This window comes from Cyclobacterium lianum (genome assembly GCF_900143075.1).
GTDB lineage: Bacteria > Bacteroidota > Bacteroidia > Cytophagales > Cyclobacteriaceae > Cyclobacterium > Cyclobacterium lianum.
The window spans coordinates 57,672-115,342 of record NZ_FRCY01000011.1; the positions used below are offsets into that span (position 1 = coordinate 57,672).

The 57,671-nt window shown below is 45.8% G+C and carries 41 protein-coding genes (2 of these 41 cut by a window edge); 32 read left to right on the forward strand and 9 right to left on the reverse strand.

Going from position 1 to position 57,671, the window contains the following annotated elements:
• Positions 1 to 183: the 5' end (the start) of a histidine--tRNA ligase gene (gene hisS / locus BUB19_RS16680; RefSeq protein ID WP_073095867.1), read on the reverse strand. It extends 1,203 nt beyond the left edge of the window; the window shows 183 of its 1,386 coding nt (coding positions 1-183); it begins with the start codon at positions 181 to 183; its stop codon lies off the left edge, out of view.
• A gap of 168 nt (positions 184 to 351) precedes the next feature.
• On the opposite strand from hisS, the gene BUB19_RS24220 reads away from it, so the two are divergent.
• Entirely contained in the window at positions 352 to 501 is a 150-nt protein-coding gene (locus BUB19_RS24220; protein ID WP_178371518.1) for a hypothetical protein, read from the forward strand.
• Positions 502 to 533: 32 nt separating this feature from the next.
• Here the strand turns inward: BUB19_RS24220 and BUB19_RS16685 are convergent, their stop codons facing one another.
• On the reverse strand, positions 534 to 1,034 hold the full coding sequence (locus BUB19_RS16685) for a metallophosphoesterase family protein (RefSeq protein WP_073095869.1): 501 nt from the start codon (positions 1,032 to 1,034) through the stop codon (positions 534 to 536).
• A gap of 204 nt (positions 1,035 to 1,238) precedes the next feature.
• On the opposite strand from BUB19_RS16685, the gene BUB19_RS16690 reads away from it, so the two are divergent.
• Positions 1,239 to 2,219, forward strand: a complete 981-nt coding sequence (locus BUB19_RS16690; protein ID WP_073095871.1) for a pyruvate dehydrogenase complex E1 component subunit beta — start codon at positions 1,239 to 1,241, stop codon at positions 2,217 to 2,219.
• A 323-nt stretch (positions 2,220 to 2,542) separates the two neighbouring features.
• On the forward strand, positions 2,543 to 3,088 hold the full coding sequence (locus tag BUB19_RS16695; protein WP_073096024.1) for a hypothetical protein: 546 nt from the start codon (positions 2,543 to 2,545) through the stop codon (positions 3,086 to 3,088).
• A gap of 80 nt (positions 3,089 to 3,168) precedes the next feature.
• Here BUB19_RS16695 and ffh read toward each other — a convergent pair whose 3' ends face one another.
• On the reverse strand, positions 3,169 to 4,506 hold the full coding sequence (ffh, locus tag BUB19_RS16700; protein WP_073095873.1) for a signal recognition particle protein: 1,338 nt from the start codon (positions 4,504 to 4,506) through the stop codon (positions 3,169 to 3,171).
• Positions 4,507 to 4,787: 281 nt separating this feature from the next.
• Here ffh and BUB19_RS16705 point away from each other — a divergent pair, with 281 nt between their 5' ends.
• From BUB19_RS16705 to BUB19_RS16730, 6 genes are all read left to right on the forward strand, one after another.
• Positions 4,788 to 5,285, forward strand: a complete 498-nt coding sequence (locus BUB19_RS16705) for a DUF6508 domain-containing protein (RefSeq protein ID WP_143156073.1) — start codon at positions 4,788 to 4,790, stop codon at positions 5,283 to 5,285.
• Positions 5,286 to 5,545: 260 nt separating this feature from the next.
• Positions 5,546 to 9,910: a T9SS type B sorting domain-containing protein gene (locus tag BUB19_RS16710; RefSeq protein ID WP_073095877.1), complete on the forward strand. Its 4,365-nt coding sequence runs from the start codon at positions 5,546 to 5,548 to the stop codon at positions 9,908 to 9,910.
• Positions 9,911 to 9,915: 5 nt separating this feature from the next.
• Positions 9,916 to 10,893 (forward strand): PorP/SprF family type IX secretion system membrane protein, encoded by a 978-nt coding sequence (locus BUB19_RS16715; protein ID WP_073095879.1) that lies wholly within the window; start codon positions 9,916 to 9,918, stop codon positions 10,891 to 10,893.
• A gap of 106 nt (positions 10,894 to 10,999) precedes the next feature.
• Positions 11,000 to 13,426: a hypothetical protein gene (locus tag BUB19_RS16720; RefSeq protein ID WP_073095881.1), complete on the forward strand. Its 2,427-nt coding sequence runs from the start codon at positions 11,000 to 11,002 to the stop codon at positions 13,424 to 13,426.
• Between the two features lie 155 nt (positions 13,427 to 13,581).
• On the forward strand, positions 13,582 to 14,478 hold the full coding sequence (locus tag BUB19_RS16725; protein WP_245802882.1) for a glycosyltransferase family 4 protein: 897 nt from the start codon (positions 13,582 to 13,584) through the stop codon (positions 14,476 to 14,478).
• Entirely contained in the window at positions 14,462 to 15,319 is an 858-nt protein-coding gene (locus BUB19_RS16730; protein ID WP_084097400.1) for an FkbM family methyltransferase, read from the forward strand. The genes BUB19_RS16725 and BUB19_RS16730 overlap by 17 nt, the downstream gene beginning before the upstream one ends.
• On the opposite strand, the gene BUB19_RS16735 is transcribed toward BUB19_RS16730, so the two are convergent.
• Positions 15,320 to 18,130: a T9SS type B sorting domain-containing protein gene (locus tag BUB19_RS16735; RefSeq protein ID WP_178371519.1), complete on the reverse strand. Its 2,811-nt coding sequence runs from the start codon at positions 18,128 to 18,130 to the stop codon at positions 15,320 to 15,322.
• A 280-nt stretch (positions 18,131 to 18,410) separates the two neighbouring features.
• Here BUB19_RS16735 and BUB19_RS16740 point away from each other — a divergent pair, with 280 nt between their 5' ends.
• Positions 18,411 to 19,967: an oligosaccharide flippase family protein gene (locus tag BUB19_RS16740; protein WP_245802883.1), complete on the forward strand. Its 1,557-nt coding sequence runs from the start codon at positions 18,411 to 18,413 to the stop codon at positions 19,965 to 19,967.
• On the opposite strand, the gene BUB19_RS16745 is transcribed toward BUB19_RS16740, so the two are convergent.
• Complete coding sequence (locus BUB19_RS16745; RefSeq protein ID WP_073095887.1) at positions 19,949 to 21,265, reverse strand: glycosyltransferase family 4 protein; 1,317 nt, start codon at positions 21,263 to 21,265, stop codon at positions 19,949 to 19,951. The two genes, BUB19_RS16740 and BUB19_RS16745, sit on opposite strands and share 19 nt — an antisense overlap.
• Before the next feature lie 55 nt (positions 21,266 to 21,320).
• Entirely contained in the window at positions 21,321 to 22,787 is a 1,467-nt protein-coding gene (locus BUB19_RS16750; protein WP_073095889.1) for an NADP-dependent isocitrate dehydrogenase, read from the reverse strand.
• A 323-nt stretch (positions 22,788 to 23,110) separates the two neighbouring features.
• Here BUB19_RS16750 and BUB19_RS16755 point away from each other — a divergent pair, with 323 nt between their 5' ends.
• The 17 genes from BUB19_RS16755 to BUB19_RS16835 all read left to right on the forward strand — a co-directional run bounded on the left by BUB19_RS16755 (position 23,111) and on the right by BUB19_RS16835 (position 46,246).
• Positions 23,111 to 23,896: an enoyl-CoA hydratase/isomerase family protein gene (locus BUB19_RS16755; RefSeq protein ID WP_073095891.1), complete on the forward strand. Its 786-nt coding sequence runs from the start codon at positions 23,111 to 23,113 to the stop codon at positions 23,894 to 23,896.
• Between the two features lie 18 nt (positions 23,897 to 23,914).
• A complete protein-coding gene (locus tag BUB19_RS16760; RefSeq protein ID WP_073095893.1) occupies positions 23,915 to 25,444 on the forward strand; it encodes a lipopolysaccharide biosynthesis protein in 1,530 nt (509 codons plus the stop codon).
• On the forward strand, positions 25,434 to 25,865 hold the full coding sequence (gene dut / locus BUB19_RS16765) for a dUTP diphosphatase (RefSeq protein WP_073095895.1): 432 nt from the start codon (positions 25,434 to 25,436) through the stop codon (positions 25,863 to 25,865). The genes BUB19_RS16760 and dut overlap by 11 nt, the downstream gene beginning before the upstream one ends.
• A 205-nt stretch (positions 25,866 to 26,070) precedes the next feature.
• The gene (locus BUB19_RS16770) at positions 26,071 to 27,816 is read left to right on the forward strand and encodes a tetratricopeptide repeat protein (RefSeq protein WP_073095897.1); all 1,746 of its coding nucleotides are present in this window, start codon (positions 26,071 to 26,073) and stop codon (positions 27,814 to 27,816) included.
• Entirely contained in the window at positions 27,809 to 28,552 is a 744-nt protein-coding gene (locus BUB19_RS16775) for a lipoprotein insertase outer membrane protein LolB1 (RefSeq protein WP_073095900.1), read from the forward strand. The genes BUB19_RS16770 and BUB19_RS16775 overlap by 8 nt, the downstream gene beginning before the upstream one ends.
• On the forward strand, positions 28,521 to 29,804 hold the full coding sequence (locus tag BUB19_RS16780) for a murein hydrolase activator EnvC family protein (RefSeq protein ID WP_073095902.1): 1,284 nt from the start codon (positions 28,521 to 28,523) through the stop codon (positions 29,802 to 29,804). Before BUB19_RS16775 ends, BUB19_RS16780 begins: the two co-directional genes overlap by 32 nt.
• Positions 29,805 to 29,917: 113 nt before the next feature.
• A complete protein-coding gene (locus BUB19_RS16785; RefSeq protein WP_073095903.1) occupies positions 29,918 to 30,127 on the forward strand; it encodes a Sec-independent protein translocase subunit TatA/TatB in 210 nt (69 codons plus the stop codon).
• 4 nt (positions 30,128 to 30,131) lie between these two features.
• On the forward strand, positions 30,132 to 31,565 hold the full coding sequence (gatA, locus tag BUB19_RS16790) for an Asp-tRNA(Asn)/Glu-tRNA(Gln) amidotransferase subunit GatA (RefSeq protein ID WP_073095905.1): 1,434 nt from the start codon (positions 30,132 to 30,134) through the stop codon (positions 31,563 to 31,565).
• 11 nt (positions 31,566 to 31,576) lie between these two features.
• Positions 31,577 to 32,974, forward strand: a complete 1,398-nt coding sequence (locus BUB19_RS16795) for a lytic transglycosylase domain-containing protein (RefSeq protein WP_073096029.1) — start codon at positions 31,577 to 31,579, stop codon at positions 32,972 to 32,974.
• Positions 32,975 to 33,093: 119 nt separating this feature from the next.
• Complete coding sequence (locus BUB19_RS16800; RefSeq protein WP_245802884.1) at positions 33,094 to 34,158, forward strand: DUF4837 family protein; 1,065 nt, start codon at positions 33,094 to 33,096, stop codon at positions 34,156 to 34,158.
• A gap of 36 nt (positions 34,159 to 34,194) precedes the next feature.
• Positions 34,195 to 36,459: an NADP-dependent malic enzyme gene (locus BUB19_RS16805; RefSeq protein WP_073095909.1), complete on the forward strand. Its 2,265-nt coding sequence runs from the start codon at positions 34,195 to 34,197 to the stop codon at positions 36,457 to 36,459.
• Positions 36,456 to 37,058 carry a Holliday junction branch migration protein RuvA gene (ruvA, locus tag BUB19_RS16810; protein WP_073095911.1) on the forward strand — a complete coding sequence of 201 codons (603 nt, stop codon included), beginning with the start codon at positions 36,456 to 36,458 and terminating at the stop codon, positions 37,056 to 37,058. Before BUB19_RS16805 ends, ruvA begins: the two co-directional genes overlap by 4 nt.
• A gap of 82 nt (positions 37,059 to 37,140) precedes the next feature.
• Positions 37,141 to 44,241 (forward strand): T9SS outer membrane translocon Sov/SprA, encoded by a 7,101-nt coding sequence (gene sov, locus BUB19_RS16815; RefSeq protein WP_084097402.1) that lies wholly within the window; start codon positions 37,141 to 37,143, stop codon positions 44,239 to 44,241.
• Between the two features lie 50 nt (positions 44,242 to 44,291).
• On the forward strand, positions 44,292 to 44,669 hold the full coding sequence (gcvH, locus tag BUB19_RS16820; protein WP_073095914.1) for a glycine cleavage system protein GcvH: 378 nt from the start codon (positions 44,292 to 44,294) through the stop codon (positions 44,667 to 44,669).
• 48 nt (positions 44,670 to 44,717) lie between these two features.
• Positions 44,718 to 45,056 carry a VanZ family protein gene (locus BUB19_RS16825; protein ID WP_073095916.1) on the forward strand — a complete coding sequence of 113 codons (339 nt, stop codon included), beginning with the start codon at positions 44,718 to 44,720 and terminating at the stop codon, positions 45,054 to 45,056.
• Positions 45,057 to 45,128: 72 nt separating this feature from the next.
• Positions 45,129 to 45,803 carry an energy transducer TonB gene (locus BUB19_RS16830; RefSeq protein WP_073095918.1) on the forward strand — a complete coding sequence of 225 codons (675 nt, stop codon included), beginning with the start codon at positions 45,129 to 45,131 and terminating at the stop codon, positions 45,801 to 45,803.
• 83 nt (positions 45,804 to 45,886) lie between these two features.
• A complete protein-coding gene (locus BUB19_RS16835; protein ID WP_073096032.1) occupies positions 45,887 to 46,246 on the forward strand; it encodes a DUF2237 family protein in 360 nt (119 codons plus the stop codon).
• A gap of 18 nt (positions 46,247 to 46,264) precedes the next feature.
• Here BUB19_RS16835 and BUB19_RS16840 read toward each other — a convergent pair whose 3' ends face one another.
• From BUB19_RS16840 to BUB19_RS16850, 3 genes are read right to left on the reverse strand one after another with little or no spacing between them, the layout of a single operon-like run.
• Positions 46,265 to 47,143: a YicC/YloC family endoribonuclease gene (locus BUB19_RS16840; RefSeq protein WP_073095920.1), complete on the reverse strand. Its 879-nt coding sequence runs from the start codon at positions 47,141 to 47,143 to the stop codon at positions 46,265 to 46,267.
• 18 nt (positions 47,144 to 47,161) lie between these two features.
• Positions 47,162 to 50,608, reverse strand: a complete 3,447-nt coding sequence (locus tag BUB19_RS16845) for a biopolymer transporter Tol (RefSeq protein WP_073095934.1) — start codon at positions 50,606 to 50,608, stop codon at positions 47,162 to 47,164.
• Positions 50,609 to 50,639: 31 nt separating this feature from the next.
• The gene (locus tag BUB19_RS16850) at positions 50,640 to 51,695 is read right to left on the reverse strand and encodes an NAD(P)/FAD-dependent oxidoreductase (protein ID WP_073095936.1); all 1,056 of its coding nucleotides are present in this window, start codon (positions 51,693 to 51,695) and stop codon (positions 50,640 to 50,642) included.
• 56 nt (positions 51,696 to 51,751) lie between these two features.
• Here BUB19_RS16850 and BUB19_RS16855 point away from each other — a divergent pair, with 56 nt between their 5' ends.
• The 5 genes in view from BUB19_RS16855 to BUB19_RS16875 are tightly spaced (each overlapping or abutting the next) and all read left to right on the forward strand, a layout consistent with a single transcriptional unit that may run on beyond the window.
• Positions 51,752 to 52,405 (forward strand): MBL fold metallo-hydrolase, encoded by a 654-nt coding sequence (locus tag BUB19_RS16855; RefSeq protein WP_073095938.1) that lies wholly within the window; start codon positions 51,752 to 51,754, stop codon positions 52,403 to 52,405.
• Positions 52,402 to 53,106, forward strand: coding sequence for a CDP-diacylglycerol--serine O-phosphatidyltransferase (gene pssA / locus BUB19_RS16860; protein ID WP_073095940.1), 705 nt, complete (start codon positions 52,402 to 52,404; stop codon positions 53,104 to 53,106). Before BUB19_RS16855 ends, pssA begins: the two co-directional genes overlap by 4 nt.
• Entirely contained in the window at positions 53,090 to 56,350 is a 3,261-nt protein-coding gene (gene porU / locus BUB19_RS16865; protein ID WP_073095941.1) for a type IX secretion system sortase PorU, read from the forward strand. Before pssA ends, porU begins: the two co-directional genes overlap by 17 nt.
• Positions 56,347 to 57,564 (forward strand): type IX secretion system outer membrane channel protein PorV, encoded by a 1,218-nt coding sequence (porV, locus tag BUB19_RS16870; RefSeq protein WP_073095942.1) that lies wholly within the window; start codon positions 56,347 to 56,349, stop codon positions 57,562 to 57,564. Before porU ends, porV begins: the two co-directional genes overlap by 4 nt.
• A protein-coding gene (locus BUB19_RS16875) for a M16 family metallopeptidase (protein ID WP_073095943.1) crosses the window boundary here: on the forward strand, positions 57,561 to 57,671 show its start. Its footprint extends 1,167 nt past the window's final position; the window shows 111 of its 1,278 coding nt (coding positions 1-111); its start codon is at positions 57,561 to 57,563; its stop codon lies off the right edge, out of view. Before porV ends, BUB19_RS16875 begins: the two co-directional genes overlap by 4 nt.

Here is a 57,671-nt window from a genome sequence, read left to right on the forward strand (position 1 = left end):
GCCCTCATCGCCATATTTGCCGGTAAGCGTGGAAAGATTCTCCATGGCCGGCGTTTCCAATTGCTGGTAGCCGAAAAGTTTAAAAACCTCCCTGATGGTCTCGAACAGGTAATTTCTTCTGGCCATCTCCGAAGGACCAAAATCCCTCATTCCCTTTGGTATACTTGGTTTTTGTTTGCTCATGCTTTCAAAATTTGCCCAAAGTTAAAAAATTAAACAAGGATACGGCCGCAAAAAAGCCCTTTATTAAACAGATTCACCAACTTCTTTTGCTAAATATTCGGGGTTTTTAATGATAATTTATTTACCTTTGCCCTTCATTTTCAGGAACGAATTAAAATATACAATACAATGGCTGTTACAACCTTAAAGAGAAAGTTAAAAAGAAAACGACAGGCACAGAATGCCAGAATACTCAAGATCAAACAGTTGAGCGCCAAACCGGTGATCAAGAATGTAGATGTTGAGGAGATCAAGAAAGATTTTTCCAAAAAGAAATAAGCGATAAATGACCCGGCCCCGGCTGGGCATTTTTATAGCTGTCCCCTTTTGCCAAATTCGATTACGTTGAGATTTTTTATTTTTCCGTCCAATTCAAAGGTGAGCAGGGTTTTGACCCGGTGAAAGCCCTGATTTCCCAGGGCTCCCGGGTTAAGGTACAAACAGTCCAGCTCCTTGTCGTGGACGACTTTGCAGATGTGCGAATGACCGCAGACAAAAATATTCGGTTGGAGCTTTTTGATCCTGGCTTTTACTCCTGCGGCATATCCTGGAGGCTTACCGCCGATGTGCAACATCAATACGTCAACGCCTTCTACCGTGAAAAACAATTCTTCCTCAAATCTTTGTCTCAACTCAGCACCATCAATATTGCCATATACTATGCGATGTACCGGTTTTTCCGGTATCCGCTCCAGTAAGGCGGGGTCTCCTATATCTCCGGCATGCCATATTTCATCTACACGCCCGAGGGTAGCAATGGCTGGTTCCGGAAGCGAGCCGTGCGTGTCACTTATCAATGCGATCCTCTTCATTATTTGCTATTTGTACTATTTTCTGACCCTACACCTTTGGTCAACAATCAATAATTATCCCGGCTATAAATCTGCCGCCGGCAGGCCAATCCATTTAAAAAATAAAACTACATAATTACAATTAAACATCCTTAATGGCATGGCAAACTTGGTAATTGTAAGATTCCTTTCTATTTTTACGAGCATAGAAAATTTTGTATATAAATGAAAGAAATACAGTTCAGAGACGCGATCAGAGATGCCATGTCTGAAGAAATGAGACGCGATAAAAACGTGTTCCTCATGGGTGAAGAAGTAGCCGAATACAATGGAGCCTATAAAGCCAGTCAGGGAATGCTGGATGAATTTGGGCCGGAACGTGTTTTTGACACACCCATTTCAGAGCTGGGTTTTTCGGGATTGGGTGTAGGGGCCGCCATGAACGGGCTGCGGCCGATCATAGAGTTCATGACATTTAATTTTTCTTTGGTAGCCATGGACCAATTGGTCAACTCTTCAGCAAAAATGCTTGCCATGTCCGGTGGACAATACAGCGTGCCGATCGTATTCAGGGGACCCACCGGAAACGCCGGACAATTGGGTGCTACTCACTCCTCAAATTTTGAGAACTGGTTTGCCAACACTCCAGGCCTGAAAGTGGTGGTGCCGTCAAATCCATATGATGCCAAAGGGCTGTTAAAAGCTTCCATCAGGGACGATAACCCAGTCATTTTTATGGAGTCCGAATTGATGTATGCCGACAAAGGTGAGGTGCCTGAGGGCGAGTACCTGTTACCTCTGGGGGTGGCAGAGATAAAAAGAAAAGGAGATGATGTTACGCTGGTCTCTTTCGGAAAGATGATGAAAGTGGCTTTCGAAGCGGCTGACGAACTTGCAAAGGACGGCATCAAAGCTGAAGTCATCGATTTGAGGACGGTCAAACCGATCGACTATAAAACGGTGCTGGAATCTGTCAGAAAGACCAATCGATGCGTGATCGTAGAAGAAGCCAATCCGGTAGCATCCATTTCCACCGATCTGGCTTTTAATATTCAGCGACATGCATTCGACTACCTGGATGCCCCTGTGTTGCGGGTCAATTCAATGGACATCCCGCTTAGCTACGCGCCTTCCTATATTGAGGCGACACTTCCAAATGCAAAACGTACCATTGAAGCGGTAAAATCCGTCACCTACCAGAAATAGAAGGTTAATTACTAAAAGACAACAGAAAGCAGCTATCATCCGATGGCTGCTTTTTTTATTGCAACCAGAAAATAATTCCCAAAAAAATATCCTATCTGAATTGATAGCCAAGCCTGCTGCGGTATTGGTCCTGACTAATAATATGAATATATAAATTTTAAGTTAAATTTTTTCAATAAATTTATTTTTATAGAGGTTAAGCAAGGCAGAAAAAATGGGTTTGACACGATTTTTGCCCCTCTTCCGTAAATGGTTTTTGCTACAACAAAAAACCACACATAAACCAATTGTTCAGAAACTCAAACTACTAAAACCAAATGAAAATGACTGTAAGAAATATATTGATATTTACCAGTGCGGTTTTTCTTTTCGCTGCTTGTTCCGGAGAAAACGAGGACAGGTATCAATTTGAAGGAGAGTCAGTACTGGATACTGAGACTGGAGACGAATACATATTGGAAAACCCGGACACCATGACTGTGGTACACATAGACGGTACGTCCGAACCCATTACCGTAAGCAGTACACCTTTTGCGGAGAGTGAGGAGCTGAATCAGATGATGGAGAAATACCGGGCCAATATGGAAAAACGGAAAGAAGAATTGTTGGCAAAAGAAAAGGCGCGGATTAAAAATGAAAGAGAAGAACGGTATGCGGATTTTAGCGATGAAGAGCTTGAAGAAGAGTTCAGAAAGCTACATGAAAATGACGCCCCATTCGAGCAACAGATGGATATCGTTGCCGAGCTGGTAAATCGTGAAGTGATTCTTGAGATTGACGCCGCAGAACTACTGGAGATTGATCCGAAAGATGTAGACATGGATGTGGAATGGGAATCTACCTCCACAAGTGACCAGGCAGGTCAGTAATTTGTAATTCATATTGACGATAAGAAAGGATGTCTGGCTCCATGCCGGCATCCTTTTCTATTTCCAATAATTCAATTTACCTACCTCCTCTTCATATTGCCACCGAGTGCGCTCATGGCTTTCTGAGCACCTCCCATTTTGTTCATTTGTTTCATCATTTTTCTCATGTCCGAAAACTGCTTCATCAGGTTATTTACTTCCTGAATGGTCCTTCCGCTCCCTTTTGCTATTCTCTTTCTCCTACTACCATCGATCAAAGCAGGATTTCCCCTTTCCTGCGGGGTCATGCTTCGGATAATGGCTTCTATCGGGATAAAGGATTCGTCGTCTATATCCAATCCCTTGATAGCTTTGCCCATACCGGGGATCATACCGAGCAAATCTTTGATATTGCCCATCTTTTTGATCTGCTCCAGCTGCGACAGGAAATCATCGAAGTCAAACTGATTTTTTCTAATCTTGGCGTTCAGCCGCTTGGCCTCGTCTTCGTCGAAGGACTGTTGTGCCTTTTCTACCAGAGATACCACATCTCCCATTCCCAGGATCCGCTGAGCCATCCTGTCGGGATAAAAGAGATCCAGGTTTTCCATCTTTTCGCCGGTAGAGATGAACTTGATGGGTTTATTCACCACGTGACGAATGGAAATGGCTGCTCCTCCCCGGCTATCTCCATCGAGTTTGGTCAGGACTACGCCATCGAAATCCAATCGTTCATCAAAAGTCCTGGCAGTGTTGACTGCATCCTGCCCAGTCATGGAGTCCACCACAAACAGTGTCTCCGACGGATTTAGGTTTTCTTTTAACGTGGCGATTTCAGCCATCATGGTTTCATCCACTGCCAATCTACCCGCTGTATCCACTATGACGGTCTTTTTACCTGATTTCCTGGCAAAATCAATCGCATTTTGAGCGATCTGCAGGGCATTCTGATTACCCGGCTCTGCATAAACCTCTACTCCTATCTGGCTGCCGAGTGTTTTCAGTTGCTCTACCGCAGCCGGTCTGTATACGTCGCAAGCTACCAGCAGCACCTGTCGTCCCTGCTTTTTCAGGTAGGTGCCCAGCTTGCCTGAGAATGTGGTCTTTCCGGATCCCTGCAAACCGGAAATCAGGATTACAGAAGGATCACCTTTCAGGTTTATCTCTTCCTTTGAACCACCCATTAATTTGGTAAGCTCTTCCTGCGTTATTTTGACAAGAAGCTGCCCGGGAGATACAGCTATCAGCACATCTCTGCCCAATGCCTCCTCCTTTATCTTATCAGTGACTTCCTTAGCTACTTTATAGTTTACGTCTGCATCGATCAATGCCCTCCGGATCTCCTTTACCGTGGTGGCTACATTGATTTCCGTGATTTTTCCGGTTCCTTTTAAGGTCTTGAACGCCCGGTCTAATTTAAAACTTAGATTATCAAACATGTCATTGCTTTATTGAATGCACAAAAATAGCGATTTTTTTAAGCTTGTCAGGCATCCAGGACAAAAGTCTGTGCGTAAAGATAAAAGACCATTTGCTTGCCGGGGTACTTTTTTCCGCTATCTTTTGTTATCAAAAAAACGCAAAAAGGTGTTTTTTATATACAAAAATACCCGGAACAGGGTATTTTTTTGATGAAAAAAAAGTTGTTACTTACACATTCAAAATAGTCGTTATCAAACCATTAGCCGTAAATCGAGATAATTTAACCAAAATCAAAAAAATGATGATCAAAGACCAAATCCCGCTATTTATCCCCTTAGGCAGCTTTTCAGACCATTGCAGTAGTCTGGACAAGGGAAAACTGATGCCCATTATCGATCTGATCCATGAGATGGAACTCAAATTTTACAAAGCTGAAAAAGTGTTGGGAATTACAGACATGAGTGAAATCTCACTTCAAACGCTGGGGTTGAGTGGTATACATGTCAGATTGCTCGACGCGATATTGAAATTAAGACTGGTTCCGCTGTTTGACTGGATGCTTTGGAAAAATGATGCGGAGCGTTATTATTCAGAGCCAAACCTGCTATATGGACTGGACACCGTAACGTTGGGAAAAGTTACAACCGTGCTGTTGCGCTCTCAAACACTGTATGGGCCGGCTTTCCTCGAATCAAAAATTAAAGACAAATTTGTGTTGACGCTCCTCAAAGCTATTGTACATTCCCTGGAGCAAAACTATAATTCCGGCCAGAACCAGGCAGAAATCCTGGATTAATCATTTTCTATCCCTACAAATAAGAATTTGATTTCCGTATTGTTCTCCCGCTTAATCACCCCTTTATTTTTTTTTGATTGAACTCCCTATCTCCCGGTGTTTTTCGTTACATTGGTGTTCCAGTTTATTTCATAAATCAGGTTATTAAAATATCAGTTTATTTTTAAACCAAATTACCAATTTGGTTCGTTATTTGAAGTCAGGCAACGAAATCATGTTCTGCACTTCTCAGCAATAGAAAAGACAGCAATAATGCATCAATGACATTGAAATTTAGAATAGAAAACATAAAGCCGATTCTTCCGGGATTGATCCTTTTTTTGACGTTCTGCTTTTTTTTCACTCTTGATACGGCAGGGCAGCAAGCACCGGTACTTCGATTGGATCTGAAACAACCTTCCTGCCCTGGCAATGGAGAAATTTCGGCTGTGCTTGAAAATGTAGCGAATCCGGCCGATCTCTTGTTCGAATTGTACCTGTTACCTGAGTCTGCTGTCCTTGCCAGCAATAGCTCGGGGCGCTTTACCGGATTGATCGAAGGCTCCTACCGGGTAACCGCCAGATACAGCGTAGAGGGAGAGCCGCAGGAGATCTCCGCCGAGGCCAATCTCATGTCTACATTTGAAAGTCTGTCTTTTACCATTCTTTCAGAAGGTCTCTGTGAAAATGATTTGAGCCATATAGAGGTAATCACCGACGCGGGAAATCCCCTATCATACGAACTCCGTGGAGACCTGCAGCGCCCGGCCCAGGATAGTCCCCTGTTTGAAAATATTCCTGCCGGAAGTTATACTGTAGTAGTGACCGACGAATGTGGAGACCGACTTTCCCAGTCTTTCGAAATCCGAAAGTCCGAAATGGTGCTGGACCCAGATATACAGGAATTTCAACCGACCCTGGCCGGCTGCGGAGAAATTGCTGTGGGGCATTTGCTGAGGGTCGCCGGAGCCGAAATTGCCTACCCTTTGGCAGTGCTGTTTACTGTGCAATTACCCGATGGACAGCAACAAGAGATCCAGGTAGAAGTAGACGAGGGAGCTGCTTCAGAGGTAATGCTAATGGGAATCATTCCCTTCTATCCTGGCGAGGAATACAGTTATGATCTTCAGGTCACAGACAATTGCGACCAAATCGCAATCCTGGAAGACAACCTCATCAATCGAACGCTACAAATATCGGAAGACGTGCTTTGGGGTGCCGGCCCTTGTGGACAACGGAGATTATCAGTCAAACCCCTTAATTTTGTTCCCCCCTTTCAAATCAATTTTTCAGAATATCCCGACGATTTTGATCCGTCTCTGTATAATGAAGCCTACCCCGGACCATTTGAGGAAGAAAACATATTTTTTGGATCAGAAGAAATGCCCATTCCCTTTGGACAATACACCTTTATGGTGGAAGATGCCTGTGGCAATACAGCCGAGTTTTCGAAGGAGTTTCGAGATTTATTGTCAGGGCCAGCAACCACTGTATACAAAGGTTGTGGCCCGAGTACCGGTTCTTTGCAATTAAATAGTTTTGATTATCAGTTTACACGGATAGAAATGGTCGCTGGTCCGGAGGCTTACTCCAATCAATATCCAATAGACCTGTCTGAAAACATCAGTCAAAATGATCCCAGAAGATTTTTCATGAATAGCCTGCCTGCAGGGAATTATGAATTTGTGTCTTATACGACCTGCGATACCGAGCATGAGACTCAGGTAACCGTTTCGGGAGTAAGCACCATCAAAAATGAGATCGGAGTCGACGAAAACTGCGGTTCCTTTAATCTAAGTCTGGACCATCAGGACAATCTGGACGAAAATCAAACTACGCGTTTTGGCATACAGAAATTTGACCCCACCACAGGAGAATGGGTCCATCCTGAAACCGGCCGGGCTTACCAGCTGGGAGAGGAGTTGACGGGTGAAAATGCCATTCTGCTTGTAAATCGGGCAAATAACATCAATCTGAGTTACCATGGGGAACTGAGACTGGTAAAATCGATCAGGATCTGGAAAAATGGCCAGGATATTGTGCCCAATGAGCCTTCGTTTAACTATTGCCTCGAAACGCTGGATCAATTTGAAATCCAGGAGCGAAGCACATTCAGCAGTATCAACACCTTTCAGTGCGTAGAGGGAAATTATGAACTTTCTGTCAGTGCTTCCGGCTACCCACCTATCAATTTCAAAATAGTAGAAAGAGATGGCTTGCCATTTGAAATAGACAATGGAGAAGACCCCCTCTTTAAAAACCTTGAGGCAGGCAGGTACCGCCTGCAACTGGAAGACAACTGTGGCAACCTAACCAATACCACCGTCCAGATAAGGGGCGAAAATTTACCCAAAATCATTCCGGAAAATCTGTGTGAAGGAGAAAATGGAAGCCTTTCTGTCAAAAACCTGGATTTTCTGGATTTCGAATGGTTTAATGTAGCTAATCCGGATGTGATACTCAGTACAGGTCCAAGCCTGGAATTTTCTCCATTTAATCTTGCCACCCATGAGGGAGTATATGGCGTGAGGCTCAATGACAGCAATCCGGAGTCCTGCCTGAACGAAACCCTTGAATTTACCATAGATGAAGACAGCTTAAACCCTGAGCCCGGAGAAGGGCAAGTGGCGACCGTGTGTAAGGGGGAGATCATCGACTTGTTTGACTATCTAGATGGACCATTTAGTGACTATGGCACCTGGGAGGAGATTTCCGATAGTGGTGCCCTGATTGGCAATACCTGGGCCACAACGACACTTTCGGCCGGTAGCTATACCTTTGAATACAACGTCACGGGCATTTGCTCGGGAGCAAGGTCTACACGGGTTACCATCAATCTGAGCAATGTACCTCCGCCACCACAGGGGGAGCCACTCCAGCAATTTTGTATGCCTGGTGAATACACGATTGGCTCACTCTCTGCTACCGGAGAAGCCATACGGTGGTTTCTCTCTCCTGAAGGCGGTACCGCTCTACCTGTGGAGGAGGCTCTTACAGACGGTCAAACCTACTATGCCGATCAGACAGTGGACGGATGCCCCTCTGACAGGCGGCTGGCAGTGCAGGTAAACGTATATCCCGAGCTTGTTTCGTATGGAATAGGAGAGGATCAAACCTTATATCAAATGGAAGTGCCGGAAATACTGATCGGAGAAAGTCCAGAAGGCGGATCGGGCAATTACACTTTCCAATGGGAAATCAAGCCTGAAGATGGTGATTGGACCAGCATCGGTGGAGCCACCAATAAGGATTTTCTACCTCCCCCTCTGTTAAAAGATACGCGGTTTCGGCGAATAACCACCGATGATGCCTGTGGCACTTTTCTCAGCAATGAGGTCACGCTGACTATAGAAGTAGCCAGGATCCAGGCCAATGACGATACTTTTGGACCTTTGATCAATTTTGAAAACAACCTGCTCCCATCGATCTTCGAAAACGATAGCCTGAAAATGCTACCTGCACAGCCAGAGGATGTGGCTGTCTCTGTCCTGTCGATTCGTGATGAAGCCGGAAATGCGCAGCAGCTCGTGTATTCCCTGGATGAAAATGGAGTTTTCAGCATTCCGGAAGACACCCCTCCAAACACCTACATTCTCGAATACAGGCTTTGCCAATCCGATGTCCCGGGAAATTGTGATGAAGCGGAAATCCGGATAGAAGTGGTGGGTATAGAATTGGAGATACAAAAAACCGTAGATCGCAGGCAGGCAGTGGCCGGCGAAATTGTGGATTATACCATTGAGGTAACCAACAACAGTATCTTTGCTATTCCATCGCTTTCTCTCAGGGAGATCCTGCCGGAAGGCCTGATCCTTCTGTCTGCCACACCCGAACCCTCCGAGGATGACACCTGGATCATCCCTCAAATGGCCCCGGAAGAAACCCTGGTGTTTCAATTGTCCGTTTTGGCTGCGGAGGAAGGGAGCTATACCAACCAGGTTCGGGGAAGGGTAGAAAATTTTGACGAAACCATTTCCAGTGAAACACTGGAGGTAAGGCCAAAAATGATTGATCTGTCCGTCAGCAAAACAGCCACAGCAGAACCAGTAAGGGATGGAGACAACTTTGTATATCAAATCAGGGTCGGAAACAATGGACTCGATGCTGCCGACAATGTGCGGATCGTAGATTTTTTACCCCAGGGACTGCAATATCTCAGTGCAAACACCATCAATGCCGGCCTGGCTGAGGATCCCGTCTTCAGTAGGGAGGGTCAGGTACTTGCCTGGCAAATCTCCTCCTTCCCGGTAGGTGCAAGCCTGGATATCTCACTTACGGTAAAGGCATTACGAGACGGAAGAATCAGAAACAGAGCGGAGGTAAGCGGTCAGGGTGTAGATACCGAACCAGAAAACAATACAGCAATTGCCGAGAAGAATATTTTGTCACTATTTATTCCCAATGTAATCAAACCGGATTTTGACGGCAGGAATGATACCTTTGTCATTGAGGCCAGCCATAAGTTTGAACAGGTAGCGCTGCTGATCTTTAACCGGTGGGGAGATCTGGTCTTCGCTGCAGAAGACTATCAGAATGACTGGGATGCGGCAGGTTTGCTCGCCGGGACGTATTATTATCAGGTGAAGGGTATGGATTCACAAGGAAATGAAAAGGAGTACAAAGGTTGGGTGCAGGTGATCAAATAGCAACAATGAATTTTTCCAATTACACATATTTACTAACAGCATTTGCCGGATTTGTTTTGTTCCAAAATCCTGCGAAAGGGCAGCAAATGCCCCAGTACAGCCAGTATGTTTTCAATGCCTTGCACATTAACCCAGCCTATGCCGGGTACAAGGTAGATCCATTTGTACAAGCCACCTACCGGAGCCAGTTTATGAACTTTCCGGGTGCTCCCAATACAATTTCCATATCTGCAGATATGGGCAATCTGGAGGAAACCATGGGCTATGGCCTGTCAATCATAGCTGACGAATTGGGTCCATACAAAACCCATTCCTTCCTGCTTACCTATGCCTATAAAGTGCGGCTTACACAAGATAGCTTTCTGGGCCTTGGCCTGAGTTCCGGTGTATCGGAACATGTACTTGATGCAGGAAAACTCCAGCCGGATGATCCTTCTGACCCCGGAATACCACAGGGCCGGCTCAATGCGTTTACGCCTAACCTCAACGCAGGCCTCTTCTATCACAGTCCGAAATTCTTTTCGGGATTGAGCGCCTTTAATCTACTGGGACAAAACAGCCTGAAAAACAGCGACCTGGCACTTGCTACCAACAACTATCATTTCTATTTTCAGGCAGGAGGTTTGCTGCCACTCTCTGACGGTTTGGCATTTAAACCATCTATTCTGATAAGGGAAGATCTCAAAGGCCCGAGCAGTTACGATATCAACACCATGTTTCTGCTGAACGAACAGTTTTGGCTGGGTGCGGCCTACAGGTCTTCGCTGCGAAAAGGGAATATAGATGTTGGTAACCTGCCGTCCAACAGAACGGCGCTGGCCATACTGTTTGACTTGTTTATTACGGATGAAGTTCGTTTTGGCTATGCATATGATTTTAATCTCAACAGCAATAACAACTACCGCAACAACAGCCATGAATTCTCATTGGGATATTACATCAATAATAAATGGTTAAAAACACCTACCCAAAGGGCATTTTAGCGGTTTGCCTCCTGAGCTTATCCCATCGGTTAACTTATTAATCCACTGATTTTTCTTAATTTGCAACCCATAGTACATAGCAGACCAAAGACCAATACCCCGGATCATGAATGTTAACCTAAAAGAAGCTGTATTGCCCCATTTTTTAGCCATTCTCTCTTTTTATCTGATAGTGATCTTGTATTTTTCTCCGATTGTATTTGAGGGAAAAATGATTTTTCAGTCGGACATCCTGCAATGGGAAGGATCCGCGAAAGAATTGCTTGAGTACAGGGAGCGCACGGGAGAAGAGGCCCTATGGACCAACAGTATGTTTGGAGGGATGCCCGCCTACCTGATACACCTGGACCCAAAAGGAGATATCACCAATACGCTGATCAAGGTATTGACCCTGGGCCTACCACATCCGATCAGCGGACTTTTCTTCGGGATGGTTTCCATGTACCTGCTGCTGATGGGATTTAAGGTACGGCCGGCTATAGCTGCGCTGGCAGCCTGGGCGTTTGCCTTCAATACCTTTAATTTCCTGAGTCTTGAGGCCGGCCACAATGCCAAAATATGGTCGGTCTGCATCGTTCCCCTGCTATTGGCAGGGGTACATTTGTCATTTACCAACAAAAAATTTCTTGGCCTGAGTCTCACTGCACTGGCCGTATTGCTTCAGCTAAAATTTAACCACCTGCAGATCACCTACTACAGCCTGATCCTGGTATTGATATACGGAGCAGGCCAGCTGATAAAGGCCATCCGGGAAAAGCAATTGATCCAATTCAGCAAAATTACCGCCCTGCTGCTTGCAGCGGCCATGCTGGGAGGACTTGGTAATCTGGCCCGCCTGTCTACGGTGCTGCAATATGGACAGTATTCTATCAGGGGAGAACGTAACCTGCCACTACCAGAAGAAAATGACTCCGGCCTGGACCGGACCTATGCCTTCAATTGGTCCAGTGGCAAGCTGGAAACCTTTACGCTGCTGATTCCCAATTACCTGGGAGGCGCCAGTCAACAGGCCCTGCCGGATAATTCCGCCGCAGAGCAGGCCCTTAGAAGCCAGGGCATGGAGGCCCGGCAAGTCAATCAATTTGTCAACAATGCGCCTTCCTACTGGGGGGATCAGCCCTTCACCGGTGGTCCTATCTACGGGGGGGCGATCATGATTTTCCTTTTTGTTCTGGGCATATTGTTCGCAACCCCGCTATACCGGAATGTACTGCTTGTCATGACCCTGATTACGCTGATGCTGTCCTGGGGCAAAAATCTGGAATGGTTCAATTATTTTCTGTTTGACTACCTGCCCGGTTACAACAAATTCAGGGCGGTATCCATGGCACTTGGCATCACCTTGCTGGTTATCCCCATTCTGGGGGCTTTGGGTCTGGAACGATTATTTTCGGAGGAAAAAGGCATTAAAACCAAAGCTACCTTCTTTAAAGCTCTGGGCATTACCGGTGGTTTGGTGCTGCTGGCATTGATTTCCGCATACATGTCAGGCTTTGGCGGTAACCTTAGCAGCTATCCCGACTGGTTGCAGGCCGCATTGAAAACAGACCGGAGAAGTTTACTCCATGCAGACACTTTACGCAGCCTGCTTTTCATCGGGGCGGCCGCGGTACTGCTGGGTCTTGCCCTCTACAGAAAATTAAAAACAGAATATGCCATCGTGGCAACCGGTTTGCTATTACTCGTTGACTTGTGGGGAATCAATGGCCGGTATCTGGATCAGGATAGCTTCAGCGAAAGCCCCAGTGAGGAGCATTTTGCCGCCAGTCCGGCCGATGAAAAGATCATGCAGGATGAGGGTTATTTCAGGGTATTGAACCTGCAAAATCCCTTTAACGATGCACGGACGAGCTATAGGTTTCACAGTATAGGGGGCTATCACGGTGCCAAAATGAGCCGCTACCAGGATTTGATCGAGCGGGTACTGCAACCCGAAATCAGTGCCTTTGTACAGAAAGCGCAGGAAGGTAATTTTGATTATGCCGGCATACCGGTATTGAACATGCTCAACACCCGATACATTATGGCTGGGCGTGCGGAAAACGCTGTTTTCCAGAATCCGCAAGCCAATGGAGCTGCCTGGTTTCCCGAAAAAATCATTGCAGTAAGTGAAAACGAAGAAGAAATCCGAGCGCTTGCCGGCCTGGACACAAAAAAGGAGGCCACCTACAATGCTGCTGCATCTGCTGAAGCGCTACCCACCGGAAGCGGGAGCCTGAACCTGGACAGCAGCGAACCCGGGAAGCTGGTTTACTCCGGCAATGTAGAAGAGGAGGGTCTGGCAGTTTTCTCTGAGATCTTTTACCCGGAGGGCTGGCAGGCAAGGGTGAATGGGAACGCAGTAAAGATCCACCGGGTAAATTATTTGCTGCGTGGACTGGTGCTACCCCGTGGTGAGGTAAAGGTGGAGATGGAATTTGAGCCTTCCGGCTATTATCGAAACAGGACATTCTCGGCCATATTTCAATACGCTGTTTTGCTGTTGGTAATTGCGGGATTATATGTGGAAGGTAAAAAAATACAACAGGCATGAAAAAAAAGAAGGTACTATTCGTTACCCCATTTTTTCCTTCATTTGTCCTGAGTGATATACAGATTTTAAGAGAAAACTTCAGTATACGAATCAATAATTATCCGTGGCAGCATAAAATTCTGGCCCCAGCGTTTTTTGTTATTCAATTTTTTTCCGTGTTTGTTAATCTATTTAGAGTAGATGTATTGCTTACCAGCTTTGGAGGCTACTGGTCTGTATGGCCGGTACTTTTGGGGAAATTGTTCAGAAAACCCTCATTCATCATCTTGCATGGAACAGACTGCGCTTCAATTCCTGAATTAAACTATGGGAGTCTGAGGTTACCATTATTAAAATGGGCCTGTAAGATATCTTACCAGCATGCAAGTCGTTTATTGCCAGTCAGTGAATCACTGGGCAATGTCTTCCTGGATTTTGATCCGGTCCTTATCCACAAATCTCAGGGCATTCACTACCACTTTCGGGATATCAAAACGCCCGTTACGGCAGTATACAATGGCTTTGACCACAAATTATGGCCGTACGAAGCATTTACCAAAAAACCTCCTAATACCTTTCTAGCGGTTATGTCGGCTGCTCAGTATAGACTGAAAGGCGGAGATATTATCGAAGAAATAGCCTGGCTGCGCCCCGATCTTGATTTTAAAATTGCAGGATTGAATGCTCTGCAAAAACCGCTACCCCCCAATCTGCAGTTTTTAGGTAAATTATCTCAGCAAGAATTGTCGAACGCTTATCGCAGTAGTCGGTATTACCTGCAGCTATCTACGTTCGAAGGTTTTGGATGTGCCCTGGCAGAAGCCATGCTTTCGGGATGTATCCCTATAGGTTCATCCGCAAACCACATCCCCAAAATCATTGCTGGCAATGGCCTTATTTTGCAAAAAAAGGATAGGACAATGTTGCTACAAGCCATCCAGCAACTGTTATCATTAAGCAAGCCAGAAGAAATTTCCCGAAAAGCACGGCGGCACATTATAAAAAACTACTCACTTACGCGTCGCAAAGAAACACTTTCCACGCTACTCAACAATTATGAGCAACCGAATTGAAGCCTTTCTAAGCATTTTAACCCGAGAGCTTTATCGGGTTCCCGGCGGATATTTCATTGTCCAATTCGTGAAAAACAGGTTTTGCAGTACCCAAGGCAGTCCTGACTGGAGAACTTTTCGGTTTAGAGGGATCACCTTTAAGGTCGATATCACAAAAGGCATGGGAAATGCCATCTTCTGGAGGGGAGCTCACGATTGGGCCCCTTTATTTGTATTGGAACGTGTGCTGCAAAAGGGAGCTACTTTTATTGATGTTGGGGCGAACCAGGGTGAATATACGCTTTGGGGACTTCGGAAGGTTGGGCCTCAGGGAAAAGTAATTGCCTATGAACCGTCTGAGCGGTTATTCAGGCATCTTGAAGAAAATCTCGGGCTGAACCCTGAATATAAGCAGGTTGCTATTGCCCGAAAAATGGGACTATCGGATGCCCCTGGTAAACTTAAACTTTACACGAAATCGGGAATCAATGAGGGAGTCAACAGCATGTTCCCATCAGAAGAGCATGACATTTTCCTCAATGAAATCGAGCTTTCGACACTGGACAAGGAAGTGGAAATTTTGAATTTACAGGCCGTAGATTGTTTAAAAATAGATGTGGAAGGTGCTGAGTTGCATGTTCTCCGGGGCGCAGAAAGAACCATAAAAAAATTCAAACCTGTCATTATCACCGAAGTCAATCAGACTTCATGTGAGGCCGCCGGTTATGAGACCTTAGAAATATTGGAATTTCTCAAGGATCGCAATTATAAATTATTCAAAATCGGGCTTAGGGGTAAATTAGACCCTATAAGAAGTATGTTAATTTCTGAATTTTCCAATGTGGTTGCCTTTCCTGAATGACTATCTCAATAAGGTAAAAGACCCTGCGAGTTGGCTATCTGCCACTTCTTTGTTGCTATAAGTAATTTTGTAAAGATAATTTCCTACAGGCATCTCTATACCCTCGTGCCTGCCATCCCATCCCCTACTGTGGATGTCGGAGGTAAAATAGAGTAGCTCTCCCCAGCGGTTGAATACCCAGAACTGGATGTTCGTCAATTCAGAAAAAACTGGAAAAAAATATTCATTTGAGTTATTTCCATTTGGACTAAAAGCGGTGGGGACGCGGATAAAAAACCCAGAGATTTCCAAAAACTCTTCGTACATGGCAGTACAGCCATTTTCATCTGTTACCTGGAGTCGAACCAAAAAATGCCCGCTCTCCTGATAATTCATGCTTGGATTTTGCGCTGTACTATGTTGACCGTTTCCAAAATCCCAAAAGTACATAGGGTTCTGTCCTGAACCCGCATTACCAAAAAACTGAATTTCAGAATCCTGATATAAGATACCAGATTCAGAATAGGAACTGGAATTAAATGTGAAATCAGCTTCCCAATCTACCTGCTCTATTTGGATTATCTCAACAGTTTTCCTGACTGTACAGCCATTCAAATCTTCCAGGTCCAGCGTATAAATACCACCTTTCAAATCTGATATTTCATGGAGTCCAGTCGAGGGAATAACAATCTGTTCTGAAAGGGCAGTTCCTTCATTGCCCTGACCAGAAACCGAAAGGACAAATGGTGTATTTTCCCCCTCTACGGCGATAACAATATTTCCGTCGGCTTCCTGATTGCAACCCAGATTTAGAATACTCTCTTCCTCAAGAATTTCCAGAGAAAAAACCGGATAGTCAGGTAGGATCACCGACGTTTCAATCTTACATCCTAAAGCGTCTGTCACAATTACTTTGTATTCACCTGCATCGACATTTGTCAAAGTAGAGCTTGTCGAATTGGTAGCATCATTCCACAAATAAGAAAAAGGGGCTATCCCTCCAGACACCTCCACTCCAATTTCGTTTTCATCCACCTGTTGGCAATCTACCTTTCTGTTTACCCATGGCACAAGTGATAAGGTATTTCTGATTAACTTAATCTCCCGGAAACACTCCTTTCCGAGGCTAGGTGTCGCATATACCGATAATTCATCCTGGTCCATAGAAAGATATTGATCAACGTCCAAGGCAGGCTCATCATATCCAGCAGGAGGATTTTTAAAAAACAGCGTGCCTTCCGGGAAATATTCGTAGAGATCTCCAACTTGTACACTATCGTTTTCTGAAGCACAAACAGGGATCTTCAGGTTTTGAAAATCCCAACCACATTTTTCAGCTAAATAGGTATTAACGTCCAGATCAAACGCCAAAGGCCCCTTGATATTCCGAGACAAACATTCTTCTGACAGTATCGTATCAGAGACAAATGATGTCGGATCAAGGGGAGACTGGGACAGTGTATTAACACCAAACAATAGCCCGTCAATCTCAAATGTCTCTTCGCAAATTGCGAAAAGTCGCTCACAATCATCTGTAACACGCAAAGTATAGTCAACGAAAGCCAATTCCTCATCCTTGTTTTCTGTTACCGGCAAATGTCCCATTTCCCAAATAATCTTTCCACCTGCCCCTGCCTCCGCAAGAAATTCAAATTCTCCATTATTATATTGATCAACCAATAGATTTGGGCTAGCATCCAAAAATAATAAACCATCTGGAAGCGGAATTTCGATCCTTGAATGGTCGATGGTAACGTCACCCCGGTTTCTAACTGTTGCTCGAATTTTCAATTCGTCGCCGGGAAAAATATTTGTTTTTGGCCCGTTTACTTCATTTCCATTAACTGAAAGAAGTTCATGAAAAGTTTCTACCTCCACGTCAGTAGCATCAATGGCCATAGTTATATTGTAAATCACATACACGTCCCAGGTCGATCCATACCTGAATTGGGTATTGCTTTGATTGTTTCCAATGATAGCATTTCCCTTGTTATCAATTTCAAAAACAGAGATATCCATTCCAGTATTATTCTTTAACTCCGGGTTTCTGGGGTTACCTCCAGTATATATTGAGGAGTTGAAGAAATTATTAACCTGGTTATTACCATGACTTAATCTCAAAAAATCATTGCTACCTTCTCCCCTTTCTATAGCGAAGTAGTCTCCATCGGCACCAACATCTCCCTCCCCTGCCATTACCCCCACTTTAACATTTACATCTCCCTTTTGTATGGCAGACAATCCTGAAACCTGTATGTCATATGATGCTGCTCCTTGCCCTCTTACAAAGGCATATCCATCAAAAACCGAAATGTCTCGCCTTTTCATGGATGGGTTTTCATACACCACCACCATGCCCCAGCCACCGTAGTGATAATTTGTGCCTTCTACCAGGCCAATATCTGCAACTGTATAGTCGCCCTCTCCCCAATTCCGTACCAGGTCAGTTACGTCCCTGTAGCCTACGAATAAGCCCAGGTCAGCGGTGAGAGAAGTTGGATACCTGATCTCATCATCTGTCGCTTGCAGCTCGACATATTCCTGCTGGCCAGGCCCTTTCAATTTTATCTTCCTTTTATCAAATTGTCTCGTGACACCATCTTTTGTCACCTCAAAAATAGTATGAGATGGTCCCCTTCCAGACCAATATAACCCTGCAAATAATACCCTCGTGCAATTTCTGGTGGCTTCATTCTCGTTTGAATAAATTAGTGTCGCTGAAGAGCTGTTGAAGGTTTCAGGATCAGTATCTACATCTACATATACCATCATCCCATCATTCATTAAATCTTCCTCATAATCCAATAAAGTCATATTGGTATTGCCTATCATGGCGAAATCACCATTTATATTATAAGTAGTTCTAGAGGCTGACTCAACTGGACTTCTTTTTGAAAAATCAATTCTAACTTGAGAAAACAATTCATGACTTGTAATAAAAAAAAGAAAAACAAAAGATTTTAAAAATAGCCTCTCCATACCATCTTCACCTTAAAAAAACGAATACCATACAAAACAATTGGAAGTACAATAATAATATATTTTTACTTTTTTCTAATTCACATTTGAATTAAATTTCTAGTAAAAACAGAAATCGGAAAAAACCCCGAATTTGATCCGAATTTGCAGCATATCGGGTACCTTTGCTTCCAGGTTTTCGCCATCGTTTTACATCCCCTTGAGTACAATCGCCAAACAAAGCATACTGACCACCATCTCGTCCTATTTGGGCGTGGTGATTGGGTATTTCAACCTGCTTTGGCTACTGCCCTACGTGCTTGAACCCGGGCAAATTGGTCTGTTTAAAACCATACAAGACATGGCATTGCTCATGACGCCCTTTGCTCAGATGGGCATAGCCAATGGCATCACCCGGTTTTTCCCGCAGGTGAAAGCTCAAAAGTATTCTTTTCTTACTTTCAGCCTCTGTTCGGGTTTCGTCGGCTACACCGTATTGCTGCTGGTGTTCCTGCTCTTCAAAACACCCATCAGCGCTGCATTTGTGGAAAAATCTCCCGAAGTAATCGCATACATCCAGGTAGCATTGCTCATCACATTTCTATCGGTTTTCAATACCCTTCTGGAAGCCTTCAGCCGGTCATTTTTAAAAATCGCCATTCCTTCGCTGATACGTGATGTGCTGCTGCGACTGCTAATGGCTTTGCTGGTGATCGGGTATTTTTTGCACCTTTATTCCTTTCCCCTCATGATTTGGGGAATAGCATTGGTCTATCTGCTCACTCTGACAAGCATGGTGTTTTACATGCGACAAGCCGGCATCTTCCAAATTCAATTTGATTGGGAAAATATACCTGGCAAATTGAAGAAAGACTTTTTGAAGTACAACATCATCACCATGCTCGGTACTGCCGGAGCCCTGCTGATCATGAAAATTGATAGCCTGATGGTCAGCTCCATGATTGGACTGGAAGCCAATGCCATCTACACCATCGGTTTTTCCATTGCAGTAGTGATCGAAATGCCCCGCAGGGCCATTTCCCAGGTAGCAATGCCTGTTATTTCCGAAAAATTTGCTACCAACCGCCTCGGAGAAATCAACGAGCTCTATAAAAAAATTGCGGTCAACCAACTACTGGTTTGTGCGCTGGTGTTTTTACTGATATGGGTCAATATTGACACCCTCTACCATTTTGTTCCCAATCGCCACGTGTATGAAGCAGGCCGATGGGTGGTATTGCTTATCGGTCTGGGCAAACTCAGCGATGTGTTGTTTTCTGTGAACGGAGAAATCATCGTTTTCTCACGCTTTTACGTTTTCAACATCACGGCTACCTTACTCATGGCCCTTACCGTAATCCTGCTCAACCTGCTATTAATCCCCCCATTTGGGATTGAAGGTGCAGCCCTTGCCTCTCTCCTGGCCATGTTCCTTTACAATCTGATCAAATTTCTGTATGTTAAAATAAAGTTGGGATTCAATCCCTTCACTCCGGGGGTATTTCTGGTCGCCCTTGCTGCAGCATTGAGCTGGGCGGTGTCCTACTTTTTACTGCCGGTTTTCGAATGGGTGATTGTAGATCTGGTCTTGCGTAGCGGGCTGGTGACAGGAATGTACCTGACGCTGAGCTATTGGATGAAGGCTGCTCCGGAGGCAGAATCCTGGCTGCGATCTGCTATCCGGCGCTGGGTTTACCGGTCTGGCAAATGAACGGCAGCCTTGCTCCTCACCATTTTCTCCAGCAGTTTTGCCAGCGTTTCGGTAAGGTTTCTTCGATGAAATAGCTCCAGCTTCGCCCCTGATCTCTTTTCCGGGGGATTCTGATACCTCAATGCTGACAAATGTCGCGAAAGGCCTTCAAGGTCTTCGTGGGCAAAAACAATTCCCGCCCCGGCTTTTCGGATAATGGCCGCTGCGTCTCCGCCAGGATCTCCCAGACCAATTATTGGTCGTCCTGTGGCCATGTATTCAAAAAGCTTCCCGGGTATATTTCCTTTGGCATTTTTGGTCTGCGTGAGTATCAGTAGCAGGGCATTTGCCTTCTTGTAATGGGCAAACACCTCCGAATGACTCAGGTAACCGGTTAGCACTACGTGTCTTTCCAGCCAATCGTCCTTTTTAATCGCGGCCAGTACCTGTGAACTTACCTTTCCCACAAATGTCAGGCGTACGATTCCCTGTTCCTTTCCGAATACCGCTTTGAGGGCATGTAAAAAAGGCAGGGGATTTCTTATGGAGTCAATCACCCCGGTATAGACGATTTCAAGCAATGCCGTTTCAGGTCTGTGTTGCTGAAAATCAGCGGGCAGGTCATCGGGATCAAAGCCATTGGTAATTAACTGAATGTTTCTATCCGCCAATTCTCCCATCTCAGCAGCAAAGGTAGGAGAAATGGTGCTCAGTACATCCGCCTCCCGGAAAACCGATGCCTCCAATTGCCGGTGTTTGTTTCTGGCTCCCGATGTAAGCTTCAGGGTGTCCAGAAATTCCCATTCGGACCAGGGGTCCCGAAAATCTGCCAACCAGGGCAGCCCCGTTTTCCGCTTTAAATTGCGCCCAATCAGGTGCATGCTATGTGGAGGCCCCGTCGTAATGATGGCGCTGAAATTATTCTGGCCGCAGATGTCTGCAAGAAATTTTACCGACGGCTTCACCCAGAACACCCGCGGATCAGGGATCAGCAAATTACCCCGCATCCAGACAGCAAGGCGGTCCAGCATGGAGGGGTTTTTCTGCCCCAGAATGACACCGGTATCTTTGAGCTTTTTCCCTTTAGCCAACCTGAATAGTTGATACGGCTCCCAAATCGGAAATTTCAATACTTCCGTAGTTGGTGCTACCTCCTTTTCAAGCGTGGAGTCAGACAGGCCAAAATCTGGGTTTTCAGGCGTAAACACGACCGGCTGCCAGCCAAACTCGGGCAGAAATTTCGTGAATTTCAGCCATCGCTGTACCCCAGAACCTGCACTTGGCGGCCAGTAATAGGTGATGATCAAGACCCGTTTCATACCAAAACAATAACATGAAGGCCAAAGTGGCCCATGTACTAGCTCTATCTGTGGACTATTCTCCCTGAGCAAGAGAAAAACCTCTTTCCCCGTCAAAGGTGTATAAATGCTCGGTCTTCACAAAATCAAACCCAAGCTGGTTTACCTGCCGCAGTACTTCGATGACCTGTTCATGGGAAATGGCCGTCTCGTCCGCATTGAAAAATCTTACCCGCCAGTGGTCTGAGCAAAACGTTTCCTTCATTCCATCTGGATAAACCCTTACCCCTCTGTTGGTGATCAATTGCATTTTCAATCCGTCCGCATCTACTTTCCTGAGTTTGTTCCCGATGGTATTGGCATTCCGGTTTGCCTCCTTCCAATCGATAAATACATCCAGGCCAATGAGGACTTTCTCTGCAGGTTTTACCTCCCTCAGTGCCAGAGCCTTCCTGGTTTCTTCCTCGCTGCGTACTTCTTTGGCAAAATCCGCTTTCTTTAAATTTTTGGGTGCCCTGCCAAGCCTTTCTATCACCGCCTCGGCAAACTCCTGCGTACCCACTTTCTTTTTGCTGATACCATCCCGGTAAATATCTCCTGTGTGGATCCCGTCTTCCAGCGTGGCCATCCAGGCGTTGCTGATCCTTTCTGCGACTTCCGGCTGCCCGATATGGACCAGCATCATGACTGCCCCATTGAGCAGGCCGGAGGGATTGGCGATATCCATTCCGGCAATATCAGGTGCGGAGCCGTGAATCGCCTCAAACATGGCCACTTCTTCTCCTATATTGGCGGATCCTCCCAGACCTACCGATCCCGTGATCTGAGCGGCTACATCGGAAATGATGTCTCCGTACAGATTTAAGGTTACGATCACGTCAAACATCTCCGGCTTGTCCGCAATCAGTGCGGTACCTATATCGATGATTTTATGGTCCGTTTCGATCTCTGGATATTCTTTGGCCACCTCCCTGAATACCCTGTGGAAGAGTCCGTCTGCCAGTTTCATGATATTGTCCTTGGTCATACAGGTGACTTTCCTGCGGTTATTCATCCGCGCGTATTCGAAAGCATACCGGATGATTTTTTCACTTCCCGGCCTGGAAATCAATTTCAAACATTGGTATACCTCATCCGTCTGCCGGTGTTCGATACCAGCGTACAGATCCTCTTCATTTTCCCGAATGATCACCATGTCTGTCTGCGGAAAATGGGTCCTGACAAATGGCGCATATGCTTTGCAAGGGCGTACATTTGCGTACAAACCCAGGGTTTTTCTGGTGGTCACATTCAGACTCTTAAAACCTCCACCCTGAGGCGTGGTGATAGGCGATTTTAGAAATACCTTGGTACTGCGGAGAGAATCCCATGCATTGGGCTCAATCCCCGAACTGATTCCCTTCAAATAAACCTGTTCGCCGATTTCAATAACTTCTGTCTCAATGGCAGCACCGGCTTTTTCCAGTATGGACAATGTCGCTTTCATGATTTCCGGGCCTATACCATCTCCATAGGCAACTGTTATTTTTCTTTTTTCGGACATAAGGATTGACGTTGAATTTAAATTTTGAATAAGATAGTACAAAAATAGGAAATATTGGTACGCAAACATTTCATACCCCCTTTAATTCTAAAAACTGTAATGAAATGCCATGATGTACAGCGCAATAAGTTTAACGCATACCCGTCGCAGCGTATCTACCCGATCAGCCTTTTATTTTACAAAATAAATTTTTAGAGATATCAAATGCATTTTACTGGTGATGTTATCAAATTCACCTTTTTGTTAGCACATGATTTTTATCTGTTTCTTTTGTGATTGTTTGTGCGCCTCGTATATTTGGAGCTTAACATTGAAGAATTGGAATGGCGGAACAAAAAAATATTCTTTCCGAAACCAAAGATGGAATACTTTACCTGACCATCAACAGAGAACCCAAGCTCAATGCCTTGAATTTTAGCACGCTGGAGGAATTGAAAAATATCTTCAACGAAGTAAATGACAATAAGGCGATAAGGGGCGTGATCATCACCGGAGCCGGGGAAAAGGCCTTTGTAGCGGGTGCAGATATCAACGAAATTTCTGAACTCAATGAACTCAATGCCAGAAAATTTGCTGAATTCGGCCAGGAAGTTTTCGAGATCATTGAATCCTGCCATAAACCAGTGATTGCGGTGGTCAATGGATATGCTTTGGGGGGCGGTTGTGAATTGGCCATTGCCTGCCACATGAGAATAGCTACCGCCAATGCCAAGTTTGGACAGCCCGAGGTCAATCTGGGTATTATTCCAGGTTATGGAGGTACGCAGAGATTGACCCACCTGATCGGCAGGACCAAAGCAACGGAAATCCTTATGACCGGCGATATGCTCGATGTAGATGAAGCCCGGACCCTGGGCCTGTTAAATCATGTAGAAGCTACCAAGGATCTCGCCATAGCCAGGGCCGAAGAAATTTTGAAAAAGATCATGAGTAAGGCTCCTTTGTCTATAGGGATGATCGTAGATTGCGTGAACGCCGTATATGCAAGCGATGAAAACGGGTATCAGATCGAAGCCAACAGCTTTGCCCGCTGTGTCAAATCAGAGGATTACAGAGAAGGAACAAAAGCCTTTCTTGAAAAAAGAAAACCTAATTTCAAAGGGGAATAGTCCCCTTTTTTATTTTTTATGGGCCTGTTGAAAAAATTAGCCGGGCAATCGGCCATCTATGGCATCAGTAGTATCCTGGGCAAAACGATCAATTTTTTGCTCGTTCCCCTATATACCGGTTATCTGGCAAAAGAAGATTTGGGCTCTTTTACCATGCTGTATGCCCTGATTGCTTTTTTGAATGTGGTGTTTACCTTCGGTATGGAAACGGCCTATTTCCGCTTCGCCACAGGTAAAGGCTTGCCTCCTCAAAAGGTCTATCAAAACGCCCAATCCCTGGTCTTTTTCGTGGCTGTTGCACTTGGTTCATTGCTGTATCTTTTCGCCACTCCACTCAGCCAGCTTTTTGATTTTCAGGGAAAACCCCATTTGTTTCAATGGGCCGCCATGATTTTAGCCATAGATGCTGTCATGGCCATTCCTTTTGCAAAGCTGCGGCTGGAAGGAAAGTCACTCGCGTTTGCCTTGCTCAAATTGCTGAATATTGTATTAAATGTAAGCTTCAATATTATTTTTATCGTTGTTGCCTATCATATCACTGAGGGGGATATTTTAAGGCAACTGCAGCCCTGTGTCGCTGCATGGTTTCGCCCCGACTGGGGGGTTGATTACATTTTACTGTCCAATGTATTGGCCAATTTTCTAATTCTCCCTCTATTGTGGAAGTTGGTAGCTGGCTGGAAATTTGAGCTCAATAAGAAAATCCTGCTGCCCATGTGGCATTATGCGCTGCCCTTACTGTTTATGGGCCTGGCGGGAGTGACCAATGAAGTTTTTTCCAGGGGATTGTTCGAACATGCGCTACCCGCCGGTTTCTACCCGCATCTCAGTCCCAGAGAAGCCGGAGGTGTCTTCGGAGCCAATTTTAAACTGGCCATACTGATGAGTCTGATCATACAAGCCTTCAAATATGCGGCAGAGCCATTCTTTTTCCAGCAGGCCGAAAACAAAAACAATCCGCAGTTATTCGCCCGGGTCATGCATTGGTTTATCATATTTTGTTCCAGCCTTATGGTGGCAGTGGCGGTAAACCTTCACCTTATCGGAAAGCTTTTTTTTCAGGCAGAAGGCTATTCCATTGCCCTTTCTATGGTGCCCATTCTCCTGATGGGATATCTTTTGCTCGGCGTCTATTACAATCTGAGCATCTGGTTTAAGATCACCGACCAGACAAAATACAGCTTTTATATTACCTTCACAGGTGCGGTAGTTACTATTGTGGTGATCCTTACCCTTGTGCCCGTGTGGGGTTTTATCGGTGGGGCCCTGAGTACCCTGGCATGCTACCTGACCATGGTGATCATGTGTTATTACACCGGTCAGAAATACTATCCCATACCCTACCAAACCAAAAAAGGCCTCCTGTACCTTGCTGTTTCCTTCTTATTCAGTTATACGGGCTTTTTTCTTGATTCAGGAGATCTGCTCTTGAATTTTTTCCTCCGGAATGGGATATTCCTGCTCTTTCTGATGCTTATTTTCCTGATGGAAAAAAAGGAACTATATTCGCTTTTTCAATCCATTTCAAATCGAAAGCATGACAATTAACGTAATCAACGCATCCAAACACCCGCTCCCTGCTTATCAAACCCCCCTTGCTGCCGGGCTTGATTTGCAGGCAAACATCGCGACTCCGGTGGTTTTGAGGCCCCTGGAGAGGCAGTTGATCGGAACCGGCCTTTTTATCGAACTTCCAGAGGGATATGAAGCACAAATACGGCCAAGGAGCGGATTGGCCTACAAATTCGGTGTAACGGTACTCAACAGCCCGGGAACCATAGATGCTGACTACAGGGGCGAAATTAAAGTACTGTTGATTAATAATTCCAACACGGATTTCACCGTTCAGGATGGAGAACGAATTGCCCAAATGGTGGTCGCCAGACATGAACAAATCAGTTGGAGCCCGACGGACCAACTTTCTGAAACCTCCCGTGGTCAGGGAGGATACGGGAGTACCGGCAGGTAGTCGTTTCAGGTCCTGCCTGAAGTAGCTGGCAGGTAAGACTTTGGGAACCAAATGCAAAAGTTTATTGTATCACAGAAGACGATCTGTATTAGCCAGCTTTATCAATTGATGGACAACACTTTCTTTTTTCTGAAGTTTCCTGATGGCAACACAAAGTATGCCGGGAACGTTTTCCCATTGATTGTTAAGCCAAAGTCCTTAGACAATGAGTAAATATTATAAAAAAGTATTCTGGTTATTCTTTACCTTAATCGTCATCACCGGGCTGGCACAGGAACGTGCTGTGGCCCAGGAAAAGATGAGCCGGAGAGAGCGGAAAGAGCAGAAAAAAGAGATGATGGCCAGCAGGCTGTTTATTGAAGGACAGAAAAACCTGATGCTGGAAGAATACGAAAAGGCTTATTTTTATTTCAACAAAGCGCTGGAATTCGATGATCAGCAAAGTGCCATTTATTTCAAATTATCGCAAATGATGATGCGGGCCAATAATCCGGAAAAAGCAATGGAGCTCGGCCAGCAAGCCCTGAAACTGGATCCGGAAAATAAATTCTATCATTTGCAAATGGCTGAAATTTACACCAAACTCAACCGTAACGGAGAGGCTGCTGCAGTGCTTGAGAATCTGATGGAAAGAGATGGGGACTACCAGCGTTACATCCTGGACCTGGCTACTATCTACCTCAATTCCAACGAATTTGACAAAGCACTGAAGGCACTGGACAAGGCGGAAGAGTACTATGGCATAGTAGAGCAGCTCACAGCCCAAAAGCAAAGGATATACCTCCGGAAAAATAACCTGGAAATGGCCATCAGTGAAGGGGAAAAACTGATAGCCGCCCATCCGGGCAATTCCCAGTATATACTGGCTTTGGTAGAGATTTTGTTTAACAACAACAGAACCGATCAGGCTTTGGATTTGGTCTTGGAAAGCCTGAAAAGCTATCCCAATCAGCCGGAGTTGAAAATGGCTGCCCATACCCTTTACAAGCAAAAGGGTAACCTGGAGCTATCCAGAAATTTTGTCAAAGAGGCTTTTCGGAATCCGGACCTGGACGCCGACACAAAAGTAAGGGCATTTAATGGAATCCTTTCAGAGCTAAAAAACAACTCCAGGGACCAGCTACTAGACACGCTGGGCGGGTACATGGAAACACATCACCCGAATGACCCCCTGGTGTTGACAGCTCTAGGTGAATGGAAACTGAGAGATAAATCGACCGGGCCGGCGATCGCCTATTTTATAAGAGCAATACGGATCAAAAATGACAACGAGGAGGTATACCAGAAGCTTATTCCATTAATGTTTGAGAACCAGGAGCCTTTCGCCGAAATTGTGGAGGTGGCAGAAATGGCCACTGAAGTATTTCCTGAAAAAGCCGAATTTTGGTTTTTCCTGGGTACGGCACAATTGGGTGCCAATGATCATGAACCCGCCAGAACTGCCCTGGACAAAGCCCTTGACCTGAATGCGGGTAGAAACTCTCAACTCTCTCAAATGGCCAATGGACAACTGGGAGATGCCCTCTATGCGCTCGGTGAAAAAGACGCTGCTTTTGATGCCTATCAAAAAGTTTTGTCACAAAATGCCAATAATGAGCATATTTTAAATAATTATGCCTATTTTCTCTCCCTGGAAAAAAAAGAGCTTGATAAGGCTTACAATATGTCTTCAAAATTGGTATCCCGCTATCCTGACAATGCCACCTACCTCGACACCCATGCCTGGGTATTGTTTCAGCTAGGCAGGTACGAAGAAGCCAGAAAGTATATGGAAAAGGCCATCGAATACCTGGACACACCGAGTGGTGTGATCCTTGAACACTATGGAGACATCCTGTTTAAACTGGGAGAGAAAGAAGCTGCCCTGAAATACTGGAACAAGGCCAATGAAATGAAAGAGACTTCTGAATTTCTGACGCTCAAGATAAAAAACAAAACATACTATGAGTAAGGCTAAGTTAGTGGCTTTCCTTCTGGCCTGTGTACTATCGGCTTCCTGTGCCAGGAAGCCCATGTCCTATACCAGCGACACGGTCATGGAGCAATTTGAACCTTCATATCTGGATTACAATTACCTGACAGCAAAGGGGAAGGTCACCCTTGAAGAGCAAGATGGCAAGATCACCAAGGGCACGTTGAATATCAGGGCAAAAAAAGACAGCATTATCTGGTTTAACATGTCTCCCGGCCTGGGGATAGAAGCGGTGAGAGGGTATATCAGCACGGATCAGATTAAAATCCGGGACCGGATCAATGGTCAGAAAATTGACATGGGCTATGAAGAATTCCAGAAAAAATACGGAGTACCTCTTTCCTTCTCTCTTTTTCAAAACCTTCTTTTCGCCAACATTCCACACGAATTCAGCTATCGGGATCGTTTGATCAGAATAGGTAAAACTTTCGAGTTAAGACAGGAACGCGAAAACATTCAATACAAAACCCTGGTCGATGCGGGACATGGGAAAGTGTCTCAACTGGAAAGCGAAGCGACGAAAAACAGGTCCGGAAGCGTCTCAGCGTCCTATATGGATTTCAGGGATCTGAACGGACAGCCATTTCCCTACCAGGCCATCATCAAAATGGTCCTCAGCTTACCACAAAAACCAAATACCAATTTCTTCATGAACGCAGAAATGGTAAAAGTAGAACTCACCGATGACCCACTCAGTTTCCCATATAATTTTTAATTTCAGGTCTTGTACCTTTTGTTTTTTTCTGTTTTTTGTAGGGTTTGCCTGGCTGGGAGTTTTCTCTCCGGCATTCGGCCAGATTACCGCTGACAGGGCTCAACTTGAAAGAGAAAAAGAAGCCATCCAGAAGCGGCTGCGGGAATTTGACACGGTTTTAAAAAGAACTACCACCCAAAAACAAAACTCCCTGAGTGAACTCAGGGCTGTAAACCAAAAACTGGAGGCAAGGGAATCCTATATTGCTACCTTAAACAAGGAGCTTGGGATTGTAAACAAGGAAATCAAACAGACATCGAATCAGATCCGGCAACTGGAAACAGAATTAGAGTCCCTGAAAAAAGAATACGCAGAGATGATTTATACTTCGTACAAACTCAACAAAGGTATCAATCTCATCACCTTTATCTTCTCCTCTGCTACATTCAAACAATTCTACATGCGGCTAAGGTATCTGAAGCAATACAGCGATGCCAGAAAGAAACAGGTAGACCGCATGAAATCCGTAAGTGCAGCACTGGAAGAAAACCAGGTAGCATTAGAGCGAAAGCGCTCAGACCAACTGGCAGTGCTTCAGCAGGAACAGGAACAGAGAAAAGCGCTGGCTGCACTAAAAACGGAACAACAACAACTCGTCAGCTCATTGAGTGACAAAGAAGAAGAACTGAGGAAAGACATTGCCGCTACCAAAAAGCAACAAGAGGAGCTGAACCGGCTGATCAAGCAGGTAATAGCGGAAGAGATCCGGCTGGCCAAAGCGGCCGAAAAAGCAGCGGAAAAGCCAGATGCAGCTAAACCAGCTGAGAGCCTGCCATCCGCACCTAAGGCTGCCGCCTTGTCGGCTTCCTTTGCGAATAACCGCGGGAAAATACCCTGGCCGGTAGAATCCGGATTTATTTCCAGAAGATACGGCACCTTTCCGCACCCTACATTGAAAGGCATCACGGAAACCAATGACGGAGTGGATATTCAAACCAACAACAATGCCCCCGTAAAAGCAGTATTTCCGGGAGTGGTCACCAAAATTACCACCGTGCCTGGAATGGGGGGCACCATCATTATCAGGCATGGAGAGTTTTATACCATGTATAGCCGGCTAAAAACCATATCCGTAAAGTCAGGTCAGGAAGTCGATACCTCCACGACTGTAGGCACTGTCTATACAGACAATCAGGGGGTTTCGGAATTGCACTTTCAAACCTGGAAAGGGCTGCAAGTTATGGACCCAAGTATTTGGCTTTCTAGTAAATAATGCTTAAATTTTAGTATATTTAGAAAAAAAGATTACAACATGCTTTAAAATCTTTGCGTTAGAAAAGCATGGTTATATATTTGTAACAATTTCATAATCAAAATAAGCAAAACATGAATACATTGGGTTTCATACAAAATATCGGAGGAGGATCGCTGGTGGTCATCGTTCTGGTAGTCATTCTTCTTTTCGGTGCCAAAAGAATTCCTGAATTGGCGAGAGGTCTTGGTAGAGGTATCAGGGAATTTAAAGATGCCACCAAGGAAATCCAGGATGATTTGGAGGAAGGATTGAAAGAAGACAACAAAAAAGCAAAAAAATAATACGTTGGAAAAATTCCGCTCATTCGATGAGATAAAAAAATCGCTTGAAAATAAAGAAACAGATTGTAGGGCGATAGTTAACCATTATTTGAAAAACATTGAAACGAAGGCGCATCTCAACGCCTTCGTTGAAGTTTATGGACCTTCTGCTTTACAACAGGCAGCCACCATCGATGAAAAACTAGAAAAAGGAACTGCCGGAAAACTGGCCGGAATGGTACTGGGTATCAAAGATGTACTCTGCCAGGAGGGGAAAATTGCCAACGCTTCCAGCAAAATTCTTGAGGGCTTTGAATCACAGTTCACCGCCACAGCCGTGCAAAGGCTAATCGATGAAGACGCCATCATCATTGGCCGGTTAAACTGTGACGAATTTGGTATGGGCTCATCCAATGAGAATTCTGTCCACGGAAAAGTCCTCAACGGTATTGATGAAACCCGTGTACCCGGTGGGTCTTCGGGAGGATCTGCAGTTGCCGTTCAGGCCAATCTATGTACTGTTTCCCTGGGCACCGACACCGGCGGGTCTGTCAGACAGCCTGCCGCCTTCAACGGCGTCATTGGTATCAAGCCTACCTATTCCAGAGTTTCCAGGTTTGGACTGATCGCCTATGCATCCTCTTTCGATACCATTGGTGTATTCTCCAATAATGTAAAAGACAATGCACTGGTGCTCGAAATTATGGCCGGGCCTGACGATTATGACAGCACATCCTCCAGAAAACCGGTACCTGCGTATAGTGATTTGTTGCATTTTGACAAACCTGCAAAGGTAGCTTACCTCAGAGAAACTGTGCAGGGAGAAGCCCTGCAGCCAGAGATAAAGCAACGTACCCTGAATGTACTCGAAAAGTTAAAAAATGAGGGGCACGTGGTGGAAGAAGTGAATTTTCCGCTGCTGGAATTTGTTTTACCTACTTATTACATCCTGACCACGGCTGAAGCAAGTTCCAATTTGTCCCGGTTTGACGGGGTAAAATATGGCTACAGAAGCCCAAATGCCCACAACCTGGAGAGCATGTACAAGCTGAGCAGGTCTGAAGGGTTTGGTGAGGAGGTAAAAAGGCGAATCATGCTGGGTACCTTCGTATTGAGTGCCAGCTACTATGATGCCTATTTCACAAAAGCCCAGAAGGTGAGGAGATTGATAAAAGAGTTTACAGAAGATTTATTGACAAAATTTGATTATATTGTCCTGCCGACGACACCAAGTACAGCGTTTAAATTCGGAGAACATTCAAATGACCCGGTGGCAATGTACCTGGAAGATCTTTTTACCGTTCAGGCTTCAGTCTCCGGTGTTCCGGCTATTTCTATTCCTAATGGAAAAGACGGTAAAGGACTGCCGATTGGTCTGCAAATCATGGCCAATTCATTCAAAGAAGCCGAACTTTACGCTTTTGCGAATTATTTGACAAGATCAGGTTTAAACGAATAAATATTATGGATATGAGGGAAGGATTTTTCTGCAAAATAGTGGGATTGATAGGTGTGTCGGGTTTATTTTTACAGCAGGCAGTGGCACAGGACGCATCCGTATTATTGGCCGACAGGGAGGATGAAACCCAGGAAACGGTACTCCCCTACTACGATTACGACCACATTCCGGATTTTACCTACGAGGAAGTGGAGAAGCGCATATCAGAAATGGATACTGATATGCCTTTCGAGTTGAATGAGACCATCTTTGCCTTTATAGATTATTTTACGGTAAGAAACAGGGACTATACACGCATGGTGCTGGCCCGGCAGGAAATGTATTTTCCCATGTTCGATGAAGTATTGTCCAGGCATGACATGCCGGAAGATATCAAGTATCTGGCGATCATAGAATCCGGCTTAAACCCCAGAGCCAGATCGCGGGTGGGCGCCATAGGTTTGTGGCAGTTTATGCCTGCCACCGGCAAAGAATACCAACTGTATATCAACAGCCATGTAGATGACCGCATGGATCCGGAGAAATCCACTGATGCGGCTATCCGGTACCTCAAAGCCCTAAACAGGCGATTCAATAGTTGGGAACTGGCACTTGCTGCCTACAATTGTGGGCCGGGCAATGTCAACAAAGCCATCCGCAGATCCGGAGGAAAGCGCACCTTCTGGGGTATTTACAGGTATCTGCCCCGGGAAACCAGAAGTTACATTCCACAATTTCAAGCCATCATGTATGTGTTGAGGCACGCTGACAAACACAATCTGATCCTTGAGGAGCCGGCCTATACTGTAGATCATGAGAAAGTGACGCTGGGTACAGGTTTTACCTTCGAAAATCTGGCGAAACACACTGGCCTCTGCCTGGAAGACCTGGAATTGCTCAACCCCTCATTGCTGAGAAGTGAAGTACCGGAATTCGGGAAAAACATCTCGTTGAATGTTCCCAGGTACCAGCATGCTTACATCACTGAAAATATGGACTGGCTTGTAGATTCGCTGGAAACGACCCAACAACGATACCTGGCCTCCTTGCCGGAAAAAGAAGAAAAACCGCTGCACAATATCACATACCGGGTACGCTCTGGGGATGTATTGGGAAAAATCGCCCAAAGATATGGGGTAAGTGTAAACCAGCTCAAAAACTGGAACAACCTATACTCCAACACAATACGCATTGGTCAGGTGCTTCATATTTACCAGGATAGCGACACCTTTGAGAAGAGCCTGGCCTCCTCACAGCAGCAAAACAGTGATTCGGACAATAGTGCAGGCAAAATGTACACGGTACAGCCCGGAGATTCATTGTGGCTAATTTCCAGGAAACTCGATGGCGTCACCATAGACCAATTGAAAAAATTAAACAACCTCAATAACAACCAGATCAAGCCGGGACAAAAATTGAAAATAGGTTGATTTAAACTATATTTTTAATTTTATTTTTTCCGTTTGGCATTTTTCCCTAAATTGGGCCTGTTACAACTGTAAACCAATTTTCGATTCCTATGAATTTACGATATTGTATACCTGGCCTTATGTCCTTGTTATTGTTATTTGCCTGTGAAAGTGGTGGTACGGGCGATTCCTCCGGTAATAAACCAAAAGCCAGGGGCTCACTGGGAGAAATACTGCTGGTAATCGACTCTGCCAAATATGCCGGGCCGGTGGGTGATGCTTTAAAAGAAGTTTTTGAAGCCAGTATACCTGGGATCATCCGGGACGAATCCATGTTTTATACCCGTAAGGTGGATCCGAGAAAATTGACCAGGATACTCAAAATGGCCAATAATATGGTCTATGTAACTACTTTTGACGATCAAAATCCAGGCAGTAGGACCATCAACAACCAGTTTACAGCCGAATCGATCGAGATGAGCAGAACGGATTCCAGCTTATTTATGCTGCGAAATAATGATGAATTTGCCATCGGACAGGAAGTACTGTACTTGTTCGGAGAGAATGAAGAGGAATTGATCAAAAATCTCAAAACCAATAAAACCCAGCTCCAAAATCTGTTTATCAACAGAGAACGAGAGCGTTTGGGCAGGGCCTTATTCAACAGGAAAAATGGGGAAGCCAGCCTCAAATCGCAGGAAAAATTTGGCATTTCGCTCAATCTGCCAGCTTCCTACCAACTGGCCATGGAGGAGGAGAAATTTTTATGGTACAGACAGCCGACACCTACCCCGGAAAAACCAGACATCAGTCTGTTTTTCTATCAGACCGACTACACCGACGAAGCGCAGTTGTTTCCGGAGAATATCATCCAATTCAGGAATGAAATCACCAAAAGCAGAATATACGGAGACCCTGCCAAAAAGGAGTCCTATATAGTAACAGAAACTTTGGTGCCTCCTGTTTTTAAGAACACACAAATAGATGGAAAATACAGTGTGGAAATGCGCGGAGCCTGGAAAACTAACAATCTTTCTATGGGGGGATCTTTTCTTTCCTATACGATTGTAGACGAGCGACAAGGCAAAATATTTTATGCGGAGGGATTTGTCTATTATCCGAACGAGGCGCACAGGTCTTCTTTGAGAGAGATTGAAACAATCTTAAATGCCACCTCTTTTGAAGAAGCCGTAGAAGAGAACTGATCGCTGATTATATTATTTTTCCCCAGAATTACCATCATGAAGATTAGAAAAGAAGATGCTTTACAGTATCACCAATTCAAAAAACCGGGAAAAATTGAAGTCATTCCCTCAAAACCGCTTTCCAGTCAGCTAGACCTGGCTCTGGCATACTCTCCCGGCGTGGCAGAGCCCTGCAAAGCCATTCAGGAAGTACCAGGCGATATTTATAAATATACGGCCAAAGGCAACCTGGTAGCTGTCATCTCCAATGGAACGGCGGTCCTTGGCCTGGGCAATATCGGCCCTGCTGCCTCTAAACCGGTGATGGAAGGAAAGGGAGTGCTATTCAAAAAATTTGCTGGTATAGATGTTTTTGATCTGGAGATTGATGAGATTGACCCCGAAAGCCTGATAAAGATCATCAGGTCGCTGGAACCGACCTTTGGCGGCATAAATCTGGAAGATATCAAAGCCCCGGAATGCTTTATCATCGAAAAAAAGCTAAAGGAGCTGATGAATATTCCGGTCATGCATGACGATCAGCACGGCACTGCGATTATTTCGGGGGCCGCTTTGCTGAATGCGCTGGAAATGATCGGTAAAAAAATTGAAGACATCAGACTGGTGGTGAGCGGTGCCGGAGCCGCAGCCATCTCTTGTGCCCGTTTTTATGTGGGCCTGGGGGTTCGGCTGGAAAACATCATCATGTGTGATATAGAGGGTGTCATCAGATTAGACAGGCCCGGGCTTACCGAAATCCACCAAATGTTTGCCACCGATAAGGACATACATCATATCAGCGAAGCCATGGTCGGCGCGGATGTATTTTTGGGCTTATCAGCGGGAAACATTATCAGCCAGGAGCAGGTTCAATCCATGGCAGAAAACCCCATTGTTTTTGCATTGGCAAATCCTACTCCGGAGATCAGCTATGAGGAAGCCATGGCCGCCCGCAAGGACATCATTATGGCCACCGGAAGGTCCGATTTCCCCAATCAGGTCAATAATGTGATCGGCTTTCCCTACATTTTCAGGGGGGCCCTTGATGTGCGGGCTACAGGCATCAATGAGGAAATGAAACTTGCCGCTGCGCATGCGATCGCAAATCTGGCCAAAGAGCCCGTTCCGGATATTGTCAACAAGGCCTACGGAGAAGCCAAACTTGCCTTTGGCAAAACCTATTTGATCCCAAAACCCCTGGATCCCAGATTGATCACTACCATAGCCCCTGCCGTGGCCAGAGCCGCCATGGCCTCAGGCGTGGCAAAAACGCATATTCAGGATTGGGAGGCTTATGAACTCGATCTGCAGGAAAGAATAGGTATCGACCAGAGATTGATGTCTCGTGTGATCAGCAGGGCGAAAAAAGATCCCAAACGCGTGGTGTTTGCAGAAGCGGACAATACCAAAATATTGAAAGCAGCGCAGCTCATCCGGGATGAAAAAATCGGAGAGCCCATATTGCTGGGCAACAAGCAAAAAATCAAAAAGCTGATCAGGGTCAACTCGCTGGACCTGGAGGATGTGTCTGTCATAGACCCCAATGAAGAAAAAGCCAGAATCAGGGCATTCGGGGAAATCCTTTACGACAAGCGAAAACGGAAAGGACTGACACCTTATGAATCCAGAAAACTGATGAAGGACCGAAATTATTTCGGGGCCATGATGGTGGAAACCGGAGAGGCTGATGCATTGATATCCGGCCTTACCAAAGATTACCCAAGGACCATCCTGCCTTCCTTACACATTATCGGGGTAAAAAAAGGGGTAGACAAAGTAGCCGGTATGTACATTATCAACTCTGATAAAGGACCTTTTTTCTTTGCAGATACCACGGTCAATGAAAACCCAAGTGCAGATGAGCTGGTGGAGATCATCGGCCTGACTGCCAACGGGGTTAGATTTTTTGACATTGATCCAAAAATTGCCATCCTTTCCTATTCAAATTTTGGCTCTGCAAAAGGGGATGTTCCCAGCAAGACCTCGCTGGCTACGCAAAAAGCAAAGGCCCGCTTTCCCGAGTTGGTCATTGAGGGAGAAATGCAGGCCAACGTTGCCCTGGATGAAAATATACAGAAGGAAAATTATCCCTTTAGTGCCCTGATCAATAATAAAGCCAATACACTTATATTTCCAGACCTGGCTTCCGGAAATATTGCCTACAAGCTGGTAGCGGAGATCGGCAATGCAGAAGCTATCGGACCCATACTTTTAGGAATGAATAAATCCGTGCACGTATTGCAACTGGGCAGTTCGGTCCGGGAGATCGTGAATATGGTGGCCATAGCAGTAGTGGATGCACAAAGCGTTGAATCATCATGATAGCATATTTGAAAGGAAAACTGGTCCACAAAGACCCTACCTACCTGATCATTGATATTCAGGGTATAGGCTACGAAGTAAAGATCTCCCTGACTACCTACAGCATGGTCAAAGATGAAGAAGCGATTTTGCTGCATACCTATCTGCACATCAAAGAAGACGCCCATACCCTGTATGGGTTCAGGGATCCTGCAGAAAAAAAGGCATTTTTAGAGCTGATCTCCATTAACGGGGTGGGGCCCAATACCGGACTGATGGTATTGTCTTCGCTTAGCGTAGGGGAGCTGGAACAAGCCATTCTGCACAATGATCCCGCCACCATTCAGCGGGTTAAAGGTATCGGTGCCAAGACGGCTCAGAGAATTGTTCTTGAGCTAAAGGACAAGATAAAAAAAGAGGGTATCATCGGTAGCGAAGGATCTCCAGAAGGCTTTATCCAAAACAGCAATAAATTAAAACAGGAAGCGTTACAAGCCTTGATCACATTGGGATTTACCAAGGCACAGGCAGAAAAAAATATCACAACTGTGTTGAAAAAAAGTGGCCCTGATGTTTCATTGGAAGCATTAATTAAAGCATCTTTAAAGTCTTCATCATAAACACGCAACGTTGACCTTTACTTTCTCAAATATTTTTTGGAGAATAAAGTCATTTCACCGGCACGTCATTCTTTGTGGGGGAATGCTGTGCCTGATTTCAGGACTTTCAATGTCCGGCGCCAATGCCTTTCAGGAGCCAGCAGTTACTCCTGCAGACTCCCTTCCGGACCGGCTGGACACACTGTCTAAACGAAAGGACCTGCCCTCTTTTTTGCTTTGGGATAACCTGAATACAAACCCGCTTTACCCATCCCAAAATCCATTTCTAAGAAAGCAGTCGCCCTTTCTACCTGGTGCAGGGGTGGATCAACGGGTAGAGGTGGAAGTAGATACTGCTGTAAGGTACCGGATTTACCAAAATCTCGATTCAGGCTCCGTAGACCCAGGCTATTCCATGGATTTTGAAGACTATTCCCGCATGCAGGAGCTGCGCATTCGGCAGGAGTACTGGAGAAACCGGTCCAGGGGGCTGGATGGAGAAAGTGCCGTTGGAGGAAGAGGCCTCATACCTCCCATCACCATGAGCCCTACCTTTGACAGGATCTTTGGAGGCAGCGAGATCAGTATCGTGCCTACAGGCAATGTAAACCTGGATTTTGGAGGAATTTTCCGCCGAATAGACAACCCCTCCATACCCATCAGGCAACAAAGAAACGGTGGTTTCAATTTCAACCAGCAGATCCAGATGAGTGTCAATGGCATGTTGGGTCAGAAGGTCCGGATCGGCGCAAATTTTGACAGCAACAATTCCTTTGATTTTGAAAACCAACTTAAAGTAGAATACGCAGGTTTTGAAGAAGATATTTTAAAAACCATTGAAATCGGTAACGTAAGTATGCCGGTACAAAACAGCCTGATCCAGGGTGCTCAAAATCTGTTTGGAGTAAAGACCCAAATGCAATTTGGAAAGTTATTCATGACCACCGTTGCTTCTACCCAGCGGGGTCGGAGAGATGAGATTGTACTGGAGGGAGGAAACCAGGGCAGACCCTTCGAAGTGCGGGCCTCAGCTTATGACGAAAACCGCCATTTTTTTCTCGGTCATTTCTTCAGAAATAACTTTGAAAATTGGCTGAGAGGCTTGCCTCAGGTGCTCTCCGGGGTGCAGATCACCCGTCTGGAAGTATACATCATGAACAGGGCCAACAATACCCAGACCCTGCGAAACTTTGCTGCCTTCATGGACCTGGGAGAAGGGCAGCGCATATATGATCCCGAAAACCCGGCCATTGGCCAGGGAAATCCCCAGTCCCCCGCTGCCAACGAAGCCAATGAGCTGTTTAATACCTTGAGAAACAACAGCGCCTACAGGGATTTTGAAACCGCAGCCGGCGCCATCAGCTCGGATCTCGGTCTGGAGCGGGGAGTGGAATTTGAACAAATCAACGGGGCGCGTAAACTGGCAGATAACGAATACACCTTTCATCCCCAACTGGGATATTTCAGCCTGTCCAGAAAACTTCAGAATGATGAAGTCATTGCCGTTTCGTATGAATATACCTATAACGGTCAGCGGTACAAGGTCGGGGAATTATCCGAAGACTATCAAAACAGGCCTGAAGACAACGTGATATTCCTCAAAATGCTCCGACCCGCAAGGATCAATACGAGGATCCCCACATGGGACCTGATGATGAAAAACATCTACAACCTGAATGCCAATCAAATCCAGAAAGAAGGCTTTCAGCTCCAGATCATATACAGGGACGACCGTACCGGCCTGGACAACCCCAGCCTGCTGGAAGGCCAAAATGTCAAAGACATTCCGCTGATCCGCCTGTTAAAGCTAGATAATCTCAATCCTCAGAATGATCCCCAGCCAGATGGAAATTTTGATTATGTGCAGGGTCTGACCATTATCCCGGAGCAAGGTTTGGTCATATTCCCGGTGGTAGAGCCATTCGGGAATACCCTGGAAGAGAACTTCCTTCCCTCTGAACAAAGCCTCAAGGAAAAATTTGTCTATGACACGCTGTACCGAACCACCCAGGCAGATGCCGAGCTGGTCACCAGATTGAATAAATACTTTCTGAAAGGAAGTTTCACCTCCGGATCGGCCTCTGAGATCATGCTGCCGGGACTCAATATCAGTGAGGGCTCTGTGCTGGTTACGGCAGGAAATATCCCCCTCACCGAAGGAGTAGATTATACGGTAGACTACAATATAGGCAGGGTAGTGATCATCAATGAGGGCATATTGCAATCGGGAAAACGAATCAGCGTCAGTTTTGAAAAAGCAGATTTGGTATCTTTTCAGACCAGAAGTTTATTGGGCACCCGGCTGGATTATATGGTCAATGACAACTTCAACATTGGGGGAACATTCCTTTACCTGAATGAAAGACCGAATATTTCCAGAATTGCTACCGGCAATGAAACCCTTAGAAATTCACTATGGGGTTTTGATGTCAACTACGATGAGGAATCACTGTTTCTGACCAAACTGGCAGATGCGCTGCCCTTTACCGAGACAAAAGAAGAGTCGTTGATACAATTCAACGGGGAATTTGCGCACCTGATTCCCGGTACCTCCAATCAGGTAGATGGAGAAGGGGCATCCTATATTGATGATTTCGAAACCGCCATCATTCCCTTTAATCTGGGATCTGCTCCCCAAACCTGGAAGCTGGCCGCCACTCCTGCCACAAATGAGAATAAATTTGACGAAAGTCAGCGGACAGAAGACAGGCTCGGCAATGCCTATAAAAGAGCCAGGCTGTCCTGGTATACCATAGACAATGTATTTTACCGGCCGGCAGGTAGGGGTGTACCGCCAAATATCACCAATGAAGACCGGAGAAACCACTATGTCAGACGGGTGTTGCCGCAGGAAATTTACCGGGGTCGAAACCGGGATGTACTGATCACTCCGGAGCCACTCTTCGAGATGGCTTATTTCCCGCACGAAAGGGGCATGTACAATTTCAATCCTGCGCTTGACGCCTCTGGCTTACTTCCAGACCCCAGAGAAAACTACGGAGGTATCACCCGGGCCATTACTTCTGAAGTGGACTTCGACCGTACCAATATCGAATACATTGAATTCTGGCTGATGGACCCCTTCCTTGCTGGCCCAAATGGAAGGGTACTGGATGGGATATTCAATGAGAACAACAATACCGGAGGCAAGCTGGTTTTTAACCTGGGAGAAATATCCGAAGATCTTGTTGTAGATGGACGGCATGCCTTCGAAAATGGTTTGCCGGCAGATGGTGCTGATGAAGGCACCGTTTCCAATGAATGGGGAAAGGTCACCAACCGGCAATTCCTCACCCCTGCATTTGACAATTCACCCGAAGCCAGAGAAAACCAGGATGTAGGCCTGAATGGCCTGAGCAGTTCTGAAGAAGCAGGCTATTATGAAGACAGGTTTCTCAACAGGCTGAACGTCAGTCCCCAGTCCATGGACAATATCATGGAAGACCCCGCTGCGGACGACTTCCAGTACTACCTGGATGAAACCTTTGATCAAAATGATGTCAAAATACTGGAACGGTATAAAAAATTCAATGGTATGGAAGGCAATACGCCCATCACTGCCAATACCAACCTGCCCTACACCCCTTCAGGATCAAATGTCCCGGACAACGAAGACCTGAATAATGACAATACCATCAACGAGGTAGAAAGCTACTATGAGTATGAGGTGGACCTCAGGCCCGGTGGGTTGGAAGTAGGAGAAAACAATATTGTAGACAGGATCACACACATAGAAAATGGCGAAGAAGTAAACTGGTACTTGTTCCGTATTCCGGTAAGACAGCCGGACGCCTCATACGGAGGTATTTCCGGATTTAAATCTATTCGGTTTATCAGAACCTATCTCACTGACTTCCGCCAGCCAGTGGTGCTTCGAATGGGTCAGTTCAGGTTGGTGGGCAGCCAATGGAGGATCTTTCAGGAGTCCCTTTTCGAAAAGACATTTTCGGAAATTCCCGAACCCGATAATTCAAACTTTACGGTAGGAGTCGTCAATATTGAGGAGAACGGACAGGGAGGAGAAAATCAGAGCCCCTATGTGCTGCCACCCGGTATTTTCAGGGACCGGGACAATACCTCTACCGTGGAACGACAGCTCAACGAACAATCGCTGAGACTGTGTGTGGACAACCTGCAGAGCAGGGATTCCAGGGCAGTATTCAAAAATGTAAGTCAGGATCTGGTACAATATGGGCGGCTCAAAATGTTTTTGCATGCAGACAGTCAGGATGCCACTGACGGAGAGCTGACCGGATTTCTGAGAATAGGTACAGATTATACAGACAATTATTACGAAATAGAAGTACCGCTGAAAATTACGCCCTCGGGGACGCGGGATCCGAGGGAGATCTGGCCATTGGAAAATGAAATCGATATTGCCATCGATGAGATCGTCGGCGTTAAAGCCGAGCGGGACAATAATCAGCGGCCGCAAAACCTCCCCTACTCGATTCAGGTCCGGCAGTATAAGGTGACCGTGGTAGGGCGGCCGGAGTTGAACTTCATCCAGGGCATGATGATCGGCATCCGAAACCCCGGATATACAGGAGGAGCCAGTAAATCTGTCTGCGTATGGGCAAATGAATTGAGGGCAACGGATTTCAACAAATCTTCCGGCTGGGCAGCCAATGCCCGGCTAAATGCCCAGATCGCCGATGTGGCAACGGTTTCTTCCTCCATCAGGCACAATACCTTTGGGTTTGGCGGATTGGAAACCCGCCTCTCTGAAAGGGCCAGAGAGTCTACTACCCAGTACGACATTTCAGCCAATATCAATGTAGACAAAATCCTACCAAAAGGCCTTGGTCTCAGCATCCCCATGTACCTGAGTTTTGAAAATTCCACCACCAAACCTGAATTTGACCCCCTGAATCCGGATGTTCCCTTTGAGATTGCCTTGCAGAAATTCCAGTCAAACGCAGAGCGGGAGGCTTACCAAAACCTGGTCCTGGACCAATCCAAAAGAAAAAATTTCAGCCTGAACAACGTCCGGAAAATAAAAAATCCGGAAAAAGAAACAAACCGGCTTTACGACCTAGAAAATTTCTCCTTTTCCTACGCCTATGGCTCGGTGACACAAAGCAATATCCAACTGGAAAGCTATAACTTTGAAACCTACAGAGGCAGCATTGCCTATAGCTTTCAGCCAGACCCATTGATCGTCGAACCCTTTAAGCAGATGGGTTTTCTCCGAAACGACCACTTGCAGTTGATCCGTGATTTTAACATCAACTTCGCCCCCAGCCTCGTCTCTGCACGGCTGGACGTGGACAGGAGGTACATGCGGACCCAGAACCGAAACGACCAATTGAGCACCGCAGGCGTGGATCCGCTTTTCCAGAAGAGCTTTTACATCAACCGTTTTTACAGCCTCAATTGGGACCTGACAGAAAATCTGTCTTTTGACGTCAATTCCAGTGTCAATGCCATCGTGGATGAGCCTGAAGGAGATCTGGATACAGAAGGAAAAATCGATTCTCTGAGAAACAACATCAGAAATCTGGGAAGGACTACCAACTACAACCAGCAGGCAGTAGTGAACTATACCATACCCCTGGACAAATCACCAATAACCGACTGGATCAGTGCAGATGTGAGGTACGAGGCTACCTACAGCTGGATCACAGGAGCCATCGGGCAAAGGGACAGCCTGGGAAATGTCATCCAGAATACCAGGGACAGATCCCTGACCGGAAAGTTGGATCTGGTACAACTTTACAACAAAAGCAAGCGGCTCAATGCCCTGAATGCTCCGAAAAGACCCAATATTCCCGGTCGGCCCGCTCCTCAAAATACAGCCGAAGGCGAAGAAAAAGAAAAAGAATTTTCTACAGAAGGCTTTGCCGCTGAAATGCTGAAATTTCTGATGATGGTGAAGGAGGTCAATTTCAGTTATAATATTACTCAAGGCACATTTTTACCGGGTTATCTGCCCAATACAGGACTGCTTGGCATGGACAAAAGCTTTCTGAATCCTGGCATGGGATTTATCCTGGGTAGCCAGGATAGCGATATCCGGTTTGCCCTTGCCAATAGAGGAGTACTGGCAGCCAGCAGCTCCCTGACTCAGGCTTTCCGGCAGAATGAATCCAGAAATCTGCGAATCAACTCACTGGTCGAGCCACTGAAAGACTTCAGGATTACCCTGGACATCCGGAAGCGGGAAAACGGCGACTACAGCGAGATATTCAGACGATCGGGACCAGGAGAAGACGACTTCACTTCTACCAATCCGAACCGGCTGGGCTCGTACAGCATCAGCTACAATGCTTTGAAGACTGTATTTAAGCGACAGGATACGCAGAATGTATCTCCCTTGTTTACAGACTTTGAGAATTACCGGAGTATCATTCAAGCCCGTCTCGAAACCGAAAATCCGGGAGGAAGTTACAATATCAACGGGCAAAATGTTTTGGTTCCCGCTTTCCTTGCAGCCTACTCCGGACAGTCGGCCACAGGGATTGACCTCAACCCATTCCCGAAAATCCCCTTGCCCAACTGGAGAGTGGAATACCGCGGACTAGCCAGATTACCAGCTTTGAGCGATTATTTTTCATCAATAAACCTGACCCACAACTACCAATCCGATTATGAGGTCAGCAACTTCTCCAACGCCCTTATTTATCAGGAGGGATTGGAACTGTACAACTCGCTGCAACAATTGCCTATGCCGAGCATGACAGATGAATTTGGTGCTTATATCCCCATTTTAATTTTAAACCAGGTGGTAATCAGAGAGCGGTTTGCTCCTTTGGTTGGTGTGGATTTGCTTACCAAAGACCGCATGAACATCAGTTTTGAATACAATACGGACAGAACCATCGGTCTGAATTTCTCCAATGCACAGGTAACCGAACAAAACAGCCAGGATTTCCGCTTTGACCTGGGCTATACCAAGGCGGGCGTGAAGGTACCCTTCAAAATCCAGGGCAGGCAGGAAGTACTGAACAATGACCTCACCATCAGGGTATCTACCCGCATTGTGGATACCAATACGGTACAAAGAAAAATCGAAGGGGAAAATACCCTTACCAACGGAAACCTGAACATACAGCTGCGGCCAAGTATCGGATACGTGGTCAACCAAAAGCTCAACATTCAGTTTTACTTCGACCGCACGATCAATGATCCCAAAGTATCGACCGCATTCCGAAGGAGTTCTACTTCCTTTGGCGGGCAATTGACATTTAATTTAAGTGAATAATTTTGTCCTATCCATAATCCTCGTATTTTTGGATCGCTAACTGACAACAGATGAATTTTCCGAAAGAAATACAATACACAAAAGACCATGAATGGGTCAGCCTGGATGGTAACGTCGCCACCGTAGGTATCACTGATTTTGCGCAGAAAGAATTGGGAGATATAGTTTTTGTGGAGGTGGATACGGTAGGCGAAAACCTGGAGACCGGCGATGTTTTTGGCACCGTAGAGGCTGTAAAAACCGTGTCCGATTTGTTTATGCCTATCTCCGGTGAAGTGCTGGAATTGAATGAGCAATTGGAGGACTCCCCAGAGCTGGTCAATGACGATCCGTATGGAGAAGGGTGGATGATCAAAATAAAGATTGAGGAAGGCGCGTCCTTATCTTTGCTGTCTGTAGAAGAATACCAGGCCGTCATCGGACAATAACTCGTTTTGAAACACCCTGTTTTGCCTGCTGTGATCTGGTCGCTTGGCATGGTTTATGCCCTATTTAGCCCGGGAAGCGAAGTACCGGAATTACCGAAGTTCTATGGCTCAGATAAACTGATTCATTTTGGGATGTTTTCCGGTATGGCATTTCTTTGGAACAGGGTAATCAGGCAAAGATTAGACGAGAGAGAGAAGAAAAATTCTAAAATTTTTACTAATTATTTAGTTTTTTGGATTTTTATTGCTATCTTTACAGAGTACCTGCAAATAATGGTTCCGGGCAGGTCATTCGACTACCTGGATATAGTGACGAATATTATGGGAGGAACTATCGGAACAATAATTTTTGTTTACCTGAATAAGAAGGGTAGCATTCTTGTATAAATAAAAATTATTTGTTATGATTGTTACTTGTAATTTAGAAAACCGAATCAACAAATAAAAAGGAGTTATAACATGGAAGCTAAAAAAACACCTAAAGCTGACTTGACCAAGAAAACGGGCATGTTCCTGAATCTTGGCCTGATGGTCAGCGTCGGTCTGGTGCTGTTTGCCTTCGAGTACAGGTCTTATGACGATGGCCTGTTGAAGGACCTGGGATCGATAGAAGATGATTTTGAAGAATTATTAGATATTCCGATTACGGAGCAACCACCGCCACCACCACCACCAGTGGAGCAGCCTGAGATTAAGGAAATCCCTGATGAGGTGGAAATAGAAGAAAAGATCGAAGTTAACTTTGACGTTGATGTTCAGGAAGAGACTGTGATCAAGGAAGTAGAAATTACTGAAGCTCCCGTTGAAGAAAAAGCAGAAGAGATCTTTGATGTGGTAGAGAATATGCCTACTCCTCCGGGTGGAATGGAAGGTTGGAACAAGTACTTGTCCAAAAACCTCAAATATCCCACTCAGGCCAGAAGGATGGGTATAGAAGGTACCGTTTACGTGGTCTTCGTGGTAAACACAGATGGTTCCATCCAGGACGTAGATATCCTGAGGGGTATCGGCGGCGGATGTAACGAGGAAGCCATGAGGGTGGTCAGAAACGCCCCAGCATGGGAGCCTGGAAGACAGCGTGGTCGTCCGGTAAGGGTAAAAATGAGATTACCGATTAGATTTAAACTGAGTTAAGTTAACTAAATATTTTATTCCGATAAAAAAGCTGTAGATCCTTATCTATAGCTTTTTTTGTTTTAATGAGAAAATTTCATCCAATGGCAAATAATGTTTTTGGACAACCCCTGACTCCCTGCTGCTTTAAACCCATGACCGGGTTTTACCGTGATGGGTACTGCCGCACCGGACGGGGAGATATGGGTACCCACACCGTCTGCGCGGTCATGACCGAGGCTTTTCTGGAATTTAGCCAATCTGTAGGAAATGATCTGAGTACACCCAGACCGGAATATGATTTTCCTGGTTTAAAGCCAGGAGATCAATGGTGCATTTGTCTGACCAGATGGGTACAGGCCTATCATGCCGGAGTGGCACCTAAGGTAGTGCTGGAAGCCACCCACGAAAAAAGTCTGGAACTTATCGATTTGAAAGAATTGATAAAATTTGCAGCCAGGTGATTCCTTTCCTGTAAAGGCTCAAAGGATATTCAGTGCCTGTTCTTTGATTTTTTCAAGCTCGTCTTTCATGGCGATCACATGGTGTTGAATAGCTGCGTCGTTGGCTTTAGAGCCAATGGTGTTGATCTCTCTTCCCATTTCCTGACTTACGAACCCCATTTTCTTACCTTCAGAGCGACCGGAATCCAATACATTCGCAAACAATTTGAGATGGGCATCAAGTCGCACGATTTCTTCCGAGATATCCAGTTTTTCAAAATAGTAAATCAGCTCCTGCTCAAACCTGTTTTCATCAAAGGCCTGCTCCTTGACCCATTCCGAAAAATTATTTTTAATCTTGTTTACCAAACGTTCCTTCCTGCGGGGTAGCAGCTCCTGGATATGATTCAGACTGGCTTCGATTGATTCCAGACTTTCACGGAATTTGGTCAGCAGCACCTCTCCCTCTTTGCGGCGAAAATCATCGCAATCTGCAATCGCTGCAGACAATACCCCTTTTACTTTCTTCCAGGATGCCTCTGCATCCGATTTTTCATTGTTAGACAGGATTACATTTGGAGATTGTAAGGCCAGCTTAAACAATTCCGATGCACTGGCTCCGACAGCATCGGCCATCTCTCCATATTTCCTATAATACTTTTCAAACAATTCATCCTGGATCAGGATAGGCAATTCATCCTCTTTTTTCGAAAGGAAATCAATAGTAACATTCACTTTTCCCCGCTCCAGCACAGCAGATATCATAGTTTTAACTTCCGTTTCCTTATCCGAAAATTGCTTAGGAGTCCTAAAACTTAAATCAAGAAATTTGGAGTTGAGGGTTTTGATTTCAACCTGTATGGCATAATCCTGATCCTCGTAGCTTGCCAGGCCAAAGCCTGTCATTGATTTTATCATGTCAAAGGGGACTGTTAATTAAAAATTATACCCCAAAGTTACATAAAATCTGGTTTTTTCAACGGAATAATTCCGAATGGGCCTTGCCGCATCTACCTTGACATAGTAATTAAGCAATACCGTCCTGATCCCTGCACCGTAGCTCTGAAGCCAGGGGTTGTTGAAATTATTGAGGGTGATAACAAACGGAGACCCTTCTGTATTGATGACCTCGGTATTCTGATCGTTTACCCGCTCCCAGGGAGCCGAGTTAGTCCAGGCAGAGCCCGCATCATAGAAACCAACAAGTTGAAAGTTTCTGACAAAGTTTGACGTTATATTTCCCCGGGACAAATAGGAAAATAAGGGTATCCTCAATTCAGCATTGAAAGTAATCACATTATTCCCTCTTATCTCATCGTAGTCGAAACCTCTGAGGTCTACAAATTCGGCAAACAAAAGATTGGAGTTTTCCACTCCTTCCTCATTTCGCACCGGAGATACTTCCGGGCGGTTGGTAGGAGGCTGATGAAACTGGTTAAAAAGCCAGTTGTCCATTCCACCTACCAGGTATTTTTGCGGATTATTGCCATAAAATCCCCCTGCAAAAAGCCTGGTAGCCAGGGTAATGTTTTTATGGATTTTTTGGTAATTCCTGAAATCAAGGTAGACATTACTGAAGGAGCGCTCGGAAAGATTCAGCCCCTGGTAATGCACCAAACCGATTTTTCCTTTCAAACCTTGTTCCATATATAATCCCAGTTGCCTGGTCTTGTCTACCACCAGTTCAGCCCGTGCTCCGGCAAAATTAATATCCAGCCTGCTTTGGGGGCCATCTCCACCTCTGAGAATAGAATCAGGATTCAGGTTAAAATATTGTGATTTGGCTACAAATGGGGACAGGCTTATTCTGGTGTTGACTGACAATGGGTACGAAACCCCTATTTCAGATTTGGTAAGCACGTACTTTTGCTCATTCAAATCCCCTTCGTCCCTCATAAGTGACCTCCTGTCAAACCGGCCCCTAAAATCCAGCCGGTATTTCAGGTATTCGTATTCGAAATAAATATCTGACCCGGAGCTAAAATCCATCGCAGTCATGACCCCTCCTTTGATGGAATGGTTGTCCAGCAGATCGGTCATTCGCCCATTCAGATTGATGCCAAACCCGCGCAAGGGGTCCACCACAAAAGAGGTGTTTAAACTGGTTGTAATGAACTGGGGTATATAATCCCTTGGCCCCTGCACTCTTTTGACCATATTTTGTTGTCTGAAGGCATCCAGGATGTTGCTTCTCCTTTCGGCGAGGGACACATCTTCCTGTTCATCCTGTACAGACTGCTGGCCATACAGGGAAGGGATCGTATCGAAAGTATAATTGTCGGTATCCAATCCCCCTTCTCGTTCAAACCGCAGTCTTTCTACATTTATCGCACCGGTCATAGGAGTTTGATCCGGAGCGAGGGTATCTGCCATAACGGCTTCCCCGGCCTCCCGCGCCAGGACTGACGTATCTTGCTCTACGCCTCCAAGCATCAGCCCCTCCAGATTGATACCTACCAAACTGGTATCAGCTTCGCTTATCTGAGGCGCTATTTCTTCCTCACTTTCGTCCTCACTGGCTGATTCCGCAATTGTCCCGGTTTCCGGCTCCTCCTCATCTTCATCTTCCCGTTGGATTCTGCGATTGGATATCCGTTCATTGAGCATTTTTGCTTGCTTCAATTGAATTCTTGGGGTACTTGGTGTAAACTGGTCCATATTGGGAAAGGTTTCCAGCACCAACCTGCTCTGCCGTCCATCCCGTACAGCATATGCCCATTTGTTGTTTTCAACATCGTAATCAAAGGACTCCAGGCTTTTATTGAATGCAGAAACCTGGCTGGAGATATTGCTGCCCAGCCCAAGCCGCATGATGTTTGCGATACCACTTTGTTCACTGAGATGCAGGATCGTGGCATTGTTTAATTTTTTTGGAAGCAGATTAATGTGATTCAGATTGGTCAACCGCTCCTCTGAGATCGTGTCTCCCAGATTGAGCTGAAACAGGTTGTAATAATCCGGAAGGTTATTCACATCAATTACCCCTGTCATCAGACTGTCCGGCAGATCAGTTTTATTTGAGGAGTAGATAATGGTAGAATCATTGAGATAAATGGGCGTGCGGTCATCAAAGACATCATTGGTGATCCTCCTGCCCTGCCCCCGCATATTTAGCGTGTATATGTCGGTTTGCCCGTTGTTAATGGCAGAAAGCACCATGGTCTGACCATTGGGTGCAAAGTCCAGACCAAGGATCTGTGTGATATTTCTCAGGAAAATCTTATCCTGGCTGCTGCCATCAATTGCCCGCATCCTGAGGGTAGTGACGCCTCTTTTGAATGTGGCAATCACCAGATTAAGCGTATCTCTCCAGGCAATGGCCGGGCTTGTATAGTCGGCATCCTGCTCGTAAGAGGAATAGCCTCCACGCAGGATCACACTCTCCCTGCCACTGACCAATTCCCTGACCTTAACCCTAAACTTCCCTTCTGTATTCTGGATGTAGGCAAGGTGCTTGCCATCCGGGCTGAAGTTCAACCCTGAAATGGCACCAAACTTATTTTTGGGTGTAGATACGATGACATTGCTCTCATTGACGTCTTTAAAATTCTGGAATACATCCTTATTGATGTCGGTATAAAACTTCTGCCATTCACTGGTGAAATCCCTGAACCGTCTGCCCAGTGTATTGGAAATACTGTTTTCTTCATTCCTATTGATCCGGCTCAGGTTAAGAATGCTCGAGATATACCGTTTGCCATATTTTTCTACAATGTAGTTCCAGATTGACTGACCTACCAGGCCTGCTTCTTCGTTTTGTAGCTTAAACAGTTTTGGGTTTTCGTTATCCCGCAAATAGTGGCGGACGAAATCGTCCATTTCCCGACTCCAGCCTTTGGCCAGGTAGAGGGCTGCACCATCGATAAACCAGTCCGGAAAGTTATTCACCAGGTTTGCCTGAAAGGCGTCGGAGATACTCGAACCATACAGCATTTCCTCGATGATGATTTTTGAGGTATTGTAGAGCAAATCTGTCTTGAATGACTCCCATGATCCTGAATAAGCTACTTCTGCCAGTAGCTTGCTGAAAAAGGTCTGTCCGTCTACAGTAAAATTGTTGTTGTTGAGATTCAGGTTGCTCTCAAGCAACTCCTGATTGGAATTATAAATAAAAATCTTAGGTTTGGTGTAGGCTACATATCCGATGGACTGGGTCAGGTTATCAAATTCTCCCTCCAAAAAATCGATGGCTCTTCTCGCATTCGTTTGTCCGCCATCGTAATAATACACCTCAAAATTATTGGAAGTAAAATAGTACCAATCCTTATCTTTGTGCTGAATCCGGTTTTTTCCAAACCTTTCCTGATCAAATTGTGCCAATAAAGAGCCACTATTACCACAAAAGATCAGTAACCAAATAAGTGCTAGATTTTTAAGTCTCATTTACCTGCCTTAGTAATTATTTGCCAATATCTTAAATATACTTAAAAAAACGATTTATGTTCACTTCTTTTTGAGGTTCCTCCCCTGAATGCAAAAAATCAACCATTTTCCTACTGAAATAGGGCGCTAGCGAGACACCTTTGGCACCGAGTCCTCCGAAAAGGTAAACGTTTTCCTCTGAAGGATGTTTACCGAGTATGGGCCGCCTGTCAGGTGTTGCCGGCCTTACCCCTACCTGATGATGCAAAATTTCCAGTACCTTTTCCGGTATCAGTTGCCGGAGTTTGTCCAGAATTTCCTGCCTTGCGGCGGCAGTAGGCTCAAGGTCTATATTTCGGTTGTCGTAGGTAGCTCCTACTTTTCCCAGTCCATTTCCCAAATCGATCCGAAACACTCCCCTATTGATAATTTTGCTGGAGTAAAAATCCTGCCTCAGGGTCAGGATCTCTCCTTTTACCGGGGCAAACGGTAGCCAGTCAAAAAATCCCTGATCCTTTGCCCGTATACCGTTCGTAAAAATCAAACCTCCTGCAGTAAGGTCCTGGTATTCCCAATCACCATCTTTGCCCCGTTTCAACTGATTCCTGGAAAACACCGCTTCCGTCATCAATCCTTGTGATTTGGCCCATGTCCGGTATGCCTGAAGCAGTACCGGGATGTCTACATAGCCTGCTTTTTTTAACAGAAGTCCCCCCATGCCATCATTCACACCGGGAAATTGGGGGCCTGTAAATACCTCTTTGATAAAACCTTCAAATTGATCGTCGGCACTTTTTGCCAGCCATTCATTTTGCTCCTCAAAGGAAATGAATGGTCGGAAAATCCCCTGAGGATGCAGCAATTTTTGGTTTAGAAAACCTTCCATCTCCTGATAAAACGGCTCTATTTCTGCAAACAATATATCTGCCATCCAGGTTTTTATCATTTTTCTTCCCGTTACCGGATTGTACAACCCAGCCGCCACCCTACTGCTGGCGGAGGGATGTGCATCATCGATGAGGTGCACAGTGTATCCGGCCCTGAAGAGCCGGTAAGAGAGTATTGTTCCCGCCAGGCCCTGTCCTATCAGTAAAAAATCTGCTTTCATGCCTGAAATTAAATCATTCTTTGTTATTTTGAAGCTGAATCCGCAATCATTTTACCATGCTACAAATTAAATCCTTTACATTCAATCCCTTTGCAGAAAATACCTATGTCCTTTATGATGAAACCGGTGACGCACTGATCATTGACCCGGGCTGTTATGAAAAGCAGGAAAAAGGGTCATTGTTTGACTTTGTAGCGGACAAGGAACTGCAACCGGTAAAACTGATCAATACCCATTGCCACATTGATCATGTTCTGGGAAATGCCTTCGTCAGGTCTACCTACGATATTCCCCTCTGGTACCACAAAGAAGAGGAAGCTATTTTGCGTGCTGTAAGCAGCTATGCCCCTAACTATGGTTTTGCCCAGTATCAGGACAGCAAAGCAGACCACTACATCAAGGAAGGGGAATGGATCAAATTTGGAAACCAGCAATTGTTGTGTATCTGGGTTCCGGGCCATTCACCCGGGCATCTGGTATTTTACGAGGAGAAAAACAGGATTTGCATCGGCGGTGATACCCTGTTTAAAGGTAGCATCGGCAGAACAGATCTACCCGGTGGTGATCATGAAACCCTTCTCAGTGCAATAAAAACCAAGCTTTTCATCCTTCCTGATGAGGTGATCGTCTACCCGGGACATGGCCCGGAGACAAGCATAGGTGAAGAAAAGAAAAACAACCCCTTTGTAGGTAAAAATTCTTCAGTTTGAGTGTAATAAGACATATCCCCAATACCCTCACCTGCCTGAATCTGTTGTCAGGTATGATTGGAATCCTCTACGTGGTGCAGAATGGCCCTTATTATGGTTTCTATTTTATTCTTGCCGCAGCAGTTTTTGATTTTTTTGATGGTTTTGCCGCACGCTGGCTTAAGGTACAGGGGGAAATGGGCAAACAGTTGGATTCTCTTGCCGATATGGTCACTTTCGGCGTATTGCCTTCCTTCATTGCTTTCTTTTTGATCCAATCGGCAGGAGGACATCCCTTCCTGCCCTATCTGGCATTCCTCATCGGCATCCAATCTGCATTGAGGCTGGCCAAATTCAACATTGATGAGCGGCAGGAAGACCGGTTCATTGGCCTGCCTACTCCTGCCAATGCCCTGTTTTTTTCTACACTGCCCCTGCTTGCAGCCGGAGAATCGTTTTTTGGTGAACTGCTGCAAAACCCCTGGTTGCTGTCAACCATTAGCGTTTTGTTTGCGTTATTACTTACGGCTGAAATACCGCTGATAGCGTTAAAATTCAAGGATTATAGCTGGAAAAACAACTTGTTTCGTTACCTGTTGGTTTTGGTATCTGCAGGAAGTCTCGCTTTTTGGGGCTGGGCAGGGATACCTCTGGCGGTACTCGCCTACATCCTGCTTTCATTGATAAATAACCGATTCGAAAAGAATGAGGGGAAAACCTGATCTTGCGACAAAATCACCATTGATCATTCTGATCTTTCTGTTGGCCGGTTCCCCCCTTTTTTCCCAGCAATTCCTCAAATTTCCCATCAGCAGCGAAGGGGTGTACCGGCTCAGTCAGGAGCAGGCTAGTGCCTGGGGCCTTGGAGACCTGGACCAAATCAGCATATTGGGTGTGCCGGGCATGCTGCCTCAAATATTGGACAGCACTGCCTTTGAATGCAGGGAAGTGCCACAGAAAAGGATAGGCAACAGCCTGTATTTTTTCCTGGCTCAGGCAGACCAGATACAAATGACCGAGGGTAAACCCAGCCTGACCCCACACGTTTTTACAGATACCCTTTACTACCTGATACAGACCGGCAGCGCACCTGAAAACCAGGTCAGGACCAGTGCTACCGCTTCGGTTCGTGAAACCGGTACTTTCAGCAATCCGCCTTTATTTCGCTACAGCCATTTCAAAATCGAAGAAGACAACCTTTTGACTTCCGGAAGGGACTGGTATGGCTACCGGACCTTTTCCAACAACAGTAAAACCATAGCGCTTCCCAAACCTGACGTACGCCCTGATGGTAGGGTAGTGATAGTTTCGGAAGTTCTTTCCCAGTCCTTTGGCGAAAGTGTTTTTCGCTTTGCCCTTAACGGGGAATCCATTGGCGAAATTGCTTTGCCTTCCATTCCTGACAGCAGGTATGCCATCAAAGGACGGGAGGCGACTTATGCCACACAGGCTGCCTTCCCCGAAAGCGGTGATCAGCTAAGCTTCAGGTTTACATATCTGTCTACCAATCCCAATGGCGCTGGTTTCCTGAAATATGTGCTGCTCGGTTTTCCCTATACCGGCCGGGAATGGGAACCTGGAGTTTACTACAACCCCTCCGGTGCTACCTTTTTCGCCAATACCGCGTTGATGCATTTTTGGGATATCAGCAGGTTTTACGAAGTGAAGGAAGTGGAAGCCAGTCCCGGGCTGCCTCTTCAGGCTGAAAAACTGGTTGTTTTTGATCCTGAACATACGGCGGAAATTCCACGCCCCGAAGCTGTAAGAGACCGCTCGCAACTCATTTCAGGTTATCCTGAATTACTCATCATCAGCCCGGACTACCTGATGTCTCAGGCACAAAGGCTGGCCGATTTCAAAAACAACCTGGGACTGCCTACCGCTGTGGTAGGTTTGCAGGATATTTACGACACATATGGCTACGGCAACCCCGACATTACCAGCATCAGAAACTTTTTGGCCCAGCAGTGGCAGGAGGGCAGAACGCTGAAAAACGTGTTGCTTTTTGGCAAAGGGACATTTGACTACAAAAATAAATTGGGGGGACGACCAAACCTTGTCCCCACGTACAGCTCCCGAAACAGCCTGAATCCACTGACCACTTATGGATCTGACGATTATTATGGCTTTTTGGAGCTGGGGAAGGGGCAATGGGAAGAAACAGACAGCGGAGATCACCTGCTCGACATTGGTGTAGGACGAATCCCCGCAATAAATGTACGTGAAGCTGCGATTGCCGTTGACAAGATCATCCACTACCAGAGCAGAAATGAGGGCCAATGGAAAAGAAGACTGCTCTTTGTGGCTGATGACGGGGACAATCATATCCACCTGGATGATGCCGAAAATCACAGTTCCTATCTGAACAGACAACATCCGGAGTTTGAAATCAGAAAGCTGTACCTGGATAGCTATGCGCAACCGCATGGAGAAAATCGGCAGACCGCACCGATGGCCAGGGAGGCACTTGCCAGGGAATTGCAGGACGGACTGCTACTCGTCAACTATATTGGCCATGGAAACGAACTGACCTGGGCAGCGGAGAATCTATTCAGTGCCAGTGATATCGCTGACTGGCCTGACTCAGATCATTACCCGATTTTCGTCACCGCTACCTGTGAATTTGGACGGCATGACAGTCCCTTTATCCGCTCCGGTGCAGAAGAGCTTTTGTTTGCCCTTAACAAAGGGGCCATCGCGGTATTGACTACCGGTCGACCTGTATTCAGCAGCGTAAACTACGCGCTTAACAAAGCATTTATTGAGGCCGTATTCAGCGAAAACGGAAACCTGAGCCTGGGAGAAATATTTAAACTCACCAAGAACAACAGTCTCAATGGTTCCCTGAACAGAAATTTTTCACTGCTGGGTGACCCCTCCATCCACACCGATCTCCCTGACCTGGATAGCAAAACCACTTCATGGCGATCTCTTACCACCAGCATGGAGATCGATACCCTGGCCGGATTGCATCAATTGGCTTATTCCGGGGAAATTCAGGACCCTCTCACCGGGGCCAGGATCAATCAATTTGACGGGGATTATGAGATAAGGATCGAAAGCTATCCGCGCAAAACCCAAACCCTTGGAGACGAAAGCCCTCCTACCTCCTACCTGAGTTATAACCAGGCTTTATTCAGGGGAAAGGGAAAGGTGAAAAACGGTTTTTTTCAGGGTGAGCTCATGTTGGGAAAACTGGACACCAATGCTGTAGTCACAGGCAGGATAAAGCTTTATGCCGTAGACGATAACCGGGAAACAGAAGCGTTTGGCGGTATGGATGTTCCTCTGGGCTTAGATACGGGTTCCATTACCCCGGAGCATGAAGGTCCGCACATGGAAGTGGCTTTTTACGACAGTCTGGCAAACCCAACGGTCATACCCTCACGGCAGAGCAATGTCTGGCTGTTTCTGAGAGATACCTCCGGTATTCTCATTGATCGGCCAGAAGGCATTCACTACCGGCTAAATGGCGGGGAACCGGAATCGCTTACGGACCGATATACAGCCCTTGCCGGCAGTTTTCGCCAGGGTTATGTCAAATTCATGATCGAGGACTTACAGGAGGGCAAAAACCGGCTGGTTTTTGCTGCGAAGGATCTTCAGGGAAACGAGCGGCAATTGGTGAGTAATATTGAGGTCAGGGGAAGTTTGCAGATGCAACTGGAGGAGGTTTTGCCTTTCCCCAATCCTGCATCGGAGCAGGTGGGATTCAGGGTCACCCATAACCGTCCCGGAGAAAATTTAATTTTGAAATTGAATGTATTTTCTAACTCCGGAGGTGAAATATTTTCATTGCAACGGCGTTTCCCAAAAGCTGAACGGTCGTTAAAGGACATTCAATGGATATTTTTACAAAGCAAAACCAAATATCCGGCAAAAGGAACTTATCTTTACGAAATCAATCTTCAATCTGAAGAAGACGGTGCTTCAGAAAGAAAGGGGGGCAAAATTATTATTCAATGAAAGTGAACACAAAAATTCTTCTAACACTAACTTTTTTATTGGCTTTCACTGTAGTTCAACTGGAAAGTCATGCACAAATTTCTATTCCACAACTTTCCGGGCAGGACCAAAACAGAAGGGTGATCATTACCGCAGTACCCTTTCTTAATTTTGCTCCGGATAGCAGGCATTCGGCCATGGGCGATGCCGGAGTGGCCACCTCACCTGATGTCAACTCCGCCCATTGGAATGCAGGTAAGCTTGCGTTTATTGAGGATGACATGGGTTTTTCTTTGTCCTATTCTCCCTGGCTGGGACGCCTGGTACCGGACATGTCACTCAACTACCTCACAGGATACAAGCGGATCGATAATGTTTCTGCCTTTGGCATAGATTTGCGGTATTTCAACATGGGCGACATACAGCTGACAGATTCCAGAGGCAATCCTCTTGGGGATTTTAGCCCAAGGGATATCGCCATAGGAGGTACCTATTCCAGGAAATTATCCGACAATCTTTCCCTGGGCATCAGTGCCCGTTTTATTCACTCGAATCTGTCAGGTAACCTGAGTTCCGCCGGGGGTAATGAAAGCAGGCCAGGAGTAAGTGTAGGCACAGATGTAGGTGTCTACCACAGTTCTGAAATCATCCTTTCAGACAAGGAAGCAAATTTCTCCTGGGGCATAAACCTTTCCAATATCGGTCCTAAAATCACATACAACAGTGCAGAAGACCTGGATTATCTGCCAACCAACCTGAGACTGGGGACGGCGCTCAGCATACCCATGGACGAAATGAATACCATTACCTTTGCGCTGGACCTGAATAAAATGATGGTGCCTACCCCACCAGTGTATGAGGTAGATGAAAACGGGCAGCTCGTTCTTGACCCCAATACCAACCAACCGAATATTGCGGCTGGCAGAGACCCTTCGCGTCCTTTGCTAAGCGGGATGTTCGGATCGTTCTTTGATGCTCCAGATGGTTTCGGAGAAGAAATGCGGGAAGTAATGATAGCGTTTGGTACAGAATATTCCTATGATGAAAAATTTGCCGTGCGCGCCGGGTATTTCTATGAAAACCCCAATAAAGGAGGCCGGAGATATTTTACCATGGGTGTTGGATTTAAATTTAACCGTTTGGGTTTTGATTTTTCTTATCTGGTACCTCAGGTACAAAACCACCCGCTTGCAGAAACCCTACGGTTCACATTGTTGTACAACCTTGAAAGATGAGGGTAAACCGAAGCGAGGCACCAGCATTCCGTATTCCAGACCAGATCAACCTAATGCCACCGGAACACCGGACGCTCGCCGGTGGCATTCCTTTGTATTACATGCCC

What these genes read in the sequence shown, in the direction of transcription:
- BUB19_RS16780 (WP_073095902.1), top strand. Translation starts at nt 28,521, where the DNA reads ATGACCCACTCAGTTTCCCATATAATTTTTAATTTCAGGTCTTGTACC.
- BUB19_RS16685 (WP_073095869.1), bottom strand. Translation starts at nt 1,034, where the DNA reads ATGAAGAGGATCGCATTGATAAGTGACACGCACGGCTCGCTTCCGGAA.
- BUB19_RS16705 (WP_143156073.1), top strand. Translation starts at nt 4,788, where the DNA reads ATGATGATCAAAGACCAAATCCCGCTATTTATCCCCTTAGGCAGCTTT.
- gcvH (WP_073095914.1), top strand. Translation starts at nt 44,292, where the DNA reads ATGAATTTTCCGAAAGAAATACAATACACAAAAGACCATGAATGGGTC.
- BUB19_RS16840 (WP_073095920.1), bottom strand. Translation starts at nt 47,143, where the DNA reads ATGATAAAATCAATGACAGGCTTTGGCCTGGCAAGCTACGAGGATCAG.
- BUB19_RS16710 (WP_073095877.1), top strand. Translation starts at nt 5,546, where the DNA reads ATGACATTGAAATTTAGAATAGAAAACATAAAGCCGATTCTTCCGGGA.
- BUB19_RS16695 (WP_073096024.1), top strand. Translation starts at nt 2,543, where the DNA reads ATGACTGTAAGAAATATATTGATATTTACCAGTGCGGTTTTTCTTTTC.
- BUB19_RS16770 (WP_073095897.1), top strand. Translation starts at nt 26,071, where the DNA reads ATGAGTAAATATTATAAAAAAGTATTCTGGTTATTCTTTACCTTAATC.
- ruvA (WP_073095911.1), top strand. Translation starts at nt 36,456, where the DNA reads ATGATAGCATATTTGAAAGGAAAACTGGTCCACAAAGACCCTACCTAC.
- BUB19_RS16845 (WP_073095934.1), bottom strand. Translation starts at nt 50,608, where the DNA reads ATGAGACTTAAAAATCTAGCACTTATTTGGTTACTGATCTTTTGTGGT.
- BUB19_RS16795 (WP_073096029.1), top strand. Translation starts at nt 31,577, where the DNA reads ATGAGGGAAGGATTTTTCTGCAAAATAGTGGGATTGATAGGTGTGTCG.
- BUB19_RS16730 (WP_084097400.1), top strand. Translation starts at nt 14,462, where the DNA reads ATGAGCAACCGAATTGAAGCCTTTCTAAGCATTTTAACCCGAGAGCTT.
- porV (WP_073095942.1), top strand. Translation starts at nt 56,347, where the DNA reads ATGAAAGTGAACACAAAAATTCTTCTAACACTAACTTTTTTATTGGCT.
- ffh (WP_073095873.1), bottom strand. Translation starts at nt 4,506, where the DNA reads ATGTTTGATAATCTAAGTTTTAAATTAGACCGGGCGTTCAAGACCTTA.
- BUB19_RS16785 (WP_073095903.1), top strand. Translation starts at nt 29,918, where the DNA reads ATGAATACATTGGGTTTCATACAAAATATCGGAGGAGGATCGCTGGTG.
- BUB19_RS16835 (WP_073096032.1), top strand. Translation starts at nt 45,887, where the DNA reads ATGGCAAATAATGTTTTTGGACAACCCCTGACTCCCTGCTGCTTTAAA.
- BUB19_RS16690 (WP_073095871.1), top strand. Translation starts at nt 1,239, where the DNA reads ATGAAAGAAATACAGTTCAGAGACGCGATCAGAGATGCCATGTCTGAA.
- BUB19_RS24220 (WP_178371518.1), top strand. Translation starts at nt 352, where the DNA reads ATGGCTGTTACAACCTTAAAGAGAAAGTTAAAAAGAAAACGACAGGCA.
- BUB19_RS16800 (WP_245802884.1), top strand. Translation starts at nt 33,094, where the DNA reads ATGTCCTTGTTATTGTTATTTGCCTGTGAAAGTGGTGGTACGGGCGAT.
- BUB19_RS16735 (WP_178371519.1), bottom strand. Translation starts at nt 18,130, where the DNA reads ATGATAGGCAATACCAATATGACTTTATTGGATTATGAGGAAGATTTA.
- BUB19_RS16850 (WP_073095936.1), bottom strand. Translation starts at nt 51,695, where the DNA reads ATGAAAGCAGATTTTTTACTGATAGGACAGGGCCTGGCGGGAACAATA.
- BUB19_RS16755 (WP_073095891.1), top strand. Translation starts at nt 23,111, where the DNA reads ATGGCGGAACAAAAAAATATTCTTTCCGAAACCAAAGATGGAATACTT.
- BUB19_RS16715 (WP_073095879.1), top strand. Translation starts at nt 9,916, where the DNA reads ATGAATTTTTCCAATTACACATATTTACTAACAGCATTTGCCGGATTT.
- BUB19_RS16830 (WP_073095918.1), top strand. Translation starts at nt 45,129, where the DNA reads ATGGAAGCTAAAAAAACACCTAAAGCTGACTTGACCAAGAAAACGGGC.
- BUB19_RS16760 (WP_073095893.1), top strand. Translation starts at nt 23,915, where the DNA reads ATGGGCCTGTTGAAAAAATTAGCCGGGCAATCGGCCATCTATGGCATC.
- BUB19_RS16805 (WP_073095909.1), top strand. Translation starts at nt 34,195, where the DNA reads ATGAAGATTAGAAAAGAAGATGCTTTACAGTATCACCAATTCAAAAAA.
- sov (WP_084097402.1), top strand. Translation starts at nt 37,141, where the DNA reads ATGCTGTGCCTGATTTCAGGACTTTCAATGTCCGGCGCCAATGCCTTT.
- BUB19_RS16825 (WP_073095916.1), top strand. Translation starts at nt 44,718, where the DNA reads ATGGTTTATGCCCTATTTAGCCCGGGAAGCGAAGTACCGGAATTACCG.
- BUB19_RS16855 (WP_073095938.1), top strand. Translation starts at nt 51,752, where the DNA reads ATGCTACAAATTAAATCCTTTACATTCAATCCCTTTGCAGAAAATACC.
- dut (WP_073095895.1), top strand. Translation starts at nt 25,434, where the DNA reads ATGACAATTAACGTAATCAACGCATCCAAACACCCGCTCCCTGCTTAT.
- BUB19_RS16745 (WP_073095887.1), bottom strand. Translation starts at nt 21,265, where the DNA reads ATGAAACGGGTCTTGATCATCACCTATTACTGGCCGCCAAGTGCAGGT.
- BUB19_RS16750 (WP_073095889.1), bottom strand. Translation starts at nt 22,787, where the DNA reads ATGTCCGAAAAAAGAAAAATAACAGTTGCCTATGGAGATGGTATAGGC.
- porU (WP_073095941.1), top strand. Translation starts at nt 53,090, where the DNA reads ATGAGGGGAAAACCTGATCTTGCGACAAAATCACCATTGATCATTCTG.
- BUB19_RS16775 (WP_073095900.1), top strand. Translation starts at nt 27,809, where the DNA reads ATGAGTAAGGCTAAGTTAGTGGCTTTCCTTCTGGCCTGTGTACTATCG.
- BUB19_RS16720 (WP_073095881.1), top strand. Translation starts at nt 11,000, where the DNA reads ATGAATGTTAACCTAAAAGAAGCTGTATTGCCCCATTTTTTAGCCATT.